The organism is Mediterraneibacter agrestimuris (genome assembly GCF_943193195.1).
In the GTDB taxonomy this organism is placed as follows: domain Bacteria; phylum Bacillota; class Clostridia; order Lachnospirales; family Lachnospiraceae; genus Schaedlerella; species Schaedlerella agrestimuris.
The window spans coordinates 1-57671 of sequence record NZ_CALPDG010000018.1 but is presented as its reverse complement, the minus strand read 5'-3'; the positions used below and the strand labels follow the sequence as shown (position 1 = coordinate 57671).

The 57671-nt window shown below is 42.3% G+C and carries 40 protein-coding genes, 1 other RNA gene and 1 other annotated feature (1 of these 42 running past the window's edge); of the genes, 34 read left to right on the top strand and 7 right to left on the bottom strand.

What is annotated here, in order from left to right:
* The 14 genes from leuC to NFS18_RS10245 form a co-directional block, all read left to right on the top strand.
* Nucleotides 1–714, top strand: the 3' portion of a protein-coding gene (gene leuC / locus NFS18_RS10310; RefSeq protein WP_251389964.1) for a 3-isopropylmalate dehydratase large subunit. It extends 564 nt beyond the left edge of the window; 714 of the gene's 1278 nt are visible here — the last part of the coding sequence; the start codon falls outside the window, past its left edge; it ends in the stop codon at nucleotides 712–714.
* Nucleotides 711–1205, top strand: a complete 495-nt coding sequence (leuD, locus tag NFS18_RS10305) for a 3-isopropylmalate dehydratase small subunit (protein WP_251389963.1) — start codon at nucleotides 711–713, stop codon at nucleotides 1203–1205. The genes leuC and leuD overlap by 4 nt, the downstream gene beginning before the upstream one ends.
* A gap of 67 nt (nucleotides 1206–1272) precedes the next feature.
* A complete protein-coding gene (gene thrC, locus NFS18_RS10300) occupies nucleotides 1273–2766 on the top strand; it encodes a threonine synthase (RefSeq protein WP_251389962.1) in 1494 nt (497 codons plus the stop codon).
* A gap of 3 nt (nucleotides 2767–2769) precedes the next feature.
* Entirely contained in the window at nucleotides 2770–3117 is a 348-nt protein-coding gene (locus tag NFS18_RS10295) for a hypothetical protein (RefSeq protein ID WP_251389961.1), read from the top strand.
* A gap of 160 nt (nucleotides 3118–3277) precedes the next feature.
* Nucleotides 3278–3667, top strand: coding sequence for a cytidine deaminase (locus NFS18_RS10290; protein WP_251389960.1), 390 nt, complete (start codon nucleotides 3278–3280; stop codon nucleotides 3665–3667).
* 394 nt (nucleotides 3668–4061) lie between these two features.
* Complete coding sequence (gene pckA, locus NFS18_RS10285) at nucleotides 4062–5666, top strand: phosphoenolpyruvate carboxykinase (ATP) (RefSeq protein WP_251389959.1); 1605 nt, start codon at nucleotides 4062–4064, stop codon at nucleotides 5664–5666.
* 125 nt (nucleotides 5667–5791) lie between these two features.
* Complete coding sequence (locus NFS18_RS10280) at nucleotides 5792–8242, top strand: AraC family transcriptional regulator (protein ID WP_251389958.1); 2451 nt, start codon at nucleotides 5792–5794, stop codon at nucleotides 8240–8242.
* A 206-nt stretch (nucleotides 8243–8448) separates the two neighbouring features.
* Nucleotides 8449–9243 (top strand): alpha/beta hydrolase, encoded by a 795-nt coding sequence (locus tag NFS18_RS10275; RefSeq protein WP_251389957.1) that lies wholly within the window; start codon nucleotides 8449–8451, stop codon nucleotides 9241–9243.
* A 1-nt stretch (nucleotide 9244) separates the two neighbouring features.
* Nucleotides 9245–9805 carry an alpha/beta hydrolase-fold protein gene (locus NFS18_RS10270; RefSeq protein WP_251389956.1) on the top strand — a complete coding sequence of 187 codons (561 nt, stop codon included), beginning with the start codon at nucleotides 9245–9247 and terminating at the stop codon, nucleotides 9803–9805.
* Between the two features lie 14 nt (nucleotides 9806–9819).
* Nucleotides 9820–11202: an MFS transporter gene (locus NFS18_RS10265; RefSeq protein ID WP_251389955.1), complete on the top strand. Its 1383-nt coding sequence runs from the start codon at nucleotides 9820–9822 to the stop codon at nucleotides 11200–11202.
* Complete coding sequence (locus NFS18_RS10260; RefSeq protein ID WP_251389954.1) at nucleotides 11199–13451, top strand: glycoside hydrolase family 3 C-terminal domain-containing protein; 2253 nt, start codon at nucleotides 11199–11201, stop codon at nucleotides 13449–13451. Before NFS18_RS10265 ends, NFS18_RS10260 begins: the two co-directional genes overlap by 4 nt.
* Before the next feature lie 253 nt (nucleotides 13452–13704).
* The gene (locus NFS18_RS10255) at nucleotides 13705–16488 is read left to right on the top strand and encodes an alpha-L-rhamnosidase (protein ID WP_251389953.1); all 2784 of its coding nucleotides are present in this window, start codon (nucleotides 13705–13707) and stop codon (nucleotides 16486–16488) included.
* A 92-nt stretch (nucleotides 16489–16580) separates the two neighbouring features.
* Nucleotides 16581–18851: a glycoside hydrolase family 3 C-terminal domain-containing protein gene (locus NFS18_RS10250; protein ID WP_251389952.1), complete on the top strand. Its 2271-nt coding sequence runs from the start codon at nucleotides 16581–16583 to the stop codon at nucleotides 18849–18851.
* 26 nt (nucleotides 18852–18877) lie between these two features.
* Nucleotides 18878–20266, top strand: a complete 1389-nt coding sequence (locus tag NFS18_RS10245; RefSeq protein ID WP_251389951.1) for an MFS transporter — start codon at nucleotides 18878–18880, stop codon at nucleotides 20264–20266.
* Nucleotides 20267–20368: 102 nt separating this feature from the next.
* On the opposite strand, the gene NFS18_RS10240 is transcribed toward NFS18_RS10245, so the two are convergent.
* Entirely contained in the window at nucleotides 20369–21598 is a 1230-nt protein-coding gene (locus tag NFS18_RS10240; RefSeq protein WP_251389950.1) for a helix-turn-helix domain-containing protein, read from the bottom strand.
* A 266-nt stretch (nucleotides 21599–21864) separates the two neighbouring features.
* Here NFS18_RS10240 and NFS18_RS10235 point away from each other — a divergent pair, with 266 nt between their 5' ends.
* Together NFS18_RS10235 and NFS18_RS10230 are read left to right on the top strand one after the other, a co-directional pair.
* Complete coding sequence (locus tag NFS18_RS10235) at nucleotides 21865–24630, top strand: family 78 glycoside hydrolase catalytic domain (protein ID WP_251389949.1); 2766 nt, start codon at nucleotides 21865–21867, stop codon at nucleotides 24628–24630.
* Nucleotides 24631–24738: 108 nt separating this feature from the next.
* Nucleotides 24739–25722: an alpha/beta hydrolase gene (locus NFS18_RS10230; RefSeq protein ID WP_251389948.1), complete on the top strand. Its 984-nt coding sequence runs from the start codon at nucleotides 24739–24741 to the stop codon at nucleotides 25720–25722.
* Between the two features lie 74 nt (nucleotides 25723–25796).
* Here NFS18_RS10230 and NFS18_RS10225 read toward each other — a convergent pair whose 3' ends face one another.
* Nucleotides 25797–26579, bottom strand: a complete 783-nt coding sequence (locus tag NFS18_RS10225) for a 4Fe-4S binding protein (protein WP_251389947.1) — start codon at nucleotides 26577–26579, stop codon at nucleotides 25797–25799.
* Between the two features lie 306 nt (nucleotides 26580–26885).
* On the opposite strand from NFS18_RS10225, the gene NFS18_RS10220 reads away from it, so the two are divergent.
* The 18 genes from NFS18_RS10220 to queA all read left to right on the top strand — a co-directional run bounded on the left by NFS18_RS10220 (nucleotide 26886) and on the right by queA (nucleotide 52234).
* Nucleotides 26886–27770: a YitT family protein gene (locus NFS18_RS10220; protein WP_251389946.1), complete on the top strand. Its 885-nt coding sequence runs from the start codon at nucleotides 26886–26888 to the stop codon at nucleotides 27768–27770.
* Between the two features lie 158 nt (nucleotides 27771–27928).
* Nucleotides 27929–28132, top strand: a complete 204-nt coding sequence (locus tag NFS18_RS10215) for a hypothetical protein (protein ID WP_331477639.1) — start codon at nucleotides 27929–27931, stop codon at nucleotides 28130–28132.
* A gap of 109 nt (nucleotides 28133–28241) precedes the next feature.
* Nucleotides 28242–28422, top strand: a non-coding RNA gene (gene ssrS, locus NFS18_RS10210) — 6S RNA.
* An 82-nt stretch (nucleotides 28423–28504) separates the two neighbouring features.
* Nucleotides 28505–29350 carry a YihY/virulence factor BrkB family protein gene (locus NFS18_RS10205; protein WP_251389945.1) on the top strand — a complete coding sequence of 282 codons (846 nt, stop codon included), beginning with the start codon at nucleotides 28505–28507 and terminating at the stop codon, nucleotides 29348–29350.
* A gap of 156 nt (nucleotides 29351–29506) precedes the next feature.
* Complete coding sequence (locus NFS18_RS10200) at nucleotides 29507–30802, top strand: glycoside hydrolase family 125 protein (RefSeq protein WP_251389944.1); 1296 nt, start codon at nucleotides 29507–29509, stop codon at nucleotides 30800–30802.
* Between the two features lie 266 nt (nucleotides 30803–31068).
* A complete protein-coding gene (locus NFS18_RS10195; protein ID WP_251389943.1) occupies nucleotides 31069–34185 on the top strand; it encodes an alpha-mannosidase in 3117 nt (1038 codons plus the stop codon).
* Nucleotides 34186–34228: 43 nt separating this feature from the next.
* A complete protein-coding gene (locus NFS18_RS10190; RefSeq protein WP_251389942.1) occupies nucleotides 34229–34918 on the top strand; it encodes a DUF624 domain-containing protein in 690 nt (229 codons plus the stop codon).
* Between the two features lie 233 nt (nucleotides 34919–35151).
* Complete coding sequence (locus NFS18_RS10185; RefSeq protein ID WP_251389941.1) at nucleotides 35152–36924, top strand: sensor histidine kinase; 1773 nt, start codon at nucleotides 35152–35154, stop codon at nucleotides 36922–36924.
* Between the two features lie 116 nt (nucleotides 36925–37040).
* Nucleotides 37041–38558, top strand: a complete 1518-nt coding sequence (locus tag NFS18_RS10180; protein WP_251389940.1) for a response regulator transcription factor — start codon at nucleotides 37041–37043, stop codon at nucleotides 38556–38558.
* A gap of 254 nt (nucleotides 38559–38812) precedes the next feature.
* A complete protein-coding gene (locus tag NFS18_RS10175; protein WP_251389973.1) occupies nucleotides 38813–39766 on the top strand; it encodes an ABC transporter permease in 954 nt (317 codons plus the stop codon).
* A gap of 24 nt (nucleotides 39767–39790) precedes the next feature.
* Nucleotides 39791–40738 carry a carbohydrate ABC transporter permease gene (locus NFS18_RS10170; protein WP_251389972.1) on the top strand — a complete coding sequence of 316 codons (948 nt, stop codon included), beginning with the start codon at nucleotides 39791–39793 and terminating at the stop codon, nucleotides 40736–40738.
* A 186-nt stretch (nucleotides 40739–40924) separates the two neighbouring features.
* The gene (locus NFS18_RS10165) at nucleotides 40925–42412 is read left to right on the top strand and encodes an ABC transporter substrate-binding protein (RefSeq protein WP_251389939.1); all 1488 of its coding nucleotides are present in this window, start codon (nucleotides 40925–40927) and stop codon (nucleotides 42410–42412) included.
* A 55-nt stretch (nucleotides 42413–42467) separates the two neighbouring features.
* A complete protein-coding gene (locus NFS18_RS10160) occupies nucleotides 42468–43556 on the top strand; it encodes an aldose 1-epimerase family protein (protein ID WP_251389938.1) in 1089 nt (362 codons plus the stop codon).
* 38 nt (nucleotides 43557–43594) lie between these two features.
* Nucleotides 43595–44275: a D-lyxose/D-mannose family sugar isomerase gene (locus NFS18_RS10155; protein ID WP_251389937.1), complete on the top strand. Its 681-nt coding sequence runs from the start codon at nucleotides 43595–43597 to the stop codon at nucleotides 44273–44275.
* Nucleotides 44276–44306: 31 nt separating this feature from the next.
* Nucleotides 44307–46766, top strand: coding sequence for a beta-mannosidase (locus NFS18_RS10150; RefSeq protein ID WP_251389936.1), 2460 nt, complete (start codon nucleotides 44307–44309; stop codon nucleotides 46764–46766).
* Between the two features lie 346 nt (nucleotides 46767–47112).
* Nucleotides 47113–47345: a binding site (T-box leader), on the top strand.
* A gap of 172 nt (nucleotides 47346–47517) precedes the next feature.
* A complete protein-coding gene (gene pheS / locus NFS18_RS10145) occupies nucleotides 47518–48543 on the top strand; it encodes a phenylalanine--tRNA ligase subunit alpha (protein ID WP_251389935.1) in 1026 nt (341 codons plus the stop codon).
* A 119-nt stretch (nucleotides 48544–48662) separates the two neighbouring features.
* The gene (pheT, locus tag NFS18_RS10140) at nucleotides 48663–51083 is read left to right on the top strand and encodes a phenylalanine--tRNA ligase subunit beta (protein WP_251389934.1); all 2421 of its coding nucleotides are present in this window, start codon (nucleotides 48663–48665) and stop codon (nucleotides 51081–51083) included.
* A gap of 125 nt (nucleotides 51084–51208) precedes the next feature.
* Complete coding sequence (gene queA / locus NFS18_RS10135) at nucleotides 51209–52234, top strand: tRNA preQ1(34) S-adenosylmethionine ribosyltransferase-isomerase QueA (RefSeq protein ID WP_251389933.1); 1026 nt, start codon at nucleotides 51209–51211, stop codon at nucleotides 52232–52234.
* A 90-nt stretch (nucleotides 52235–52324) separates the two neighbouring features.
* Here queA and NFS18_RS10130 read toward each other — a convergent pair whose 3' ends face one another.
* From NFS18_RS10130 to NFS18_RS10110, 5 genes are all read right to left on the bottom strand, one after another.
* Entirely contained in the window at nucleotides 52325–54067 is a 1743-nt protein-coding gene (locus tag NFS18_RS10130; RefSeq protein ID WP_251389932.1) for a recombinase family protein, read from the bottom strand.
* A gap of 346 nt (nucleotides 54068–54413) precedes the next feature.
* The gene (locus NFS18_RS10125) at nucleotides 54414–54965 is read right to left on the bottom strand and encodes a helix-turn-helix domain-containing protein (protein ID WP_251389931.1); all 552 of its coding nucleotides are present in this window, start codon (nucleotides 54963–54965) and stop codon (nucleotides 54414–54416) included.
* Nucleotides 54966–54982: 17 nt separating this feature from the next.
* Nucleotides 54983–56842, bottom strand: coding sequence for a PDDEXK family nuclease (locus NFS18_RS10120; protein ID WP_251389930.1), 1860 nt, complete (start codon nucleotides 56840–56842; stop codon nucleotides 54983–54985).
* A 39-nt stretch (nucleotides 56843–56881) separates the two neighbouring features.
* Nucleotides 56882–57235 (bottom strand): helix-turn-helix domain-containing protein, encoded by a 354-nt coding sequence (locus tag NFS18_RS10115; RefSeq protein WP_251389929.1) that lies wholly within the window; start codon nucleotides 57233–57235, stop codon nucleotides 56882–56884.
* A 136-nt stretch (nucleotides 57236–57371) separates the two neighbouring features.
* Nucleotides 57372–57587, bottom strand: coding sequence for a hypothetical protein (locus tag NFS18_RS10110; protein ID WP_251389928.1), 216 nt, complete (start codon nucleotides 57585–57587; stop codon nucleotides 57372–57374).
* Nucleotides 57588–57671: the final 84 nt, after the last annotated feature.

The following is a 57671-nucleotide window of genomic DNA, read 5'->3' as shown; positions in this document are numbered from 1 at the left end:
GGCGCACTTTATAAATCTATGGAGTTTGTCGGAGACGGTATTGTGAATCTGTCTATGGACGACCGTTTTACAATGGCAAATATGGCAATCGAGGCCGGAGCCAAGAACGGAATCTTTCCGGTAGATGAAAAGGCAGAACAGTATCTAAAAGAGCATACAAAGAAAGAGTATAAGATTTATACAGCGGATGAAGACGCAGAGTATGATGAGGTTGTAGAGATCGATTTATCACAGGTGCGTCCGACGGTTGCGTTTCCGCATCTTCCGGGCAATGCCAGGACGATAGACGAGATCGAGGCGATGAAGCCAATTCAGATCAATCAGGTAGTCATTGGTTCCTGTACAAACGGCCGTATGGAAGATATGCGTAAGGCGGCGTCAATCTTAAAAGGTCACACTGTACATGAGGATGTACGTGTAATGGTGATTCCGGCAACCCAGAAGATTTACAAGCAGTGTATTGCAGAAGGACTGCTGGATATCTTTGTGGATGCAGGATGCGCGGTCAACACACCGAGCTGCGGACCGTGTATGGGAGGGCATATGGGCGTTATGGCAGCAGGTGAGAAGTGTGTCTCTACCACTAACCGTAACTTTGTCGGCAGAATGGGACATGTGGATTCCCTGATTTATCTTGCGTCTCCAGAAGTAGCGGCGGCAAGTGCGATTGCGGGATATATTGCAAATCCGGAGAAAGTAGGTGACAGATCATGAAAGCGTTGGGACATGTATTTAAATATGGAGATAATGTAGATACAGATGTGATCATTCCAGCAAGATATTTGAACTCATTTGATGCCCAGGAGCTGGCAAGCCATGCTATGGCAGATATTGATCCAGAGTTCGTGAATAAAGTACAGCAGGGAGACTTGATCGTGGCAAATAAAAATTTTGGCTGTGGTTCGTCCAGAGAACATGCGCCATTATGTTTAAAGACTGCTGGGGTAAGCTGTGTTATTGCAGAGACTTTTGCCAGAATTTTCTATAGAAATGCCATTAATATCGGTCTGCCGATCATTGAATGTCCAGAGGCTGCAAAAGGAATTGAAGCCGGAGATGAGGTAGAGGTGGACTTTGACAGCGGAAAGATATATAATCGTACCAAGGGTACTGAATTTCAGGGTCAGCCGTTCCCGGAATTTATGCAGAAGCTGATTGCGGCAGGCGGGCTGGTGAAATATACGAACAGTAAGCGCAGGTATTAAAAGGGTAACCGGGAGTTCCATTGTGTACAGGAACCTCGGCAAGAGAATGAATGAAGAGGATAGAAAAATGAATTTATTGTACAAGAGCACAAGAAATGCAGAGTATACGGTGACTGCCTCTCAGGCAATTTTAAAAGGTCTGGCGGAGGACGGCGGTCTGTTTGTTCCCGTAGAGATTCCAAAACTGGATGTGACAATGGCGGAACTGAAATCTATGTCTTATCAGGATACTGCATATGCAGTCATGAAGCATTTTCTGACGGACTTTACGGAGGAAGAGTTGAAACATTGTATCAACAACGCATATGATTCTAAGTTTGACACAGAGGTTATCGCGCCTCTTGTTAAAGTAGGGGATACATATCACCTGGAACTGTTCCACGGAGCAACGATTGCATTTAAGGATATGGCATTGTCTATTCTTCCGCATCTTCTGACAACTGCGGCAAAGAAGAATAATGTGAAAAATGATATCGTGATTCTGACGGCAACATCAGGAGATACAGGAAAGGCTGCACTGGCAGGTTTTGCAGATGTGCCGGGGACAAGGATCATTGTGTTCTATCCGAAGAACGGAGTCAGTAAGGTACAGGAACTTCAGATGGTGACACAGAAAGGAGATAACACAGCAGTTGTTGCGATACATGGCAATTTTGATAACGCACAGAGCGGCGTTAAGGCATTGTTTGAGGATAAGGAACTGGAAAAAGAGCTTGCGGATGCCGGTTACCAGTTTTCTTCTGCCAATTCTATCAATATCGGACGTCTCGTACCGCAGGTTGTCTATTATGTATATGCTTATGCGAAACTGCTGGAAAATGAAGAGATTGCTGTAGGTGAAGAAATCAATGTGACTGTTCCGACAGGCAATTTTGGGAATATTCTGGCGGCATATTATGCAAAGCAGATGGGGGTACCGATTGGAAAACTGATTTGTGCTTCCAATGAGAATAAGGTATTGTTTGACTTTTTCAAGACTGGTAAATATGACCGAAACCGCGAGTTTGTCCTGACTTCTTCTCCGTCTATGGATATTTTAATTTCCAGTAATCTGGAAAGACTGATTTATACGATTGCAGGACAGGATGCGGATAAGGACAGAGAGCTGATGGAAGCGCTGAAGACAACAGGCATCTATGAGATTACAGAGGACATGAAAGCGAAGCTGGCGGACTTTGAAGGCGGATATGCGACGGAAGAAGAGACAAAGGCAGCGATTCATGATACTTATGCGTCTACCGGTTATGTCATGGATACACATACGGCAGTAGCAGCACATGTCAGCAAAGTATACCAAAATACAACCGGAAATGAGAAGAAGATGCTTGTTGCGTCTACGGCGAGTCCATATAAGTTTATAGGAAGTGTAATGACAGCAATTGATGAAAAATATGCAGGCATGGATGATTTTGCATTGATTGACGAGTTGGAGAAGACATCAGCAATGGAAGTTCCGAATGCCATCAAGGAGATTCAGAATGCAGAGATTCGTCATACTTTGGAATGTGATGTGGATCAGATGAAGAGCACAGTAAAAGCAATTCTGAAGGCAGGGATGTAAGCTATGGAAGAAATGTTTGGATTTATAAGTGTTATGGTAATCGGTTTTGGCGTATATGGTTTTTATGCCTATTTCCAAATGAAAAAGGGTGGTCCGATTAATGAAGCTCTTCTGCTTGGAAGAAGCTATGATGAGTACAAATGCAAGGACAAAGAAGGCTTTATAAAAGAAGCTCTTCCGGCGGTACTGGTATTTGCGTGTACAGCAGTCATATACGGAGTTGTTGACTTTGTTCACTGTTTTGTACAGCCTTTGGGAATTGTAGACGCGATAGGACTGGTATTATTTCTAGCTGTCTTAGTATGGTATCTTGCCTATACATCAAAACTGAAAAAAAGATATTTTTCGTAACAATTCAGCATAGGATTTTGCACTTGCTGTAAGAACTCATGATGGAGAAATAGAGGTGACTGCCGGATTACGTAAGTGATATGTTTGTAAACTGCGTAGTTCGGCAGTTTTAAAATGTGTAAAGGATATAGTAGCTTTGATAAAATATGGAGGTGAAGAGATGATTGATTATGATATCTTATTAGAACAGGCAGCCGAGGCAAGAGAAATGTCATACAGTCCTTATTCTGGTTTTAAAGTAGGGGCGGCAATTCTATGTGCAGACGGTACGGTAGTTACAGGGTGCAATATTGAAAACCGCGCTTACGGTCCTACCAATTGTGCGGAGCGTACCGCTTTTTTCAAGGCAGTATCCGAAGGAAAAAGAGAATTTACGGCAATCGCTATTGCAGGAGGGAAAGAAGAACTGGAATTGTGTTATCCGTGTGGTGTCTGCCGCCAGGTAATGGGAGAATTCTGTGACCCGGATACATTTGAAATTGTATGCGGAACTTTGCAAGGAGACACAGAGGTCTGGAAGCTGTGTGAACTGCTTCCAAAGATGTTCTGAGGGATGGAACAGAGCTGCCGGGAGAGAAACTATTGTCAGAACAGTGTTTATATAGCTGGGGAATATTTTTTCAATGGTGAAATTTTTAACAAATGAATTGCAAAAAAAAGTAAAAAACCCCTGAAATCTGAAAGAAAATATAAAAAACAAGGTCAAAAATGCAAGATAAATATAAAAAACTTGCATTTTTGGCTATATTTTATACAATTTTAATGATTATTAAGGAAATAAATGAATTAAGTAGAGATATATCTTTCAGTAAAAGTGTTGACTTTAGGGATGATTTGTGTATAATTAGTATTTAGAGAAAGTTGGAGAATTCCACTTCGTTAGAAGGAAACCGAAAGAGAGTCGGTTATCCACATTAAATTTTAAGGAAAGAGGTTAAACTAAGATGGCAAAAATTGATTTAACAAAGTATGGTATCACAGGAACCACAGAGATTGTTTACAATCCTTCTTTTGAGCTGTTATTTGAAGAAGAAACCAAACCGGAACTGGAAGGTTTTGAAAAGGGTCAGGAAAGTGAGCTTGGTGCGGTTAACGTTATGACAGGTATCTATACCGGACGTTCCCCGAAAGATAAGTTCATCGTTATGGACGAGAATTCAAAGGATACTGTATGGTGGACTTCTGACGAGTATAAGAATGATAACCATCCGGCATCCCAGGAAGCATGGGATACATGTAAAGATATCGCGATCAAAGAGCTTTCTGACAAGAGACTGTTTGTTGTAGACGCATTCTGCGGAACTAATGCTGATACCCGTATGGCAATCCGTTTTATTGTGGAAGTAGCTTGGCAGGCACATTTTGTTAAAAATATGTTTATCCAGCCGACAGCAGAAGAGCTTGAGAACTTTGAGCCGGATTTCGTTGTTTACAACGCTTCAAAGGCTAAGGTTGAGAACTACAAAGAGCTGGGACTGAACTCAGAGACAACTTCTATGTTCAACATTACAAGCCGCGAGCAGGTTATCCTGAATACATGGTACGGCGGAGAGATGAAGAAAGGTATGTTCTCCATGATGAACTACTATCTGCCGCTGAAGGGCATTGCTTCCATGCACTGTTCTGCAAACACAGATATGAACGGAGAGAACACAGCAATCTTCTTTGGTCTTTCTGGAACAGGTAAAACAACATTGTCTACAGATCCGAAGCGTCTTTTGATCGGTGATGATGAGCACGGCTGGGATGACAACGGAGTATTCAACTTTGAGGGTGGATGCTACGCTAAGGTAATCAACCTTGACAAAGAGTCTGAGCCGGATATCTACAACGCAATTAAGAGAAACGCTCTTCTTGAGAACGTAACTCTGGATGAGAACGGTAAGATTGACTTTGACGATAAGAGTGTAACAGAGAATACACGTGTATCTTATCCGATCGACCACATTGAGAAAATTGTACGTCCGGTTTCCGCAGCTCCGGCAGCTAAGAATGTAATCTTCCTGTCAGCAGATGCATTTGGAGTACTTCCGCCGGTATCTATCCTGACGCCGGAACAGACAGAGTACTACTTCCTGTCTGGATTTACAGCTAAACTGGCTGGTACAGAGCGTGGAATTACAGAGCCTACACCGACATTCTCAGCATGTTTCGGACAGGCGTTCCTTGAGCTTCATCCGACAAAATATGCAGAAGAACTCGTTAAGAGAATGCAGGCAAACGGTGCGAAGGCTTACCTTGTAAATACAGGATGGAATGGAACTGGCAAGCGTATTTCCATTAAGGATACACGTGGTATCATTGACGCGATCCTGAACGGTGATATCAACAATGCTCCTACTAAGAAGATTCCGTATTTCAATATTGAAGTTCCTACAGAGCTTCCTGGAGTAGATACAGGTATTCTTGATCCGCGCGACACTTATGCAGATGCTGCTGAGTGGGAAGAAAAGGCAAAAGACCTTGCTGGAAGATTTATCAAGAACTTTGCAAAATATGAAAGTAATGAGGCTGGTAAGGCACTTGTTTCCGCAGGTCCTCAGCTGTAAGATCAAAAAGATATGTCATTTTCAATCGGGTGTGTGTAAACACATCCGATTGTTGTATTAAAGAAACTATGTATTGCATGAAGCACAGATCGGAGATAGAAAAAGGGTATATAGGTGAAATACAGATGGACAATCAGATAAAGTTTATTTTAAATGATGAAAATGAGGAGTTGTTTCACTGGAGTGACCGGATGACAATGCTGTTGGTTCTCAGAGGAACATGTATATTTGAATGTCAAGGCGAAAAGAAGCCGATGCAGCAAGGAAATTTGTGGTTACTTAACCCGTATACGTTATATCAGTTAGAGAAGGAAGCGGAATGTGATGTATTAAAAATCATATTTCCGGAAAACGCACAGAGATGTCTGGAGCTTCATGCGGGAGAAGAAGTGTTTTGCAGTTCAGATTTGCAAGAGGAAAGGCATAAGGACGCTTTTACTGAATTGAGAAAGCTGTTGGCAGAACTGTTTTTGGTTTGTGTAAAAGATGGAAATGAAAACAATTTATTAGTGCAGAGTTATCTATACCGTCTGTTATATTGTATGAAACGGGAATTTGTGGTGGAAACTCTTGAAAGGGAAAGCAAAACAGAAGAGCCTCTTCACCGTCTGCGCCGCATACTTGGACGTATTCACCGGGATTATGGAGAAAGTGTTACATTGAAGCAGATTGCGCAGGAGGAATATCTCTCTGTGAATTATCTGTCACGCTATTTTCATCAGAAGACAGGTATCGGTTTTAATCAGTATTTGAATCAGGTACGGTTAAAAGCAGCGGAAAAGATGTTGAGAGATACGAAGCTGTCTGTTACAGAGATTGCGGGGCGGTGTGGGTTTGGGGACTCTACACAATTTATAAAAAAATTTCAAGGGCAATACAAGGTATCTCCGCGGAATTACAGAAAACAAATCAGGCAAGATGTGTTCAAGGATGGAAAGACAGAAGTTTTTGAGGAGCTTTTGAAATATGCAGAAAAGCAGGATGAACGGGAGCACGGAATCAAAGAACGTGTACGGGCACAGCAGATAGCCGTTAATGTGCAGGTAAAGGGGAAACGTCTGCAGCATAAATGGAAAAAACTGGTGAACATCGGATTTGCGAAAGAAGGTTTATCTGCAGTTATACAGAATCAATTGAAAATTATTCAGGATGAGATAGGATTTGAATATATCCATTTTCATGGTCTGCTTGATGATGATATGATGATTTATTCGGAATGCGAAGACGGAAAAGCAGTGTATAATTTTAAATACCTGGATATGTTGTTTGATTTTTTCCTTTCTATAAAGTTAAAGCCTTATGTGGAATTGAGCTTTATGCCTTCTGCGCTTGCCAAGCCTTCCAGAAATTTGTTCGCCAGACCCGTGTATCTGAGTATGCCGAATGACATGAGAAGATGGGAGGAGCTGGTCCGGAAACTGACGGTTCATTGTATTCATAGATATGGTATGGAAGAGGTTGAGAAGTGGCGGTTTCTGCCATGGTCGGGACCGGTTGGCTTTTCTGAATATGGACAGTATACAATGGATGAATACATGGAGCTTTATGGAAGGACATGGCGGGTATTGAAAGAAATCAGTCCAAAACTTCAGGTAGGGGGACCTGCAATGGAGTCATATTATGTCCTGGAGGAAAATGGAAACTATGACAGGTTTATCCAGTATGCGGCAGAAAATGAGTGTTTCCCGGACTTTATTGCCATAGACTGTTACCCTTCTAAAATGAATGAAAAAGAAACAGGAGACAGTATTATCCTGATAGAAAAATCGGAGGTACTGTCACGTGTGACAAGCAGTGATGAAGATTATATGGGACATCTGCTGGATTATCTGGAACAGTATCATAAGAAAATAAATGGATTTATTCCGGAAATTGTTTTTGTGGAATGGAACTCTACGATGTGGCAGAGAGATTTGACAAATGATACGAGCTTTAAGGCAGCATATATGGCAAAGAATATTCTGGAGAATTATGACCGTGCAGGGGCATTTGGGTATTGGGAGATCAGTGACTATATTGAAGAAGTTGTGCCTGAACAGGAAGAGTTTCATGGTGGATTCGGATTATTTACCTGCCATAATATTAAAAAAAGCGGTTATTATTGTTTGAAGTTCTTGTCTGGTCTGGGGGAAAGGCTGCTGGGAAAGGGAGACGGATACTTTATTACGAAGAAAAGAACAGGGGAAGTTCAGATTATTTTATATAATTATGTTCATTTTAATAAGCTATATCGGTACAGACATATGAATGGAGTGGACAGGACACATAGAAGCGGGGCGTTCCTGCCTGGTGAGTCTATACAATACAGAATGAATATTATGGGACTGTCTGGGTGGGGCAGAATAAAAATTAAAGAATATGAAATCAGCGAAAAGGGAGGAAGTGCATATGATCTATGGAAGAACTTGGGAGCACCTGTTATTCTTACAGCAGATGAAATAGGATATCTGCAAAAATGTGCGCTTCCATTATATCATTGCAGGGAACAGGATGATACAGACGAGATACAGTCAGAGTTTTTGTTACAACCAAACAGTGTAAAGCTGATTATACTTGAAAAGGCGGATTCAATTTAAGAATCCGTCTTTTAAAATATAAGAAAATTATCTTTATCATGAAAAATAGTAGTGAAAAACAACACTTTATATTATATTAATGAAAATAATGATTTGTTTGGGTAAAAAATATCGAAAAAATACAAAAGTCAGGATTGCAAATAATCTATTTTTATATTGACGAAAAAAATATAATAGGTTTAACAAAAACAAAGGAGGAACGAGAGATGGCTCTTATTCATTGCTCAATTGGTTCGGATGCCCTTGGTATGACAACAGATATAAATGTTATTTTGCCGGAAGCAGCCGCAGACATCAGAAAGAAAAAAAAGAAGTTTCCAACCTTGTATTTATTACATGGTGCATCTGACAATTATTCAAATTGGTTACGGTTTACCAGTATTGCACGGTTTGCAGAAGAGAAAGGAATTGCGGTGGTAATGCCGGAGGCAGGTTTGAGTTTTTATAATAACATGCCAAATGGATATGCGTATTATACTTTTGTTGCAAAGGAGCTGGCAGCGTATACAAGGGCGCTGTTTCCACTTTCTGACAGAAGAGAGGATACATATTTGGCAGGGCTGTCTATGGGAGGTTACGGAGCAGTAAGAATTGGATTGAGAAATCCGAAAATCTTTTCTGCTATCGGAACATTTTCAGGGGCAGTGGATATTACTTCTATGACAAATACAGAAGTTGGCTTTATGGATGATGAGGCAACAGGGGACATGATGGAGCGTGCATTTGGAGTGCGTGACACAGGTGTATTAAAAGGTACAGATGCAGATCCGGCGGCACTTTTAAAAAGCTTTGAGAATCGGTCAGAAGAGATGCCGAGAATTTATCAGAGCTGTGGAACAGCAGATTTCTTGTATGGACAAAATCAATCATTCAAAAATACGGCAAAAGAATACAGACTTCCGGTTTTTTATGAAGAATGGGAAGGAGATCATAACTGGCCGTTCTGGAATGAGAGCATTCAGAGATTTCTGGAGTGGATAGAGAAAGAGAGGGAGTGTTAGTATGGCTTGGATACAGTGCAGTTTTTATTCAGAAATTTTAAGCAGGACAGTCAGTATGGATGTCATCATACCTGAGCCTGATATTTTTTATAGCAGGGAAGAACTACTGTCTGTAAAGGGGTTTCAAACTGTTTATTTGCTTCACGGAAAAGGGCACAGCAGTACAGACTGGATAAAAAATACTTCAGTTGAACGGTATGCGATGGAGAATCAGGCGGCAGTTGTGATGCCGTATATTGAAGGCGGAAAATATGAGGATGGCGTGACAGGAAGGTACTGGACATATTTAACGAAGGAATGTATGGAAGTTGCAGAATTTTATTTTCCACTTTCGTCACGGAAAGAGGACCGTTTTGCAGCAGGTGTTGAACAAGGCGGCTGCGGGGTGCTGCGCTGGAAGGAAGAATTTCCGGAGATATTTGGAAAAGTAATGCAAATCAGGGGGGAGCAAAAAGAAGTAAATCAAAAGAATAATTGGAGTATGTGGAAGGAATGGGATCGGGAATTGGAAGGAATGTTTCAGATGCTTCCGTTCAACAGAAATATTTATCATAATTCGTAGAGGAGGAAAGAGACATGAAGGAAGCAGCAGAAAAAGTAGGAATTGGTGAAAAGTTTGCATATAGTCTGGGTGATTTTGCGAGTAATTTAATATTTGCGCTGGCATGTTCGCTGATTACATATTTTTACACAAATACAGTTGGTATATCAGCGGCGGCTGCAGGAGCAATTTTATTGTTTTCCCAGATATTTGACGGCATTACAGACGTGCTGATTGGATTTTTAATAGACAGGACAAGAAGTAAATATGGGAAGGCGCGTCCATGGCTGTTGTGGATGGCAGTTCCATTTGGAATCTGTTGTGTGCTTTTGGTTTGTGTTCCGAGAAACGCAAGTATGTTAGTGAAGATTATATATGCATTCATTACCTACAATTTAGTTATGACAGTATGTTATACGGCCATTAATGTTCCTTATGGAGCACTGAACACATTGATGACACGCGACCAGTATCAGCGGTCTGTAATCAATATCTGGCGTATGACAATGGCAATGCTGGCAACAATGGTAATTACTTCTGTTACGCTGCCGATCATTAACGGACTGGGCGGAGATCAGGCAGCGTGGATTAAAACAATGACAGTTTATGCTTCTCTGGCAGTCGCAATGTTTCTGATTTGTTTTAAATGTACAAGAGAACGAGTGACGGAAGAATTGGGACAGCAGGAAAAAGTTCCGGTTAAGACAGCGCTGAAGGCAGTTATGAAAAATAAGTACTGGCTGATGTTGATCGGTGTATGGCTTTTATATGCAGTAAATACGACATTCAGCGGAACTACAACGGTATATTATGCGCAGTATATTCTTGGAGACGAGACTTTGATGGGACCGATTAACATCGCCCTGAATCTTCCATGTGTAATCGGAATACCGCTTATGGCGCCGTTGATCAAAAAATTTGGAAAAAAGGTTCTGGCTGTTGCCGGATGTGTTATCACATTAATTGGATGTTTTATGATGCTGATCCAGCCGGATAGTCTGACTATGATTGTGATCTCAACGACAGTGAAAGGAATTGGAACAGTTCCATTCTGGGCAGTGTTATATGCAATGATGGCGGATACGGTGGAATATGGTGAGTGGAAGACAGGTGTCAGAACAGAAGGATTGTTGTATAGTGCATCTACTTTCGGAGCTAAAGCAGGAGCTGGTATTGGAAGTGCGATCGTAGGAGCTATCTTAAGTGCAAACTTATTTGACGGAATGCAGGCGGTTCAGCCGGACAGTGCAATTTCCGCAATATCGGGAATGTATCTTTTTGTGCCGATAGCAGCGGCGGTTTTACAGATTTTATGTCTTGCATTTTATAAACTGGATAAAGAGTATCCGAAGATCATGGAGGAGTTAAGGATACGTGAGGCAAAGGGAAGGGAATTGAAAGGAAGCACAGAATTATGATCAGTATTGCAGAAGCATTGGAATTACTAACAGTTGAGGAAAAAGTGGCATTGCTTTCCGGAGCAGATTTTTGGACTACCAAAGAAAACTGCAAGATAGGACTTCCGTCTTTTATGATGACGGATGGTCCCAACGGGCTGCGGAAACAGACGAAGTCATCCGACCATCTTGGAATGAATGAAAGTGAACCGGCAACCTCTTTTCCGGCAGCGTGTGCGTTGGCATGTTCATGGGACGGGGATTTGATGGAACAATTAGGCAAGGTCCTTGCAGAGGAGTGCCATGAGGCAGGGATTGATATATTGCTTGGGCCGGGAGTAAACCTCAAACGGAGTCCGTTAGGAGGAAGAAATTTTGAATATTTTTCAGAGGATCCTTATCTGACTTCGCAGTTGGCAATTGGGTATGTGAATGGTGTACAAAAAAACGGCATCGGAGTTTCGGTTAAGCATTTTGCTGCAAATAACCAAGAAACAGAACGTCTGGTAGCAGATTCAATTGTAGACGAGCGGACCTTGCGGGAGTTATATCTGGCATGCTTTGAGCAGATTATAAAGGAAGCGAAACCGTGGACTGTTATGTGTTCGTATAATAAGCTGAACGGCACCTATACATCTGAAAATAAATGGCTTCTGAAGAATATCTTGAAGGAAGAGTGGGGATATGAAGGAACTGTCGTTTCAGACTGGGGAGCGGTGAATATCAAAGAAGAATCTTTAAAAGCAGGTCTGGATTTGGAAATGCCGGGTTGTGGAACAGAAAATGATCTGAAATTGTTAGAGGCTGTAAAAAACGGGACAATCTGTATGGAAGAATTGGATGAAGCAGTCGGAAGGGTACTCAGGCTGAGTAATCATCTGCTGGAAAGCAGAAAGTCCAGGCAGGACCTTGTAAGTAAAGGTATCACAGAACATCACGATTTTGCAAGAAAAATTGCGGGAGAGTGTATGGTGCTTCTGAAAAATGAAAGAGCTGTACTTCCGTTATCTACAGATGAGAAAACAGCAGTTCTGGGAGATCTGGCTATGAAAATCCGATATCAGGGAAGCGGGAGTTCTAAGGTAAATCCGAGACATCTGGAAAATACATTAGAAGAATTGCGGAAGTATCAGCCAGAGCTTATGTACGCGAGGGGATATAGTCTGACGGATTGCACAGAGGATGAAGAACTGCTAAAAGAGGCGGCGGAAGTATCAGTACAATGTGACAAGGTTGTAATTGTTGCCGGTATACCGGAAAATATGGAATTGGAAGGCTGTGACAAGATATCATTAAAGCTTCCTGATAACCAACTTAAACTGATTCAGTATATGACCGAAATACATTCTGCCGTGATTGTAGTACTTTGCAACGGAGCACCTGTAGAAATGCCGTTTGTAGATGAAGTGGAGGGAATTCTGGAGGGATATCTGGCGGGAGAGGCAGCAGGGGGAGCTGTGGCTGATATTCTATATGGAAAAGTGAATCCTTCCGGTAAATTGGCAGAGACATTTCCTAAGAGACTGGAAGACACTCCTTCCTATATGAGTTTCCCTGTTATGAATAAAGAAAGCCGATATACAGAAGGGATTTTTGTGGGATATAGATACTATGAAAAAAAGAAAGTGAAGCCACTGTTTCCGTTTGGCCATGGACTGAGTTATACATCTTTTAAATATAGTAATTTACAGGTTATGAAAGAAGACGAGGGTATGGCAGTCAGTGTAGATATCGAAAATACGGGAGAGACCACGGGGGCAGAGATTGTTCAAATCTATGTTCAGAAAACGGGATCGAAGATTATCAGACCGGAAAAAGAGTTAAAAGGATTTCAAAAGGTATGGCTCTTGCCTGGAGAAAAAAAGATGGTCTCTTTGAAACTTACAGAAAGAGCATTTCAATATTATGATGTTCCTGCACAAAGCTGGCAGACAGAGCCCGGAACATATGAAATCTTAGCTGCATCTTCATCGGCGGACATAAGGATTCGGGAAAAAGTGACAATAGAGAAAGATGCGGTTTGCAGGATACATTATGATAAAAACAGTACTCTTGCGGAGATATCCAAATGTGAGGAAGGCAGGATCAGATTGGCACAATACATGAAGCAATGTGAGGAAGAAGGGTATCCTGTTTTTGCAGATGAACCGGAGTTTTTGCAGAATATGTATGAGACAACACCGCTGAGGTGGCTGATGATGCTTTCAGGCGGACATTTTACAGGAGAAATGATGGCAGATGTATTAAAACATTGTAATGAAACTGCTTGATTGAAAGTAAAATATTTGTTATGTAATAGTCTGCAATTAAAAAAGAGTTCCAAAGAAAGCTGCTTATCAGCATTTAATCTTTGGAACTTTTTTTGATATAGGGGGGTGAGGCGGACTTGCCCACTTTGTTCTAAGAGGGAAAGAACAATTTTAAAATAAAAACAACAAATCTATAATATTTCTTGCTTAATATCTTTTATACTTCTCTTAAAAGATTATTCGTATAACTACAATATCAAGAGGAGAAGTTATCATGTTAAAAATCACACACATTACTTGTGAGCATCAAATGATCCCACTGGCAATTGAAACGCAGTATCCGAGATTTTCATGGCAATTGGAATCAGGTGAATCGAATACTGTCCAGACAGCATATCAGATTTTCGTCCGAGGTTTAAAAGGGGAACTGATCTGGGACAGCGGACGAAGAGAAAGTAATCATACATATGATATTGTGTACGAAGGCGCAGAGTTAGAATCTGCGGAACGGTACACTTATCATATTCAGATATGGGATAATCATGGAAATACTGTAATGAGCGAAGTGCGGCGGTTTGAAACGGCTTATTTTCAAACGAGCGGCTGGAAAGCCTGTTGGATTGAACCCGAACCGCTTCCGCAGCTTCCGGAGAATCCACTTCCGAAAGCGCAGACAATATGGAATGACTGCTTGATGGCGATGATGCGCGGAGAACAGCCCAAATATTATCTGGACAGTGATATTTGGGAGACATTACCAATGGAACCTTATGATCCACCGGTGCGTTTTCGCAGAACATTTGAGTTGAAAGAGAAACCAGAATATGCAAAAGTGTTTATGACAGCACACGGAATTTACAGTCTTTCTGTCAATGGACAAAAAGTGCCGGGAACTTTACTTGCGCCGGGATTTACAACCTATGAAAAACGTCTGAAATATCAGGCATATGATATCACAGATTTTCTCAAAGATGGAGCAAATGCGCTTTCCATAACGGTGGCGGACGGCTGGTATAAAGGAAAAATTGCTTTGGGAAAAGGATGTGAATACGGAGAAGTACCGGGATTATTGATGCAGATGGAAGTCTGGAATACAGATGGAACTAAGGTGCAGATTTGTTCAGATCATGCATTTACTTATTCTTTTGACGGTCCGATCCGGTATGCAGATTTATTCCTAGGAGAATGTGTGGATGACCGAAAATATGATGGAGATCCATCGGAGGTTTTCTATCAGGCAGAAAACTGGAAGTCGGTAATTACTGCAAAAAGGGATCAATATAATTTTGACATTCTGACGGCACAGAATGCACCGGAAATCGAAGTTTATGAGGAGATTCCTGCAAAAGAAATTCTGACAACTCCAAAGGGAGAGAATGTGGTAGATTTCGGTCAGAATATGGCAGGTATCATCAGGGTAGAGATATCCGCAAAAGAAGGCGAGGAAATCAGCTTTGAACATGGAGAGACATTAGATGCGGAAGGAAACTTTACTTATGCATTTACGGATATGACCCGCGCTCAGAAAGATGTATATATCAGTGCGGGAGAAAAAAACCAAATATTTGAACCAGAGTTTACTTATCATGGATTTCGGTATGTACGGGTAACAGGCGGAGAGAACTGGAGGCCGGAGCAGTTTACGGCAAAAGCAATCAGCACCGCCAATCCGGTAACCGGAAGCTTTCAGTGTTCGGATGAGAAACTGAATCAGCTTCAGCACAATATTTACTGGAGCCAGCGCTCCAACACAATTGGCATACCGACCGACTGTCCGACCCGGGAGAAGGCTGGATGGACAGGTGATGTGGTAGTATATGGCGCAACTGCTCTTTATAATCAGGAGATGACGGCATTCTTTGAAGATTGGCTGGAAAGTATCAGGCGAGAGCAGAATGAAGCCGGACATGTGTTAAATACGGTTCCGCTGATTCAAAACTATGTGCAGCAGACGATGGCAGGGTCTCTTGGATGGGGAGATGTCATACTGACATTACCGCTACAGTTATATCGGGTATTCGGAAATAGAAAGGTACTGGAGGATAATTATGCATCCATGGAAAAATGGATGAAGGCAATGCAGAAAGCGGCATATGATGTTCCGGGGCAGTTACCGTTTGGCACAGAAACATCAGTCAATCTCGATGGAACTGACACAGAAGACAGACATCAGGATAATCAGCATTATCTGATCAATACAGGCTTCCATTTTGGTGACTGGCTTGTGCCGAGTGTAAAGAATGAGGCAGGATTTTCTGACGGTCCGGCATCCTCTTTCCTAACGATGAACGTAGTAGATACGGCTCTTCTTGCTGCCAATGCAGACATGCTTTCCGAGATTTCAATCATTCTTGATAAGCAGGAAAAAGCAGAGGAATATCGGCGATATGCAAAACGGGTTCGGAAAGCATTTTATGAAGAACTTTGTGATGAAAACGGCAGACTAAAACAAGAAATGCAGGGAAATTATATTTTGGCGCTGAAGCATCATATGGTACCGGAGAGATTAGAAGAAAAGCTTGCTGGATGCCTGGCGCAGATGGTTAAAGAAAACGAAAATAAGCCGGATACCGGATTTATGTCTGTGGCACATATTTTAGATATACTTTGTGATTATGGATATCGTGAACTGGCATGGAAAGTGTTGACTCAGAACGGCTGTCCGGGGTGGATATATGAGATAGAACATGGCGCAACAACGATGTGGGAGAATTGGGATGCCGTGAGACCGGACGGACAGGTGGACGGATGTTCATTTAATCATTATGCATTCGGGTGCGTGGGAGACTTTCTATACAGAAGAGTACTTGGAATTCAAAATATGGGAATCGGGTACGACAAGATTCGCTTGGAGCCGGGATATGATTTCCCATTGGATTGGACAGAAGGAACATATCACAGCGTACATGGGGATATCGCATTACATTGGAAAAAGGAAAAAGAGGGTATCACTATCAGCGGAAATGTGCCGGTGAATACGGAGGCAGTTCTGACACTTCCGGATGGAAATGAGAAAAATTTAGGAAGCGGAAGATTTAAAATAAAAACAAAAATATAATATAAAGAACAAAAATAAAATTCAATATTATCTGAATTATGTAAAATAATATCATCAAATGAATCAAAGGACAGAAGGAGAGGAAAAGTGGAATGAAGAAAGAGGATATTCAAAATCTGATTGCTCAAATGACTTTGGAAGAAAAAGCGGGGATGTGTTCCGGCGCCGATTTCTGGCGTCTAAAAGGAGTGGAACGTCTGGGTATACCGTCTGTTATGGTGACAGACGGACCACATGGACTTCGCATGCAGAGTGAGCAGGCTGACCATTTGGGAATCAATGAGAGTAAAGAGGCGGTGTGTTTTCCTACGGGATGTGCAACGGCATCCAGTTTTGACAGAAACTTATTGAAAAAACTTGGAGAGGCAATCGGACGGGAATGTCAGGCGGTAGGGGTTAGCACTATTCTCGGACCGGCGATGAATATCAAGCGTTCCCCGCTATGCGGCCGTAACTTTGAATATTATTCCGAGGATCCGCTTGTAGCGTCTGAGATGGCAGCGGCATTGACAGAAGGAATTCAGAGTCAGAATGTGGGAACCAGTATGAAACATTTTCTTGCGAATAATCAGGAGAAACGCCGTATGACCAATTCCTCCCAGGTGGATGAACGGACGCTTCGGGAAATCTATCTGGCTGCATTTGAAGGCGCTGTTAAGCAGGCAAAGCCTTGGACGGTTATGAATTCTTATAACCGTATTAACGGAACTTATGTGGGAGAAAGCAGAGAGTATCTGACAGATATTCTGCGTAACGAATGGGGCTTTGACGGATACGTGATGTCTGACTGGGGTGCAGTCAATGACCGGGTAGAAGCATTGAAAGCCGGTATGGATCTGGAAATGCCTGCCTCTGGGGGAATCAACGATGCGCTGATCGTGAAAGCAGTCCAGAATGGAAGTCTGGACGAGACGGTTGTGGATAAAACATGTGAAAGAATTTTAAATATTATATTCAAATTTACGGAAAACCGTCAGCAGAATGTGGTTTTGGATTATGAGAAGGATCATGAAGTGGCTGCAGAGACGGAGTGTGAGTGTATTGTACTTTTGAAGAATGAGGATCAAGTACTTCCACTTGCAAAGGAGAAGAAAGTTGCGTTTATCGGGAAATATGCGGAAACACCGAGATATCAGGGGGGTGGAAGTTCTCATATCAACAGCTGGAAAGTTGAGTCCGCGGTTGAGGCAGTCAAGAATGTTGCAGAAGTGACATATGCAAAAGGATTTGATGATGTTGTTGATGAAGTAAATGAAGAGCTGCAGAATGAAGCGGTTCGCATTGCAGAGGAAGCTGAGGTTGTTGTTGTTTTTGCAGGATTGCCGGATAACTTTGAATCGGAAGGATACGATCGGAGGCATCTTAACCTTCCGAACTGTCAGAACGTATTGATCGAGAACATCTGCAAAATTCAGAAAAATACGATTGTCGTACTGCACAATGGTTCTCCGGTGGCAATGCCGTGGAAAAATCAGGTAAAGGGAATCGTAGAGGCTTATCTGGGAGGTCAGGCAGTGGGAAGAGCGGTCGTTAACGTTCTATATGGTAATGTAAACCCGAGCGGAAGACTGGCAGAGACATTTCCGCTTCGTCTGGAAGATACGCCATGTTATCTGACCTATGGAAAAGGTGTGGATGAAGCTGTATATAGTGAAGGCGTGTTTGTGGGATACCGTTATTATACGAGCAAGAAACAAGAAGTACTCTTCCCGTTTGGCTATGGACTCTCCTATACGACGTTTACATACAGCAATATGAAGATTGATAAAACTGATATGACGGATAATGAAGTTCTCACAGTTTCCGTTGATGTGGAAAATACCGGAAATTGTGCCGGAAAAGAAGTCGTTCAGATTTATGTGGCTCCAGGAGAGACCGAAGTGGTTCGTCCGGTAAAAGAGCTGAGAGCATTTGATAAGATCGAGCTTGCACCGGGAGAGAAGAAGACGGTAACTTTTGAACTGGACGCAAGGGCATTTGCCTACTGGAATACAGATTTACATGACTGGTATGTAGAAAGCGGCATTTATGAGATTCAGGTTGGCAAAAATGCAGAAGAAGTATTGCTCTATGCTTCAATTCTGGTGGAAGGAACCAGAAAGATAAAGAAAACTTACACATTAAATACCTGTATGGGGGAACTGATGCGGGATGAGAAAGCAAAAGCTGTATTTGGTCAGATGATGTCCGGAAACCAGCAGGCGGCAGAGATGGCAGAGGCAAATCAGGATACATCAGGAGCGGTGAGTGCAGAGATGATGGCAGCCATGATGAATGATATGCCGCTTCGGCAGTTATTAAGTTTTGTACCGGGAATGACGAGAGAGGCGCTGGAGCAGATTTTGGCGGCGGTGAATCAATAAGAGAAAAGGAAAGTGAGGAAACAAAAATGGCGAAGGAGTTAGGAAAAGACAAGTTTGGAGTACAGCGGACAATGCGCAGAAGAGATTTTCTGGGGGATTCGCTGGGACAGTTCGCATTGAATGCGATGAGCGGACTGATCGGACAGATGACCTACTTTTATACAGATAAAGTAGGCGTGGCGGCAGGCGCAGTTGCTACAGTTTTGATGATCTGTAAGATTATTGATGCATTTACAGATTTGATCATGGGAAATATCGTAGATCATACAAAACCGGGAAAAGAAAAATACAGACCGTGGCTTTTAAAAGCAGGTATCCCAGCGGGTATTCTCACGTTATTGATGTTTACTGTACCAAAAGGAAGTTCCGGTTTGCAGATTGCTTACTTATTAATAACGAACCTGTTATTTACAGCAGTTGCTTATACAGCAGTATGCATTCCATATTCGTCTTTGATGATTGTTCGTACAAACAGCCAGGAAGAGCGGGGCAGAATGGGGACATGGCGTGCAGCGGCAGGATATGTTTCCGGCATGATCATTGCAGTTGCGATCATCCCGATTACCAATATGCTGGGCGGTACACAGAGCGCATGGATTAAATTCGGAGCTATCGCAGGCGCGCTTGTAATTTTGGCATTTTTGCTTTGTTATAAGACAAGTAAAGAAACCATTCAGGGTGAGACAGATGTGCAGAAAAAAGAGAAAGCGGAAGAAGCTGTTCCATTTAAAGAAGCAATTGTTAAACTATTTCATAATAAGTACTGGGTCATGATTTTGATTATGAATTTTATAACCAATGTTCTGTATGGCATCAATGGGGCGTCCGGCGCATATTATGCAAAATGGATTTATGGAAACGATAACTTAATGGGAATTATGGGCGCTGTAGGTTTAATTCCGACGTTGATCGGATTTATTCTGGTAGGACCTATGATCAAACGGCTTGGCGTTACAAAGACATTGAAGGTATCTTTTGCACTTGGAACGGTTTGTACCATTATCAGAATTATCAACCCATATCATTTTGTATTCAATGTAGGAATGGGATGCATCGGTACATTTGCCAATATTCCGATGATGTGCCTGATGGGGGTTTTGACGGCAATGTCTATTGATTATAATGAATATAAATATGGCAAGAAAATGGTAGCTTCTTCTCAGGCGGCATCCGGTTTCGGGGGAAAAGTCGGAAGCGGCATCGGAGCATCTGTTATTGGCTGGTGTCTGTCACTGGCAGCATACGATGCTACAATGACGGCAGCTACAGAGGCTACAAAACAGGCAATCTTCGCATTTTCCATTTACATTCCGGCGGCAATGTTTGCTGTCCTGTTTGTAATGAGTATGAAGTTTGATCTGGAGAAGAGACTTCCTCAGCTTAGAGAAGAAATAGCAAAACGCAAAGTGCAGTGAGACATAAAAATTGCGGCAGGAGATGGAAAAGAGAGATTTCTGCTCCTGCCGCAAGTGTGTTTAAAGAGAATGGGATTGATAATAATAAAATGAAGTATTTCACTATCGTTCATTTTCCAGAAGTCCGCGTCCATAAAGCTCCGGCTGCTTTCGGAATTGAAGAGGAGTGACATGATACTGTTTCTTAAAAGCGGTCTGGAAATGGCTCTGACTGGAGAAACACAGATAATTGCTGATAATGCTGAGTGGTTTATCTGTAAACTGCAGCAGATGTTTTCCTTCTTCTAATTTGCAGCGCAGGATAAATGCGCTGAGTGTGAAGCCAAGCTGTTCCTTAAAATAGGTAGAAAAATAAGAACGGCTGAATCCTACATGGTCAGCCACCTCAGCGGCTGTGATCGGGCAGTTGATATGTTGAAGAACATAGCGGATTGCCCGCTGCAGCGCTTCATCCGAGGTACTCGGAATAAGTCTGTCTTTTACTTTTTTCGTAAATGACAGAAGCATTTGATAATTCAGGTTCTGGACAGCAGAAGGATCATTTAGATTTTCAGCAGTCTGAATGTATAAATCGGACATCTGAAAGGCATCATCTGCATCCACGCCGCTGGAAATTGCACAGCGTGTTGCAAGAGCAGTCATAATGATATGCAGATTTTTTATTTGGCGGAGCTGGTTTGGCGCAATTGTACCGGAGCGAACGACAGAGGGCTGTAATGTCATATTCTTTAGGCCTTCCACATCTCCTGATTCTACAAAATGAAGAACCATAGATTCGATCTCATAGGAATTATTATGTTGGAAATCTTCTTTCTGTTGATAGACAGCTTCTGTCTGTTTTTCGAACTTTGCGGAGGAATCAGAATTTCCTGCAGAATCCATTAAGTCAAAATGAGAGTATATTTCACGGTTTAGAAAATAATTAAAAACGGCAGCCTTTGACAAAAGACCGTTTAAAGCAATCGGCGGAACAAGCTGGAAGAAGTTCTTAAATTCTGTACGTTCTTCTTTTACAACCACATAATCCACATACATGGCATGAAAATCAGTGTCAGTAAAGGGAATATAATTTGCGGGACCTAAAATAATCAAAAGCCCGGGTAAGTCTTTTGATCTTACAGCAGCAAAAGAAGCTCCATATGAAGTGGAAATGTGTGCAATAGTGTCAGACATATCCGAAAGCTGTTCGATATACTGCTTAGGTGGACAGGTGCAGGAAGACTGGGCAGGGAAAGCCTGTATTAACAGATCTTTTTGATAAATATAAATTGGAATGCCCGAATCCAGATGATTCAAGTAACAAAAGTCTTTGATTTCTTGTAAGGAAGTCATCCATTCTCTCCATTTAATTATAAATACGAATTATTTAAGTTACAGTTAAATTATAAAAGAAATCGAACAAATCTGCAATAAAAATAAAAGCGTTAAAAGTAAAATTAATGTAACAGTTCAGCATAGGAGGTTGCACTTGCTGCAAACTCCGTAAAAATGTGTGATGGGAAAATAATAATAGTTTTGGTGCAAGGCTGGATGATTATGCTAAAAAGTGAAAACAAATATAGAAATTACATTTGCAAAAATAAGGAGGAAGATGTAATATGAAGCTTTATGATTTGAGAACAGAGTACAGAGTAAATCCGATCGGAATTACAGAGAAGCGTCCGAGGTTTTCTTGGAAGCTGGAAGGGGAGGAGAAGGATACGGTACAACAGTCTTATCGCATTGTGGTAAAGGACGGTGAAACGATTGTTTGGGAAAGTAAGGAAGAAAGTGAGGAATCGGTACTGATTGCTTATGCGGGAGTAGAATTGAAAGATGAGACTGCTTATGAAGTGACAGTGGAAATAATGGATAACCATGGGAACACAGCGGTTGGAGAGATGTCTTTTGAGACAGGGATTTTTCAACCTGAAACATTTCAGGCAAATATGATTACGCATAACTTTCCAGAGGAAGAGACTGCATGTCCGATTTTCTCAAAAACATTTGCAACAAATAGAAAACTAAGGAAAGCCAGAATTTATATCACATCCAGAGGTGTGTATGAGGCATATCTGAATGGAAAGCGCATTGGAGAGGACCGGATGACACCGGGATGGACAAGTTATCATCATCGCCTGCAATATCAGATTTATGATATTACCGCAATGCTTCAGGAAGAGAATGAGATTGAGGTCATGGTCGGAAACGGCTGGTATAAAGGAATCTTCGGCTTTATGCTGACGCCGGATATATACGGTGATAAGGTTGGTGCATTTGCGGAAATACATATGGAATATGAAGACGGAGGCAGAGCGGTTATCTGTACGGATGAGACTTGGAAGGTTCGGACGGGCGAAGTTTGTTACAGTGAGATCTACATGGGTGAGACAATTGATACGACAGTCAGTGTAGCCGGATATATAAAAAATATAGGAAGTGCAGAGGGAGAATTGTGTGAAGTTAAGACAGGGGCAGTTTCCGTTATGGATTTTGATAAACATACTCTGACTGCACAGGAAAACGAGCCGGTTCGTATCACCGAAAGAATTCCGGCAAAGAAACTGATTGTCACTCCAAAGGGAGAAAAGCTGGTGGACTTCGGGCAGAATCTGACAGGTGTTGTAGAAGTGAAGGTTCAAGGCAGGAAAGGACAGAAGATTGCAATCCGTCATGCAGAAGTATTGGATAAGGATGGTAATTTCTACCCCGATACACTACGTCAGGCAAGATCGGTGGATACATATATCTGTAACGGCGAGGAGCAGGTATTTCTTCCGCACTTTACCTTCCACGGTTTCCGCTATATCTGCGTGGAGGGATTGGATGAATTAATGTTAGACCAGTTTACCGCCTGTGTTATGCATTCCGATATGGAAAAACTGGGTGACTTTCACTGTTCCAATGGAAAAGTGAATCAATTACAAAGCAACATTACATGGGGGCAAAGAGGAAACTTCCTCGATATTCCAACTGATTGTCCGCAGCGGGATGAGCGTCTCGGATGGACCGGAGATGCACAGATTTTCTCATGGACCGCGGCATTTAATCGGAATACAGCGCTATTCTTCCGTAAATGGATGCGGGATGTGTCCGCAGAATCTTCACTGGAAAAAGGTGTACCGCATGTAGTACCGGATATTCTGGGACAGTACAGTTCTTCTGCCTGGAGTGATGTGGCGGTCATTGTACCTTGGGTTGTATACCAGACTTATGGTGATAGGCGCATTCTGGAAGAAAATTGGAAATGTATGCATGAATGGGTAGATTATATCCAAAGTCAGTGTGGGGAAAACAGACTGTGGCAGACTGGATTCCAGTATGGCGACTGGCTGGCTCTGGACAAGGAGGAAAGCGCGGACAGAACCGGTGCAACAGACAAATATATGATAGCCAATGCATATTATCTTTATGTGACAGATTTGGTGAAACAGACAGCAGAAGTATTAGAACTTCAGGAGGATACAGTAAAATATCAAAAACTATATGATACAACGCTGGAAGCATTCCGCCAGGAATACTATACGAATACCGGACGAATTGTCAGCGAGACGCAGACGGGAGCAATTTTATCTTTGTATTTTAATCTGGCGAGAGAAAAAGACAGAGGCCGTATTTTGCAGACCTTGAAAACAAATATTGAAAATCACAAGAATCATCTTGCCACCGGATTTGTGGGAACACCGTATCTGTGTCATGCATTATCTGAAAACGGAGAACATGAACTTGCGGGAACTATTTTTATGAAAGAAGATTATCCGTCATGGCTCTATGCTGTGAATATGGGAGCAACAACTATATGGGAACGGTGGAATTCTATTATGCCGGACGGAAGCTTTGATGTGTCAGGAATGAACTCGCTGAACCATTATGCCTATGGTTCTATCGGAGACTGGATGTACCGGAAGGTTGCAGGTGTGAGTCAACTGAAACCGGGATATAAAAAGTTCAAAGTACAGCCGATGTTTGTGAAAGGAATTGAAGAAGCAGAAGTTGAATTTGAGTCTGTATATGGTAAGATTGAAAGTAAATGGAGCTGTAAAGATGGAAGGATTCATGGATATGTGAGAGTTCCGGCAAATACAACGGCTGAAATTCATTTGCCGGAGAAAGAAGATGTGTTTACGGTTGGCTCCGGCATATATGAATACGAATATGAAACCAAAACCAGTCTGGCATATGAGCGGTTCAGTCTGGACAGTACACTGGAAGAGATTTTGGCACAGCCGTTGGCGGTGGAGATGCTCAATCAGATGGTTCCGGGAATGCTGGATAATCCGATGCTGGCTATGGCAAAGAAAATGACACTTTCAGAGATGCTGGGAGTTGCGCCGGAAGCAAGACCGTTGTATGAAGCAGTGGTGAAGGCTCTGAATGAGGTGTGAAAAGTGGCAAAATGAAACGAATTTATATCGGAAAATTACAGACTTATGGAATCAGAAAGTAAGTTGTGATAGAATGGAGAAGAGAAAACACATCAAGGAGGCAGAGTAATGATTTCAGAAAGATATCTTTTATGGGAAACATCGGAATACAATTATCCGATGGCATTTGGATTCGTGCCTGATATTGTCAGTTATTTGCATGAAGATACTGAAAAGAGACCGTGTATACTGGTTGTGCCGGGCGGAGGATATCGAGTGGTGTCTCCGACAGAAGGAGAAATCGTAGCGCTGGAATTTTACAATAAGGGCTATAATGCATTTGTATGCACTTATACAGTGAATCTGTGCGGACTGGAGCCGTTACGAGAACAGCCTATGTGCGATTTGTCGAGAGCCATTCGATACATTCGGGCGAATAGTGAGTTATTTCATGTTAATGAAGACCAGTTGACGGTCTGCGGTTTCTCGGCAGGCGGACATTTGTGCGGGAGTGTATGTGTACATTATGAAGATATAAAGGATGAAAATCCGAAGTATGCAGAGATTTCCAACAGACCGGATGCGGCAATCCTTTCCTATCCGGTGATCACAGCCGGGGAGAAGGCTCACAGGGGTTCTTTTGAGGCTTTATTCGGTGAAGGTGCGACAGAAAAAGAATTGCAGTATATGTCACTGGAAAACCATGTGACACAGGACACACCGCCCTGTTTTTTGTGGCAGACGGCAACAGACGAGACTGTACCAGTGGAAAATAGTTATTTGTTTGCAGAAGCGTGTAAAGCGAACAAGGTCCCATATGCACACCATGTTTTTTCAAAAGGCAGGCATGGTCTGTCTCTGGCAAATGAGGACTGGGCAAGCGGAAAGTTTGGAGGACAGTATACGCTTGAACAAATAGAATGTTTGGTAAAAGCAGCCGAAGAAGGAAATGTTTCGATTCCGAAAGAAGCAATAGATCGGATCAAAAAGGAATTCGGAATTGGCAGAAAAATTATAGATAAGACACGGGAGGTTCCCCGTATCGGAGAACCGTCAAAAGAGGCTGCGGTCTGGCCGATGCTGGCGGATACATGGCTGAAGTCAATGAGGTGATTGAGAGCAAGACAGAAGAAATAGGGGGCATATCAAAGATTGATATGCTCCCCGTTTTTAGAATCGAATTCTCTTTATATAAAAATCTCTGCCTGCTTATCGTTTTTACATATCTTAGTCAGTTTTTTCTGTGCAGCAGTCAGTTTCATTTTGCTGACATAACGTGCCTTCTGACGGCAGGAATAGACACATTTCATACAGGAGATACATTTCTTCTTATCCGTCTTTTTTGGATTTTCGATTGAAATGGCGCCTGTAGGACATGCTTTGGCACATGCCTTACATTCGGTACAAAGACTGACATCTGCTTTGGGAACAAGCGGAATCGTACCATACTTTTTGTAGGGGGTGTTGCCCGGAATCTGGATGTTCACATTATCAAAATTCTCAGCAGTGCGAAGTTTCCGGTTTAATTGAATTCCAAAATCAGCGATGATCTTCAAGTCATTTTTGTTTGGACGGCTCATTCCGATCTGACGGATGATCGAGTGCTGCACCGGAAAAGCTCCAGCACCGATGACTTTGAATCCGCGGCTTTCCACTTCATTTTTTAATTCCAGAAGCGTATCTTCATATTCACGACAGCCGTATGTAGCAATCAGTGCGGCGGGGGTATTGTCTCCCTTTAATGTTTCAAAATATTCTAAAAATGTCTTGGGTACACGTCCGCCGTATACCGGGATTCCGAAAAGGACAAAGTCGTTGCTCTTAAATTTAAGAGAAGGCTTTTTCTCCTTGTGTACGGTAAGGTCAAAAGAAACAGATTTTAAATCAATGTTTCTGGCGGCTTCCATAACGACTTTTCTTGTTGTTCCGGTGGGACTGAAGTAGACAAGGTTCAGTTCATTCATTTTCATAAAACAGGACTCCTTTGTTAAAAATATAGATGTCGGATTTTATATATTCGACAGAGTATAAGTGTAACTATATCATATACAGTTGGAAAATGCACGTTAATTTGTAATAGAAATGCTTGTGTTTTCTGAAAAAAATGATATACTGTTTTAGGTGAGAGAAAAACAGGTGAAAAAACCTGTTTTTCTTGCGTTTTAAGGTAAATTTATTGATTTAATGTGATGAATTACAAGTGCAGAGACACGGGATCCTTACGATGGATGATCGTGTCAGAAAATGTATATTGAATAAAATGAAGAGGGTATGACATGACAGCAGAATTGAAAAAAGAATTAAGAAGTATATTTAACTGGAAGAAGATATTTTTTGTGCTTCTTGGAAATACGATTTATTGTGCGGGAATTGTCGCGTTTGTGCTGCCTACCGGATTGGTGACGGGAGGTACGACCGGACTTGGCTTGATCGTAAATCATTATCTGGGGATCCCGATCGAATTGTTTGCAGCAGCATTCAATACAGTGATGTTTTTTCTGGCGGTTCTTATTCTCGGGAAGTCATTTGCGCTGACATCTTTGGTCAGTACATTTTATTTTCCGGTAATTTTAGGGATTTTGCAAAAAATCGAGAGGATGCAGTCTTTGACGGATGATCCGATGCTTTGCACGATTTTTGCTGCAGTGACGATCGGTGTAGGAGTCGGTATGGTGATCAAGGCCGGGGCTTCCACCGGAGGTATGGATATTCCCCCGTTGATACTGAATAGAAAAATTGGTCTTCCGGTTTCTGTGGGATTGTATGCATTTGATTTTCTGATATTGATCGGGCAAATGTTTTTCCGGGATACAGAGAAAAGTCTGTATGGTATCCTGCTTGTGATGATTTATACAGTACTTGTGGATAAAGTACTTTTACTCGGAAAAAACCAGATGCAGGTTAAGATTATGAGTGATCACTATGAAGAAATCAATTCCATGATCCATCAGAAACTGGACCGGGGAACCACACTTTATAAGACGGAATCGGGATATCTGCATAACCAGGGATTTCTGGTAATGACGGTCATATCCAACAGGGAACTGCCGAAGTTAAATCAATTTGTGATGGAGATCGATGAGAAAGCATTTATGGTGATCAGTCAGGTCAGTGAGGTGAAAGGAAGAGGATTTACACTGCATAAGCATATGATTTCGTAAAGCTTGTTTCTCCATAATATTGCTATAGTAATGTAAACAGTAAAAATGTGTGATGGGAAAATAGAACCCGCCCTTTCACCGCAGGTGAACTTAAAATAGGGCGGATTCTGTTACCAGCCGGAAAAATAGAAGTATATAATTATACAAATTACCCGTTGATGCGTGCATTTGGAAAGGTTGAAAAGCCGACTTTTGAGCAGTATGAAGAATTTCTGGAATCTAGATGTTTTCCAAGGACAAGAGATAAGATGAAGCTGATTCTGAAAGAGTTGGACTTGCCATTTTATGATCCGCTCATGATTATTGAGAAAACGGAAGGGCGTATGGCAGAGGATGATTTCTGGATAAAGATAGAGAGGTAATTGCCGTGGTTACATTATTTGAACAGGATATTCGGAAATTAACTTGGATGGAATTTCCGCAGGTTAACAGTTGTAAAATCCGAAGAAATGAGTTATAATACTATCAGAAAACAACCTGAGATGTTCGATAACCCTGTTATTTTGAACCTACATTACTTTAAACGGGATTCTTATATCTCTGTAATATGTCAGGCCGCCGATTTTGCAGCGGAAGACAGAAAAGCAGATGCGGTTACCCACCTAGCGCCAGCTAGGAGTCAAAATACAGGGAACGGCATTTTGGGCTATACAAAAGAGAAAAGGCAGCCGCTTCGGTGGCTGCTTTTTAAAATAGTTCAATATATCAGAGCATTAGGTTTTTGAGGGAATGGAATGGAAAAAGGGAAAAGAATACATTATAAATTCAATAAACTGATGAGGATTATAAGTTCTCATCACACAGGCGCATATGCAGCTCAAGCAGCATATTTTTTTGTGTTGTCCATGATTCCGATCCTGATGATTCTTATGACGCTGGTACAATATACGCCAGTTACTATGGAGGATGTACAGGCGGCTTTGATGGAGGTGTTTCCTACTTCGGTAGAAGGATTTGTCCGTGCTCTGGTAATTCAGGTTTATGCACAGTCAGGTTCTGTGATCTCTATCTCTATTCTTGTTGCACTGTGGTCTGCGGGAAAGGGTGTGCTTTCCGTAACTTCGGGGCTGAACTGTGTATATGAGAATGAAGAAACGCGTAATTATGTGTATTTGCGTATCCGGGCTACATTTTACACGGTAATCTTCATTCTGGCGATCATGCTCTCACTTTTGCTGTCTGTGTTCGGAAATAGTATAAGTGCTATAGTCAATCAATATATTCCTTTGTTCCGCCATGTGATGGATTTCATTATTCGGATTCGGACGGTGGTAACATTTTTAATTCTTACGGCATTCTGGGATGTAGTATATCGTTATCTGCCGAACCGCGCCGACGAACGAAAAGCAACATGGAGACGGCAGCTTCCGGGGGCTGTTTTTACAGCCTGTGCATGGCAGTTGATTTCATTTATCTTTTCTATATATTTGCAGATATTTACCGGATTTTCCAGTATGTACGGGAGCATGACAACAGTGATACTAATCATGCTCTGGTTATATATGTGTATGTATGTTATTTTGCTTGGCGGTGAGATCAATGCGCTGCTGGAGCGGTATTATTTCAGAAGTCAATGCTGACTTCAAAATTTCTTGTTCTACAGGATAAATTCTGTCTGTGAAAGAAAATCTATTGTATCCATATTTTAAGCATGGTAAAATCTCCGAAATGAGAGGAAACTGCATTGGGGGAGTATATTCCTGATGCAGTATTATACGAAAAAGGAGTCAGCAGCTATGAAAAAAAAGCAGCAGTATCATGCAATTGAACGGATTATGGAGGACATCAAAGAAAAATTCCAAAATGAACCGCAATTATTTGAAATGTTTCAAAACTGTTACGCAAATACGTTAGATAAAACTATAAAAAGAATGGAGGACGGTACGTCATATGTTATCACAGGGGATATTCCTGCCATGTGGCTGAGGGATTCTGCAGCTCAGTTTAGACCCTATCTCATTCCGGCAAGGAAGGAGCCTGAGCTGGCAGATATTCTGGTGGGACTATCAAAGCGTCAATTTCGTTATATCAATATTGACCCCTATGCCAATGCATTTAATGAGACGGATAACGGAAACTGCTGGGAGCATGATGATACGGAGATGAACGGCTGGATATGGGAGCGGAAATACGAGGTGGATTCCCTCTGTTATCCGTTACAGTTCGCTTATCTGATTTGGAAAAATACAGGACGCACAGAGCAGTTTGAAGGGGAATTTAGAGAAGCGGCATGGAAGATCATCCGGACATTCCGCACGGAGCAGAACCATGAGGAACAGTCTCCCTATCATTTTGTACGGAAAGATACTTTTTATACGGATACTCTTTCCAGAGACGGCAAGGGAGCGCTGGTGAAGTCCGGAACAGGTATGACATGGTCTGGTTTCCGCCCTAGTGATGATGCCTGTACTTACGGCTATCTTGTGCCGTCCAATATGTTTGCAGTTGTGGTCCTTGGATATCTGGAGGAAATTGCAGAGAAGATACTTGGGGATCAGGAACTGAAAAAAGAAGCGGCAGCGCTTGGCGCTGACATTTACGAAGGAATTGAGACATACGGAGTAACCCGTACCGAAGGGTACGGAGAGGTGTATGCATATGAAACGGATGGATATGGACAGTACAATCTAATGGACGATGCCAATATACCAAGTCTTTTGTCGATGGATTATCTGGGGTATCGGGGAAGGAACAGACAGATTGCAAAGAATACCAGAAGATTCATATTGAGTGAAGCAAATCCCTGTTATTATAGCGGCAAGGCTGCAGAAGGAATCGGAAGTCCTCATACACCAGTAAGATATATCTGGCATATTTCAATGGCAATGCAGGGACTGACTGCAAAGACAAAGGAAGAGAAACTGGAAATTCTTCATCTTTTGTCACAGACAGATGGAGGCAAAGGTATGATGCATGAAGGTTTTCATGTGGACGACCCGTCCATGTATACAAGGGAGTGGTTCTCATGGGCGAATGCAATGTACAGTGAACTGGTGCTGGATTACTGCGGATATTCAGTACAGACTGAGTGAGTTTATCTATATGAAATTTTTACATCAAATATAGAATTCTCCGAATTGTCCTTTTTGTGAGTGTATTGTAACATACAGATAACAGTTAAGTACAGACTTTGCACTTGCAGCAAAGGCAGTAAGAAGGAGCAAGGTTACTGTTCACACGGCACCTTGCACTGCGCTGCAAGGTAACCGTTCACAGTCGAAATGTGTATGTGCATTTACTGTGCTGACCGAAAGAAAGTATACAGTGTAAAGAGGTCTGACCGACCGGGGAGGCAGTTATGTTTTTGACAGACAGAAAATTAGAAAGAAGAATCAACGAGTTAGAACAGTACAGATATAGGGATATCATTCATCTGGAGGAATTTCTTGTATCAGAGGATGATCAGGGAGTTGTTAATCCTGAGCTTCCTGCAAGTTTTGAAGGTTGGGATACACTGAAAGTGGGAGATACATGGAGCGGACGCGACCGTTATCTGTGGATGCATAAGGAAATTGCAGTCCCGGCGGAATGGAAAGGGAAAAAAGTAGTCGGTGTATTCGACTATGGAAATACAGGAGGAGGCAATAACTCTGGCTTTGAATCTATGTTTTACCTAAATGGTGAGAAATATCAGGGCGTGGATGTGAATCATAAAGAAGTTTTTTTGAATGATGAACTTTGCGGTACTGTAATAGATGCAACATTTCGTCTTTGGTCCGGACTGGAGGGCGGCGGAGTTCCGGCTGTGCAGGAACACCGGATTGCCAGAGCAGATCTGGCATGGCTGGACGAGAAAGTAGACGATCTGTATTACATGGCGTCTATGGTCTGGCAGACGATCGCAGAGCTGGATGCAGTCAATCCAATTCAGCATGAACTCCGTAAAGCCCTGGACAGCGCATTTCATTGTGTGGACTGGTCTTATCCGGGCAGCGCTGAGTTCTATGAATCCGTACATCAGGCGGATGATTTGATCAATGAAGCCATTGACGGTATGGACAAATTTTCTATGGTAAACGTCTACTGTGTAGGACACACACATATTGACGTGGCATGGCTGTGGAGATTGAAGCACACAAGAGAGAAGTGTTCACGTTCTTTTTCTACCGTGCTCAGATTGATGGAAATGTTTCCGGAATATATTTTCTTACAGACTCAGCCGCAGCTTTATGAGTACATGAAAGAAGAGTTTCCGGAAATTTATGAGAAGATGAAAGAAAAAGTCAGCGAAGGACGCTGGGAAGCTGACGGCGGTATGTGGGTAGAGGCTGACTGCAACCTGACAAGCGGCGAATCTCTGACAAGGCAGATTCTTCTTGGCAGCAAGTTCATTAAGGACGAATTCGGAAAAGATGTGGAATACCTGTGGCTGCCGGATGTGTTCGGATATTCATGGGCATTGCCGCAGATTTTGAAGAAGGCCGGCATCGATACATTTATGACTACAAAAATCAGCTGGAACCAATATAACAGAATGCCGCATGATACCTTTAAGTGGAAAGGGATTGACGGAAGCGAGGTTCTGACCCATTTTATTACCACACCGGAACCGTGGAATGAGCCGGGGTCATGGTTCTATACATACAATGGGAAATTGCTGCCAAAGACTGTGAAGGGAGTCTGGGATCAGTACAGTGACAAGCAGATGAACAAGGATTTGTTGATTTCCTTTGGCTTTGGTGATGGCGGCGGCGGAGTTAACCGTGATATGCTGGAAAACAGAAGAAGAATTGATAAGATTCCGGGACTTCCGAATCTGAAGATTTCTACTGCGGGCGAGTTCTTCCGTAAGCTGAAAGAAACAGTGAAGGATACAGACCAGTACGTTCACACATGGGACGGTGAGCTTTATCTGGAATATCACAGGGGAACTTACACAAGTCAGGGGCATAATAAGCGTATGAACCGTAAGATGGAGCTACTCTACAGAAGGGCAGAATGGCTGACAGTGATGGAAGCAATGCAGCAGGGCGGTATTGAAGGTGCAAAGCAGGCAGAACTGACGAAGGGATGGAAGCATATTCTGACAGACCAGTTCCATGACATCATTCCGGGTTCTTCCATACATGAAGTATATGAAGACTCCAGAAAAGACTATGTGTACATTGAAAATATCGCACAGGACGTTGTAAACGACTTTTATCATAATGTATTGGAAGAAGAGCAGAATACCTATACAGTGATCAATGCATCCGGCTGGGGGTCAGATCAGGTTGTTGCACTTCCGGGAAATGCAGAGGGTATTTACAGAGATTCTGAAGGAAATGAACTGGTATCCCAGACAGGAAACGGAGTTACATATGTAGAAGTAAGAAATGTTCCCTCTATGGGAACAAAGACGATCTACTATGAGAAGACAGGAAACGGTGAAGCAAAGACAGCGTTTACGATCAGCGGCAAAGAGATCGAGACTCCATTTTATCATATTACATTAAACCAGTATGGCCAGATTACAAGATTGTACGATAAGACATTTGAGAAAAATGTACTTCCAGAGGGAGAGCGTGCCAATGTACTGCAAGTATTTGAGGATAAACCGCTCGATAATGACGCATGGGACATCGATATTTTCTATCAGCAGAAGATGCGGGAAGTAACTGATCTGAAAGTATTCGAGATCACTGAGATGGGAGCGCTTCGGATGTGCATCCATATGGAGTGGAAATACATGAATTCCGAAATCAGTCAGGATATGATTCTGTACAGTAAGAGCAGAAGAATTGATTTCCAGACCCGTGTGGATTACCATGAGCAGCACCAGCTGTTAAAAGCGGCGTTCCCGGTAGATGTACGTTCTACATATGGAACTTACGATGTACAGTATGGCAATGTAAGACGCCCGAACCATTGGAATACAAGCTGGGATCAGGCAAGATTCGAGACAGTGGCTCATCGCTGGGCAGATCTGTCAGAGCGGAATTACGGCGTCAGCATTTTGAATGATTGTAAGTACGGTCATGATATTAAGGACAATGTAATGCGTATTTCCCTGCTGAAAGCAGCGACACATCCAGATCATCTTCAGGATCAGGGATTGCATACATTCACATATGCACTGCTCCCTCATGGCGGCGATTTTGTGGATGGTCATGTAGTACAGGAGGCATTTGCATTGAATGAGCCAATGCAGGCTGCAGCAGGTAAAAGTAGGCTTCCATACGAGAGCTTCCTGTCATTTGACAACGAGCAGATTGAGGTAGATGCGGTGAAACAGTCTGAGGATGGAAAATATTTGGTAATCCGTTTCCACGAGTTTGCAGGATCACATCAGAATGTAACAGTGACACCGGGATTTGCATATAAATCATGGGCAGAATGTGACTTGAGAGAACGGCCGCTGGGCGGGTTTGCAGAAAAGAAGATGGAACTGGAACTCCATGCTTATGAAATCAAGACATTACTGATCGAGATTTAAAGAAACAAATTGATTGAAAATAGAAAGGATCGGGTGATTCGATATGGCTGAGCTATTTAATATAGAAAGAGTCTTAGGGTTCTGTGAGAGGGTATGCTATTTCTTTATGATTAATTTATTATTTGTTGTGTCGAATCTCCCTGTTCTGTTTTTCCTCCTCTTTGTAGGAGGAAGTCAGATACGGGAATGCCTTCCCCTGTTTTTGTTTTGCATGATTCCTATGGCGCCGGCGCTCTCAGCAGTGTTTTATAGTATGAACAGGCTGATCCATGGAATTGAAGGAAGTGCGTGGAGAGATTATAAAAGGGGATATTGTTCTGATTTCCGGCAGACAATCATGCTGGGAACGGGGCAGGTATTTTTTATCTTTATGTTTGCGGCCAATATGGAATTTTTTGCAGTTCAGGTGAGGATACTCCCGCTTGCAGTAGTATTTGCTGTTTTAGGTGCTGCGGCAGTTCTTGTAACACCGAATCTGTATATGCTGGCCAGCCGGTATGAGATGAAAAATCTGCAGATCGTAAAGACCGGGGTAACGCTTCTGATAGCAAGACCAATTGCAACATTAGGAAATATTGTGTCACTTGCGATCGTATTGATGGCATTTGAACTTGTGGCTGGAACAACAGTATTGTTTATGGGAAGTGTATATGGATTTCTTGTTATGTTCATGAATCAGGCTGTGATGCGCAATTTGGAGAACAGTGCAGCGGGAAGTAACAGTTCGACATAGGACTTTGAATTTATTGCAAAGTCTGTAAAAAGGTGTGATGGGGAAATGGAATCCGCTCTTTCACCGTAGGTGAATTTTGCATAGGGCAGATTCAGTGATAACTCAGACGGAAGACTGAATTATTATTGAGACTGGACGAAAAGATAATTATTGTATAAAATAAAAGGAAATGTAGGGAGTCTGCATTTCCTTTTATTTCTATGCAGACAGATATGAGAGAATGAGGGATGGAGATGGATGCTAAAAGTCCAAAACAATTATATAATAAATTACTGTTGATCTATACAACGATCCTGGCATTTGTTGTGATGGTGCTGATGATTTATTTTTTGTCCAGTACGAGGAATCGTTTTCTGGAACAGAATCTGGAATATACAAAAATGATGAATGAAGAGGCGGTTTCCTATTTGGAAGAGACATCTGCAATAGCGGGCCGTATTCATGAAAATTTGTATCAGTCAGAGATGGAGTTACAGGATCTTCTACATTATCTGAGTGATACTGCAGAAGATTACTGGAAGTACAGGCTGGATACTTATATGGAGAGCGGGACAAGAAATTACAAAGGAGCGGATGGTTTTTTGACAGGAGTGCTTGCTTCTTATGATGAACTGAAAAGTGTGACACTGCTCAGTTATGAAAGGGGCGAGGTAACGGAATATGCAGGGAAGGGCGGGCTTCGGAAAAGCGGCAGACTGCTGACAAGTAAGATTGAACAGGAAGACCTTGCTGACGCCGGGGAATTTTCTTATCTGAAAGAAATCAGGGATCCGGTAACCATGCAGACAAAAGGGTGTATGTTACTTACTTTTGATGGGAAAAAATTTGAGCAGATTCAGCAGTATTATTCCAGGGCAGAGTTGTTTGTCTGTAATGGGGCTGGAACAATTGTATTTGATTCAGCAAGGAAGGAGTCTGTCAGGGATATTTTGTATACAGGCAATATGGACATGCTGGAAACAAAGTTGAATGCCTATGTGGAGACTTCTAAGACAGGGGGATATTTTACACTCTGTTATCTGGAAAAGAAAAAAGCGGCAGTAGTACCTGCTTCTATTATGGTTATGATTTTTCTGGTTGGTATCGGGGCGATGGTGGTTGGAGAGACTTGCGTACAGTATTATCTCAAACGCCTTTCTACGCGCCTGAATCGGATATTGGATGGAATGAACAGGGTTATGGAAGGTGATCTGTCGGTCAGACTGTCGGCGGATAAGAAGAATGGGGATGAACTGGATGTTATATCCAGACATTTTAATGAAATGTGTATAAGACTGGATGAGCATATCCAGAAGCAGTATCTGGCGGAGATTGAACAGAAAAATGCAGAGATGTCTGCACTGCAGAGCCAGATCAATCCTCACTTTCTCTATAATACACTGGAGGCGATCCGGATGAAGGCAATCTGTAATGGAGACAGAGAGGTCGGGAAGATGTTGTACAGCATGGCGGTTACGTTCCGCAGTCAGATTAAAGAAGCGGATGTCATTACAATGGCACAAGAGCTGCATTACTGTAAAAAGTATATGGAGTTGTTTGAGTTCCGGTATCAGAATCAGTTTAATTCCTCAGTAGAGTGTCCGGAAGAGTATATGGCAGTACCGATCATTAAGTTTGTGCTTCAGCCTGTTATCGAAAATTATTTTATTCATGGTATCCGCATGGAGGATAAGGACAATTTTATCCGCATTTATGTGGAAAAGGACAAGGATGTCTATCGGATCGTGGTGGAGGACAACGGACGTGGAATGCCAGAAGATGAGATACGGATTAAGAATAAAGAGCTTGCCGAAGGAGTAATGAAAAAGCAGTCATCTATTGGTGTGGCAAACGTAAACCGCCGGTTAAAGGCTGTCTATGGCAAAGAGTATGGTGTTTATATGGAGAGCAGGCCAAAGGGCGGTTTGAAAGTGATCCTGTGTTTTAAGCCGGAGGAAGAGGGAATGGAAGTATATGGTAACAGTTCAGCCCAGGACTTTGCACTGACTGCAAAGTCCGTGAAATAACGTATAGGTAGAGATGCATCAAGCCACCACGAAGTGGTTTTGCATGGCTTGATGCCTGTAACAGGAAGCCGAAGGCTGAACTGTTACAGCATATGAGAAAAAGGAGGGGGATCAGAATGAAAAAAGTAATGCTGGTGGAAGATGAAGAACTTATTTTGCAGGGGATTTTCAATATTATTGATTGGAACGCATTGGGGCTAGAGGTTGTACATATGGCACATAATGGTCAGGAGGCTCTGGAAATGTGGGAAAAGGAACCTGTTGATATTGTGGTTTCTGACATTACTATGCCAGTGATGGATGGGCTTACATTGCTTCGGGTACTTCGGGAGAAGGAAGAGAAGGTGCGGTTTATCATTCTGAGCGGCTATGATGAGTTCGAGTATGCCCGCACTGCGATCAGGCTGGGAGTAGAGAGCTATATTTTAAAACCGATTAATGAGGAGGAACTGGAACGTCAGCTGAAAGAAACAGTCGAGAAGTTGGATGAGATGTACAAAGAGAAGATCAAATACATCGATGAGAAGACCCAGTGGATGCATTTCTTAAGCGGGAAAACAGAAGCGGGTGGATATGCAGAGTACGCTGGAATTCTGGATATACCGTCTCAGACAGAGAGATTTTATGCGGCAGTCATGAAATGGAGACTGGATGAATTGAAAGAAAACCGGATCACAGATGTGATCGTTACCCTTAAGAAGCAGGAGCCGGGTCTTCGGCTTGTTCATTTACTGCCGGATAGTCTGCTGATGATTCTGGTAGATCCGGGACTGGACGAGGAGCAGGCATTGGAATATTTTGCCGGGATTCAGAATCGGATAGAAAGTGAATTCGGCATTTTTACATTTATCTGTGTGGGACCTGCATTTGAACAGTTTGAGCAGCTGCCCGAGGTCTATGGCGCCGCCATGAAGATGCAGAAATATCTGATGATTGAAGGATATGGAAGCTGTATCAGCCTGCGGCAGGTTCAGGAGCGGAAGAGCGGGGATATCAATATTGATGAAGCTCAGCTTCGGAAACTGATTCTAAAGAAGGAAAAAGAATCGGCAGTGGGGTATCTGGAAGATTTGTTTATCAACAATGTGCGGAAGGATGTCTCAGTCAGCGCAATCTATCAGATGGCTGTGAAGACGGCTATGCTTTTGGAAGATATTAAAAAGGAATATAAGCTGGAATCCGAAAAATTGCATGATCTGCCGGAGTTGGTAGAGACAATTTACCGTTCTGATGATATTTTTGGTATCAAGACGGTATTTATTGCCGAAATTATTGAAATCATTGCCCGCCTGCATGAGGAAAATTCCCAGTATACGCCGGTGGTGCGCCAGATTATCGCTGAGGTGCAGAATAACTATAAAGAAGATATGAATCTAAAAACATTGGCATACAAGTATCATATGAATGCCTCTTATCTGGGACAGATTTTCCAGAAGGAGGTTGGGTCTTCGTTTGCCCAATTTTTGAGCAATACGAAGAATGGCATTGCAAAGGATCTGATCCTGAATACAAACATGAAAATCAATGATATTGCCCGGGAGGTAGGATATCCGGATACAAGCTATTTTTATCGTAAATTTAAACAATGCTATGGTGTTTCGCCGGCATCTCTGCGGGAGATGAAAAAGTATTAAAAGTAGAACAGAAGTTTGAGTGGAAAAAATCGTGAAATAGTGGACAAATTATTTCATGATTTTTTTTACTGTAAAAGACTGTAAAATTTCTCTAGAATTTGTGCAATGAACCTAAAAGTTTTCCAATTTCCGTACATTTTATACAATGATATAGTATATACAGACAAGAAAATACTGCAAATTGACAGGCCGGCAAGTTGAGACGCAGTAAGAGTAAGGAGGGAGGACTAAAGGTGAAAGAAAATAAAAATAAAATGAAAAAAAAGTCCAAAGAACCAAAGGAACCGCTCCTTCGGCGGATTAAGGCAAACAAAGAGCTTTTGATCCTGAGTCTGCCAGGCGCTGTTTGGTTTCTGCTATTTGCTTATCTGCCATTATTCGGTATCTTAGTAGCATTCAAGAAATTCAGACTTTCGGGAAACGGATTTTTCTACAATCTGTTTACCAGTGAGACGGTTTGGTTCGATAACTTTAAGTTCTTGTTCAGCAGCGGTGATGCATTTATTATTGTAAGAAATACAGTTCTCTATAATCTGTGTTTCATTATTCTTGGAATTGTGATTCCGGTAATTTTAGCGCTGCTTCTGAATGAAATTAAGAATAAAGGAATGATGAAAATTTATCAGAGTTCCATGTTCCTGCCGTATTTCCTTTCATGGGTTGTTGTCAGCTACTGTGTATTCGCATTCTTGAACCCGGAAAAAGGTTACTTTAACGCTATTATCCAGCAGTTTGGCGGTCAGCCGATCTCATGGTATACGGAGACAAAGCTGTGGCCGTTTATCATCATTATCATGAGTCAGTGGAAAGGTATGGGTTACAACACAGTCGTGTACCTTGCATCCATCTGCGGAATTGATAAAACATACTATGAGGCGGCCGTGCTTGACGGTGCATCTAAATGGCAGCAGATTAAATACATTACACTGCCGTTGTTAAAACCGGTTATCATGATTTTGTTGATCATGTCTATCGGCGGTATCTTCCGGGCGGACTTCGGACTGTTCTACCAGCTTCCGAAAAACTCGGGTCCACTGTATCCGGTTACAAACGTACTTGATACATATATCTTCCGTGCATTAAAGACAAGCGGAGAGATAGGCATGAGTTCGGCGGCTGCATTGTTCCAGTCTACAGTTGGATTTGTTCTGATTATGACTGCAAACAAGATAGTATCCAAGATTGACAATGAAAACGCATTATTCTAGGAAGGAGGTAAGATCATGGCTGCAATGAGTCAGAGAAAATTAGAAAAAAGAATCAAAAAAATGGAAGCCAAAGAGTGTCAGTACAATCAGATCAAGACACCGACCAACATTTTATTTAATATCCTGTTGGCAATCTTATCTCTGTTTTGTATTATACCGTTTCTCTTTGTTATCATTATCTCGATCACAGATGAAAATTCACTGGCAATGAACGGCTACAGGTTCATTCCGGAGAAGATAAGCTTTTACGCTTATGAGTATATCATCAGTGCAGGAGAGAGTATTATTAAAAGTTATGGAGTGACAATTCTGGTGACGGTTTTGGGAACAGTACTGGGGCTGCTTCTGACTGGAACATATGCCTATGCATTATCCAGAAAGAACTATGCATTCCGTAAATTTTTTACGACGGTTATTACAATTCCGATGTTGTTCAGCGGCGGTATGATCGCAAACTACCTGATTGTAACAAAGGTACTGATGCTGAAAGATACGATATGGGCGTTAATTTTACCGCTCTGCCTGAATTCCTTTAACATTATTGTACTGAGGACATTCTTTAAAACCAGCATTCCTGATGCGGTTGTGGAGTCTGCAAAGATTGACGGCGCTTCTGAGTGGAGACTGTTCTTTCAGATCGTTATCCCGATGGCGCTGCCGGGACTTGCGACAATTGGATTGTTCTTGACACTGTCTTACTGGAATGACTGGTTCAATGCAATGATGTATATTGACGACCAGAATCTGATTCCGCTGCAATACCTGCTGATCCGTATCGAGAGCTCGATCGACTGGCTGGCAAGCAATAAGGCGATGATGGGTGTGGATGGCGTACAGGCGGCTGCAAATATGCCGAAGGAAACTATCAAGATGGCAATCGTTGTTATCTCAACGTTACCGATTATTTTCGCATATCCGTTTTTCCAGAGATATTTTGTCAATGGTCTGACGGTTGGTGCGGTAAAAGAATAAAGAGATCGTTACAGTTAACGGCTTAACCGGCCGTGAACTGTAACGCATCCAGCCCATTAAAAAGTCGCCTGACGGCGAGGGGCTGGATGCATAAAACCGCAGATTTATTGGCCGGATGCCTTGCAGCGAGGTGTAAGGCACCGTAAACCAGTAACAAGTGATTATAATAAATGGAGGAAATTGATTATGAAGTTAAAAGTGTGGAAAAGATTTGCGGCAGCAGCTATGATCGGCGTTATGTCAGCCGGACTGCTTGCAGGCTGCGGTAAGGGTAAAACAGAGACTAATGAAAGCGGTGAGGAAATCGTAGAACTGGTCTGGTGGCAGATTGGTGATGCCCAGAAGGATCAGGAGAAGGTTATTGCGAAGGTGAATGAGTACACCGAAGAAAAAATCGGCGTCAGAGTAAAAGTAAACACCGCAGGCTGGGGCGACTATGACCAGAAAATGCAGGTGATCATCAATACAGGCGATGATTGGGATATGTGCTTTACCTGTTCATGGGCGAATAATTATCTTCAGAATGCAAATAAGGGAGCATTTCTTGAGCTGGATGAGTATCTAAAAGATACAGAGATGTACAATACCATTGACGAACGTTTCTGGGAAGCAGCAAAGGTAAAAGGCAAAACCTATGGTGTACCGAGTGAGAAAGAAATCGGCTCTATGCCGATGTGGGTATTCACAAAAGAATATGTAGATAAATACAATGTTCCTGTAGATGAGATTCACTCTCTGGAAGATCTGGAGCCGTGGCTGAAGCTCATCAAGGAAAATGAACCAGGCGTAGTACCGCTGTATCTGACAAGCAGCTATTCTGCACCGACTTATATGGACCTGATTCAGAATCCGGTAGGAATCGAGTACGGCGATGAGTCTCTGACCGTAAAGAACTTGTTTGAAACGGAAAAAATGAAGTCTACGCTGGATACGATGAGAAAATATTATCTGGCAGGCTATGTAAATCAGGATGCCGCAACGGCAAGCGATGACAAATCTGTAAAACGTTTTGTGACTAAGGGAGACGGACAGCCGTATGCAGAACTGGTATGGAGCAAAGATCTGAAATATGATGTAGTTGCAACTCCGATCATGGATACTTATGTGACAAATATTTCCGCACGAGGAGCATTAACAGCCGTTAACGCACAGACAGAACATCCGGAAAAAGCAGTTGAATTTCTGAATCTGGTAAATACAGACGAATATCTGAGAAACCTGCTGAACTATGGTATTGAGGGCGAGCACTGGAACTATGTGGACGTACCGGAGGAAGAGGCTGCGGCAGCAGAAGGAAAGCCATATGTATATGACAAGAAGATCGCATTGACGGAAAGCACAGATTACAGAGTATCTTACTGGGTACAGGGCGGACTGTTTAATACATATGTACTTGAAAATGAACCTATTGACAAATGGGCTACATTCAAAGAGTTCAATGCAGAGTCTGTGGCAGCGCCATCCTTTGGATTTGACTTTGATCTTGAACCGGTGAGCACAGAAGTAGCAGGTTTTGGAAATGTTATGGATGAGTTTGGCAAATCACTCTTTACGGGAAGTGTTGATCCGAAGGAATATCTGCCGAAATTGCAGGAAAAGCTGGAAGCGACCGGTATTGAGAAGGTAATTGAAGAGATGCAGAGTCAGATTGACGAGTGGAAAGCAGGCAAATAAAGAAAGCAAAAGGGCGCGCTTAACAGTAAGGGCGCCCTTATTTAGAGGAAATGGTATGAAAGCAGAGAAGAAGAGTTTATTAAGCCACATGGGAAGCATGCAGCAAGAGGCGTATGTCCGTCCGGTAATTTTTACCGAGGGCCGTGCCGGCGGGATGAAAGGATACGAAGTAAAGAATGGTCCTCTTGCATTTACCGTGGCAGCCGATAAGTGTATGGATATTGCGGAGGTTTCCTTTGCGGGATATAATGTCAGCTTTCTTTCCAAGCCCGGACTTATGGGGCGGAATCATTATGATACCAACGGAGATGAAGCGCTTCGGAGCATTATGGGCGGAATGCTGTTTACCTGCGGTCTAGAAAATATCTGTGCTCCATGCAGTGTGGAAGGGAAGGACTATCCGATGCACGGGCGTATACGGACAACTCCGGCAGAGCACACCTGTGCAGACGCATGCTGGACCAAAGAAGGATACCAGATGGTCTTGTCGGGGGAGATGCGAGAAGCAGAGCTTTTCGGAGAGAATCTGATCCTACGCAGAAAGATTACCACTTTGTATGGGGAGAACCGCATTTGTATTGAAGACGAGATTATGAACGAGGGATTTCGAGCAGAACCCATGATGCTTCTGTATCATATGAATGTGGGATATCCACTTTTGTCAGAGGACTGTGAGATTGTGCTGCCGACCAGAAATGTGATTCCGAGAGACAAAGACGCGGCGCCTCATATAGGAAACTGGAATCAGATGGAAGCGCCGAAAGACGGGGAACCGGAATATGTATTTCTGCACGAGATGGCAGCAGATGAAAATGGAAATACATTTGCGGCAGTTATCAATAAAAAGCTGGGAATCGGATTAAAAATAGAATATAATCAGAAGGAACTTCCTTATTTTATGCAATGGAAATCTATTGCATCGGGAGATTATGTGGTAGGTCTGGAGCCTGCAAATTCCAGTGTATATGGAAAGCTGTATCATATCGAGCAAGATGATCTGCATAAGATAGAGCCGTTTGCTGCAGAACGGAAACGGATCGTATTGACGTTTTTGCGGGGGGAAGAACTAAAACAGGTGAAGGCGGAAGCGGACACCTTGCAGCACAATGCAAGATGCCGTGTGAACAGTAACAAAGATTGTTAAATTTATAAAATATATAAAAGAAAAAGGAGAATTATGAAATGAAACGTTCAAAAATAAATGCAGAGATTAAACATATGGAAAAGCTGATTCAGGAACATGGCTTTGAGATCCCGCCGTTCTGCAAATGGTCTGCAGAAGACTGGAAAGACAAGGGTGCAGAGTACGATGAAATCCGCGACAACATGCTGGGTTGGGATATTACAGATTATGGTCTGGGGAAATTTGATGAGGTAGGATTCTCACTGATCACGATCCGTAATGGTAATCTGAAGATGGATAAGTATACAAAGACTTATGCAGAAAAACTGCTTGTCGTGAAAGAGGGACAGATGGCGCCGATGCATTTCCACTGGAATAAGATGGAGGATATCATCAACCGCGGCGGCGGAAATGTATTGATTACTGTTTATAACTCCACGGAAGACGGAGAATTTGCGGATACAGATGTAACTGTGAACTGTGACGGACGCGAGTATACGGTTTTGGCAGGCAGTCAGGTGAAGCTGACGCCGGGTGAGAGTATCACGATTTATCCGTATATGTATCACGATTTTCATGTGGAAGAGGGCAGCGGGGATGTATTGCTGGGAGAAGTATCCATGTGCAACGATGATGAGAATGACAATCGTTTCTATGAGCCGATCGGACGTTTCCCGGAGATTGAAGAGGATGAGGCTCCTTACCGTCTGCTTTGCAATGAGTATTCGTCAGCAAAATAGTCAGATATAAGATAAAGGAGACGGCAGAATTATGATACAGCAGGTATTGAATCAGAACTGGAAGATGGGATGTGCCGGAAACACAGTATTGCCGGCAGTTGTGCCGGGAACAGTCTATACAGACTTACTCAGGAATGGACAGATGGAGGATCCTTTCTGGAAGGATAATGAGATTCAGGCGCTTGAACTGATGGAAGAGGATTATGAATATGTATGCAGCTTTGCATGTGAAGAAGCGCTGCTTTCACAGGAGAGGGTTCTTTTACATTTTGACGGGCTGGATACAATTGCAGATATCTATGTGAATGAACAGAAGGTCGGAAAAGCATTTAATATGCATAGGATTTGGGAATATGATGTAACAGGGATTGTACACAGCAAAGAAAATGTTCTGCGTGTGCTGCTTCATTCACCGCTTCAATATATCCGGGAGGCATTTGAAAAGTGCCGTACAATGGGTTCAGAGGACGCGATGGATGGATTTGTCCATCTGCGGAAGGCGCATTGTATGTTCGGATGGGACTGGGGCGCTCATCTTCCGGACGCCGGAATTTTCCGAAATGTGTCTTTGCTGGGGATTACAGCGGCGAGGCTGGATAGTGTGTATATCAGACAGGAGCATTCAGATCGTCGGGTGGAACTTCATTTGGAAGTGCAGGAAGAATTGACAGATTTGTCTGCGGAGGAAACAGTTTATTCGGTAGAAATTACAGATCCGGCAGGAAGTGTTACGGTTTATGAGGATTCTCCGGAGACGATCACACTGGAGAACCCAAAACTCTGGTGGCCTAACGGTTATGGGGAGCAGCCTTTATACACAGTGAAGGTGGCGCTTTATAAGGCAGGTCAGAAGAGTGGAAGCGAACCATTGGATATTTGGGAGCGCCGGATCGGACTTCGTACGATGACTATGAAAATCGAGAAGGATCAGTGGGGAGAATGCTTTGCCCATGAGGTCAATGGAATTGCAATCTTTGCGATGGGGGCGGACTACATACCAGAAGACCATCTTCTTGGAAGAGTCACACCGGAGACGACAAGGAAGCTTCTTATACAATGTAAGGCGGCGAATTTCAATACAGTGCGTGTCTGGGGCGGCGGTTACTATCCTGAGGACTGGTTCTTTGACATTTGTGATGAACTGGGACTAGTCGTGTGGCAGGACTTTATGTTTGCCTGTGCAGTTTATGAGTTGTCACCGGAATTCAAAGCAAATATCCGTCAGGAATTTATTGATAATGTAAAACGTCTCCGTCATCATGCCTCTCTTGGACTTTGGTGCGGCAACAATGAGATGGAGATGTTTGTAGAAGAGGGACACCACTGGGTAACAAAGAAAACAGAAGTACGAGATTACATCATCATGTATGAGCAGCTAATCCCGGAAGTACTGGAGGAGTACGATCCGCAGACCTTCTACTGGCCGGCAAGCCCATCGTCAGGCGGCGCATTTGATGAACCAAACAGCCCGGACAGAGGAGATGTTCACTATTGGAAGGTTTGGCATGGAAACAGACCATTTTCTGAGTACCGTAAATTCTTCTTCCGCTATGCATCGGAATTTGGCTTCCAATCCTTTCCGAGCAAAAAGACGATAGAGACATTTACCGATGATCCGAAAGACTTCAATATCTTCTCCTATGTGATGGAGAAGCACCAGCGGCAGTATGGAGCAAACGGCAAGATTATGAACTATCTGCAGCAGACCTACTTGTATCCTACATCATTTGAGGTACTGCTCTATGCATCACAGCTTTTGCAGGCAGATGCGATCCGCTACGGAGTGGAGCATTTCCGAAGGAACAGGGGCAGATGCATGGGAGCTATTTACTGGCAGCTCAACGACTGCTGGCCGGTGATCTCCTGGGCGTCTATTGATTACTGCGGCAGATGGAAAGCGCTTCATTACGCAGCAAAACGTTTTTTTGCACCGCTGATGCTTTCTTGTCAGGAAGAAGGGATGATGACGCAGGAAGCGGATATGAACAGGGAGCACTTTGTGTTCGAGAAGTCCATTCGGCTCAATGTGGCAAATGAGACAATGGAAGAGAAGAAGGTTGTAATTTCCTGGGCAGTACGCAATTCCAAGGCAGAAATCATCCGGGATGGGGGCAGACAGACCATAACTGTTCCGGCGCTGACAAGTGTATGGCTGGATAAGGTACTGCTGCCAGGGATTGACATCTTCTCAGAGTATGTCAGTTATGAGATGGAATGTGATGGAGAGTTTGTATCGGATGGAACCGTGATTTTCTCCTATCCAAAATATTTCCGTTATGAAGACCCACAGTTATCATGCAGAGTCGAGGGGGATGAGATTGTTGTATCCGCAAATGCATATGCAAAAAGTGTGGAAATTCTAAACGAAAATGAAGATATAGTACTATCAGATAATTATTTTGATATGAATGCAGGAGAAAAGAGAGTGAAGATCATGTCAGGAAAGCCGGGGGAGGCTCTGAAACTGCGGAGCGTATATGATATACGGTGATACTGTTCACAGTCGAAATGCGCATAAACTGCGCATTTACGACCTAATACAGCGAAGTTTACAAGCATTTGTGCCTCGCCGCAGGCGATTTTAAATGCACAAATGCGGTTACAGTTCAGCATAGGAGTTTGCACTTGCTGCAAACTCCGTAAAAATGTGTGATGGGAAAACAAAATCCGCCCTTTCACCGCAGGTGAACTTAAAATAGGGCGGATTCAGTTACTATGAAGCCGAAAGGCTGAATAGTTAACTATACGGTGATATGGCGGAAAAATAAATCTTGACTTTCATTCACCTTGTGATAAAATAAAGAAGAATAATTTGAAGCAATGGGTTTCAAAAATAATAAAAAGCGATGACCGTGTACAGTAGAGAGTTATTTTCTATCAGAGAGAGAGAATCACCGGCTGCAAGTTCTCTTTAGTTCAGATAACAATCGAATTTCCCACGTTAGCTGCGTTTTTGAAAGTATTATTTGAAGTAGAGAGCGCCGTTTAATTGCATGTTACGCAATGCTAAGTGTCTGCAGGTTTACTGTGGGAATTAGGGTGGTACCGCGAATATAACTTCGTCCCTTTTAGGGGCGGAGTTTTTTTATGATATAGGAAAGTTCTCACTTTCCTATATCATAAAACGCTCTGGGGGATGCGCACTGCGGCGTACAATGAAGATGTCGCATGCGACCGCCGCAGGCGCAAGAATGTGCGAAGCACATTCTTTGTTCTGAATTTCAGATGAGAGGAGAAGTAGAATGAAAGAGAAACTGGAACAAATTAAAAAAGAAGCAATCACGCTCATTCAGGAATCTGATATACCAGAAAAACTGAACGACGTGCGTGTCAAATACCTTGGTAAAAAGGGCGAGCTGACAGCCGTATTAAAGGGAATGAAGGATGTTGCCCCGGAAGACCGTCCGAAGGTCGGTCAGCTTGTCAATGAGACAAGAGCTGCCATTGAAGGCATTCTGGAAGAGGCAAAGACAAAAATGGAAAAGGCGATCCGTGAGGAGAAGCTGAAAGCAGAGGTTATTGACGTGACACTGCCGTCCAGGAAAAATCATGTAGGACACAGACATCCGAATACGATCGCTCTGGAAGAGGTAGAGCGCATCTTCATCGGAATGGGTTATGAAGTTGTAGAAGGACCAGAAGTAGAATACGATAAGTACAACTTTGAGAAGCTGAACATTCCGGCGGACCATCCGGCTAAAGACGAACAGGATACATTTTACATTAACAAAGATATCGTGCTTCGTACCCAGACATCTCCGGTACAGGCACGTGTGATGGAGCAGGGAAAACTCCCGATTCGTATGATCGCGCCGGGAAGAGTATTCCGTTCTGACGAAGTAGACGCAACACATTCACCATCCTTCCACCAGATAGAGGGGCTTGTGATCGACAAAAAAGAAAAGGTATCTTTCGCAGACTTAAAAGGAACACTGGCAGAATTTGCAAAAGAACTGTTTGGACCAGAGACAAAGACAAAGTTCCGTCCTCATCATTTCCCATTTACAGAGCCAAGTGCAGAGGTCGATGTAAGCTGCTTCAAGTGCGGCGGTAAAGGATGCCGTTTCTGTAAAGGCTCCGGCTGGATTGAGATCCTCGGCTGCGGAATGGTTCACCCGCATGTATTAGAAATGTGCGGCATCGACCCGGAAGTATACGGCGGATTCGCATTCGGCGTAGGTCTGGAACGTATCGCATTATTGAAATACGAAATTGACGATATGCGGTTATTATACGAAAACGACACACGCTTCTTAAAACAATTCTAGCGAGCACACAAAGCAAAGAAGCGCGAACGAAAAGAGCATTTATTGTTACTGTTCATTCAGGTCAGTGCAATTATTGCGCTGACCGTAAGAAAACATAAAGCAGAAAGGAAGGAAAAATCATGAATACTTCATTATCATGGGTGAAAGCATATGTCCCGGATTTGGACGTGACAGCCCAGGAATATACAGACGCAATGACATTAACGGGAACAAAGGTAGAAGGCTGTGAGGAGCTGGATGCTGACCTTGAGAAAATCGTTATTGGTCAGATCGACAAGATTGAGAAACATCCTGATGCAGATAAATTGGTTGTCTGTCAGGTGAATATCGGCACAGAAAGCGTGCAGATTGTCACAGGCGCAAAAAATGTTTTTGAGGGAGCGAAGGTTCCGGTCGTACTGGACGGAGGACGTGTTGCAGGTGGACACGAGCCGGGACAGAAAGTTGCCGGAGGAATCAAGATTAAAAAAGGCAAGCTCCGCGGTGTAGAGAGCTTCGGTATGATGTGCTCCATCGAGGAACTGGGTTCTGATACGAACATGTATCCCGAGGCGCCGGAGAACGGCATCTACATTTTCCCTGAGGATGCAGAGGTTGGCAGCAGCGCAATTCAGGCGCTCGGCCGTGACGATGTGATTTTTGAGTATGAGGTAACCTCCAACCGTGTGGATTGTTTCAGCGTAATTGGTATTGCACGTGAGGCGGCGGCTACATTTGGTAAGGAATTCGTACCTCCGGTTGTGACAGAAACAGGAAATGACGAAGATGTGAATGACTACATCAAGGTTTCTGTGGAGAATACAGAGCTTTGCCCGCGTTACTGTGCAAGAGTTGTCAAAAATATCAAAATCGGACCGTCTCCGCTTTGGATGCAGAGAAGACTGGCTTCTGTGGGAATCCGCCCGATCAACATCCTGGTCGATATTACAAACTATGTAATGGAAGAGTACGGGCAGCCGATGCATGCTTATAATCTGGATACCATTGCGGGACGCCAGATTATTGTAAAAAATGCAAAAGACGGGGATACATTTGTAACACTTGACGGACAGGAAAGAAAATTGGACAAGGATGTATTGATGATCTGCGACGGTGAGAAGGAAATCGGCATTGCCGGAATCATGGGCGGCGAGAATTCCATGATTACCGATGATGTGAAGACAATGCTGTTTGAGGCAGCCTGCTTCGATGGTGTTAATATCCGTAAATCCAGCAAGCGTGTGGGACTTCGTACAGATGCGTCCGGTAAATTTGAAAAGGGACTGGATCCGAACAATGCAAAGGCAGCAATCGACCGTGCCTGTCAGTTGGTAGAAGAGATGGGTGCAGGCGAGGTTGTCGGAGGCACAGTGGACGTATATGGCAAGGTGAAAGAGCCTGTGCGTGTACCGTTTGATGCAGAGCAGATCAACATTATGTTGGGAACAGATATTTCTGAAGAACAGATGCTTGCATACTTTAAGAAAATTGATCTGGAATACGATGCAGAGACAAAAGAAGTGATTGCGCCGACCTTCCGTCACGATTTGTTCCGTCTGGCTGATCTGGCAGAGGAAGTAGCAAGATTTTTTGGGTATGATAACATTCCAACGACATTGCCGAGCGGAGAAGCAACCGCAGGAAAACTATCCTACAAGCTGAGAATTGAGCAGATTGCCCGTGAGATTGCTGAATTCTGCGGATTTAGTGAGGGAATGACATATTCCTTCGAGAGTCCAAAGGTATTTGATAAGCTGCTGATTCCGGCAGACTCAGACCTTCGCAGGACAGTGGATATCATGAACCCGCTGGGAGAGGATTACAGCATTATGAGAACTGTTTCTCTGAACGGAATGCTGACTTCTCTGGCAACGAACTACAACAGAAGAAACAAAAATGCAAGACTTTATGAGTTGGGCAATATTTACCTGCCAAAGGCACTTCCGCTGACAGAGCTTCCAGAGGAGCGTATGCAGTTTACACTGGGAATGTATGGTGAAGGTGATTTCTTTACCATGAAGGGTGTAGTAGAAGAGTTTTTTGAGAAAATCGGTATGACCGGAAAAGAGACCTATGACCCGAACGCAGGCAAGCCGTATCTGCACCCGGGACGTCAGGCAAATATCATTTATGACGGAAAAGTAGTAGGGTATCTGGGAGAGGTGCATCCGGAAGTTGCCGATACGTATGGTATTGGTGAGAGAGCATATGTGGCTGTCATTGATATGCCGGAGATTATGGAGTATGCAACATTTGACAGAAAATATATTGGAATTGCAAAATATCCGGCAGTGACCCGTGATATCAGTATGGTCGTTCCGAAGAAAATCCTGGTCGGTCAGATTGAAGAAGTAATCGAGGCAAAAGGCGGAAAATATCTGGAAAGCTATGCGTTGTTTGATTTGTATGAGGGCGCACAGATTAAGGAAGGATTTAAGTCTGTAGCTTATTCTATTGTATTCCGTGCAAAAGACAGAACATTGGAGGAGGCAGATGTATCCGCTGCAATGGAGAAGATTCTTGGAGCGCTGGAAGGCATGGGAATTGAGTTGAGAAAATAAATATATGTGAAGGCGCGCAACAGTTCAGCGCAGGACTTTGCACTTGCTGCAAAGTCCGTAAAAAAGTGTTGTGGGAAAAAGGCGGAGTCTTCTTGATGTTGTCATGAATTGGAGAGGAAAATATAGTGAAAACGAGTGATTTTTATTATGCTTTGCCGGAAGAACTGATCGCACAGGATCCGTTAGAAGACCGTTCATCCTCTCGTTTGCTTGTGTTGAACAAGGAGACAGGGGAGCGGGAACACCGTGTGTTTAAAGATATTATAGAATATTTGAAGCCGGGCGACTGTCTGGTTATCAATGATACGAAGGTGATTCCCGCACGGTTGATCGGAGAGCGTGTGGGAACTGGAGCTAAGATTGAAGTTCTGCTTTTGAAACGAAAAGAGAACGACATATGGGAAACATTGGTGCGTCCGGGAAAGAAAATGAAAGTGGGCGCACAGGTGAGCTTCGGAAACGGACTGCTGACAGGAAAAGTTATTGATGTGGTAGAAGAAGGCAATCGTTTGATTCAGTTCCGTTATGAAGGTATTTTTGAGGAAGTATTGGATCAGTTGGGGCAGATGCCGTTACCGCCTTACATTACTCATCAATTGAAAGACCGTGACCGTTATAATACAGTATATGCAGCCCATGAAGGTTCTGCGGCGGCGCCGACGGCAGGACTGCATTTCACACCGGAGCTTCTGGAGCAAATTCAGAAGAAAGGTGTAGATATTGCGCGTGTGACGCTTCACGTTGGACTTGGGACCTTCCGTCCGGTGAAGGTGGAAGATGTGACTGATCACCATATGCATTCTGAATTCTACCAGATAGATGAGGAAGCAGCAGAGAAGATTAACCGGGCAAAAAACGGCGGCGGAAGAGTAATCTGCGTTGGTACGACAAGCTGTCGGACCATTGAATCTGCGGCTGCAGAGGACGGACATCTTGAACCTTGCAGCGGTTGGACGGAGATATTTATTTATCCGGGATATCAGTTCAAGGTGCTGGATTGTCTGATCACCAATTTTCATTTACCAGAATCTACGCTGATCATGCTGGTTTCTGCGATCGCGGGACGTGAGCATGTACTGGAAGCATATGAGGAGGCGGTGAAAGAAAGATACAGGTTCTTTTCCTTTGGGGATGCCATGTTCATCGTTTAACACCGTTTCTTAACATTTGTTGAGTGATAATAAGAACATAATAAAAGAGCCATGGAGTGTCTTCAATCGACATCCTGGCTCTTTTGCGCTTCAAGAATCCGTATAAATGAATTTGTGCGATAAACCATTTTTGAAAATAATAGAAGAAACCCTACCATCTACAACGTAAACAGAATCAAGTAGTGTTGCCATATACATTCTGAGAATCTCAGGCGCTACACTTTGGGCAAGATTCTTGAAATATATATAATTGCGTTCTTTCAATTCTTTCTGTATGAGAAGATGGCTTGCCTGCTTTATAAAATCTTCGTCAGATAAAAAAGATTCGGAACTTTTTGTAATCATGCCAAGCTGCGAAGTGATTTCGTCAAGCCTGTTCGTAATTTCCAATTTTCTTAGGATAAAATCCTTTTCGGAAATTGCGCTGTCAGAATACAAATAAAGGTCCTGAAGTCTTTGGAGAGCGCGCTCCTGTTTTTCTTTTTCTTTTCTCAACGAATCTAACTCTGGATTTACTGTAGCTTTTTTCTTCCGAGGTTTCTTTATGGCAAAGACATAAAAGTTGTCCGATCCGTATCTTGAAAGAAGATTAAAGAAGTCGTGAAGACCATTTTCTTCAATGCGGACAACATCTGAAAAGGTACTGCCACGAAGTAATACCTTTTCTAATTCTTCCGGAGCGATAATGGAAGAAAATATCTTCTTTGCGTGGAGCATGTTCAAAATATAGTTTATGACAAACTCTCCAACAATCAGATCATTAACGGATGGGTTTCCACACGTATCGCTTTTTCTTTTCTTTGGGCAGGAATAAATAGAAGTCCTGTATCCGTCCGTATGTTTTCTTCCAGGGGTGGAAGTTAAACGGCAGCCACATTTCCCGCAATATACAATCCCAGAAAATATGTGGATGTTATCTCTTGTGCACTGTTTCCCGATAGAATTTCTTTGACGAGAATTTGTCTCGAGAATGGAAAGCATTTTTTCGTGTTCTTCGATGGTGAAGATTGCTGGGTGGTGATCGTGAATCATTATCCATTCTTCTTCCGGGTTAATGGTTCTGTTTTCTGTACCCTTGTACCTGTTATACCTGTAAATTCCAGCGTAGAACGGGCTTGATACTATTATCCAAACGGAAGTCGGACTCCACTCTGCGCCGGAACGAGTTCTAAATCCTTTAGAATTTAATAATTTCGCCGTCCTTGTAAGAGATTTGTTTTTTATATAATCATTTTTGATGATAATGCATACATTCTTTTCGTTGTTACAAATGGAGAATTCGCAGGATTCAGTGTCATAATCATACCCATAAGGGATTCTTCCTCCATTCCATTGTCCGTTTGAAGCCCTCGATATCATGGCATCTGTAACACGTTCAGAAGTCATATTTCTTTCTAACTCTGCGAAAACAAGAATAATCTTCAGCATAGCTTCACCAATTGCAGTAGAGGTATCGAATTGTTCGTTCTTGCTCACAAATGTAACGCGAAGATGTTGCAGCTCCTCATACATTTCTGCAAAGTCGAGAAGGTTTCTGGAAACTCTGTCGATTTTCCATACAAGTACGTGCGTAAATTCATCGTTTCGTATACGTTTCATCATATCTTGGAATGCTGGCCGGTTAGTATTTTTTCCCGAATATCCAGCGTCCTCAAATATTTCGTAATCATCAGTTCCTAAAATCAGAGAGCAATAAGCAACAAGATCCTGTCGTTGCATAGGGAGAGAGTCTTTATCTACCTGATGAATTGTAGATACCCTTATGTAGATTGCAACTTTTGTCTTGCGTACAGAAACAGCACTGCCTCTGTTAGTTATCTTTTTTAACGCCATAGCAGAACTCCTTTTTCTTTATAAACAATACTTATCAAATGTTTGACAAATGTTTCAAAAGCATCTATAATATACTTAACAGGACAGCCGGAAGGTGAGTGCGGATCACCCGTACCGGCGAAATAAAAGTAAACTATTATAAAATAGCCGACCTAAACTTTACCAGAGCACAGGGCGGCTATTTCTTATTTTTCAAATTCAGAATTGCAACTACAAGTAAAGCAAATGTGAGTAAAATCTGCATTTCTTCATATGTATTCATAAGCATCATCCTTCCGACAGGCTCGGTACGGATGAAAGCACGCCCCACCGGCTGCCCGGGTAGGCATATTATAGTTTCTTCTCTTTATTCGTTTTTCAAATCTTCTAATAATCCCATGAAACGTCTTCTATGAGATTTATCCATTCCACGAAAGTATAAGATGATATCTTGTTCGTCTTCTGAAGAAACAGCAATGGCGTAATTTGTTGTTCCGGAAAGAAAATCCGTCGTTGTCTGTAATGATCGAGCTATTTTTAAAAGCGTATCGATATTCGGTTTTGTATTTCCGGATATAATACTGCTGCAGATTGCTTCATCCAATTCTGCGGCTTTGGCAAGAGAGGATACATCTATCTGCAAATAGCGCATCCTCTCTGTGATTCTTTTTGAAAGAGCATCTGATCTTGAATATGGAGAGTCGGCAATCCAACGACAATCGTCTTTACCCAGTAGGTAATCTGTCGGAACATTGAAGTATTCTGCAATTTTCGCAATTTGTTCCGGAGCAGGCTTAGTGTATCCTCTTTCTATATTTGATATCACTTGTCCAGAGCAACAGGTAAATTCTCCGAGTTCGGATTGAAGGATGCCGGATTCTTTTCTTAACTGTTTGATTTTGATTCCTAAATTATTCATTTGTTTTCTTTTAATTGTTAAAGTATCTTCACAGATTGTAGTGTATGGTTTATCGTTTCTTTAATGTAACTGGTAGATAATGTATCATTGTAGTTTATAGTAATCAAAACGATACCTTGAGACTGGCAAATGTCTCTCTTTCTTTTGTCGTTTTCTTGTTGATGAAGTAGTTGCTCTTGCCCACCCCAAAACTTTATAGGTTTAAAATGTTGTATACCTTGAAATTCGAATGATAGGTTTCTGTTTGGTAAAAAAATGTCAAGTTCAAGACCGTTGAGCCAATCAGGTCGATAGTTACGCATAATAAATTCGTCCGGATAAATATTTTTGATTATGTTAAAAAGTTGATTTTCACCTTTCCACTTTGCTGTAGGATATAACAGTTCCTGTTTACACAGATTAATAACATAATCATATGTTTTAATATTGGGTGGAGGGTTAGATAAACCTAGTGTATTTGCTTCATTCAGTGGATCAATACCAAGTTCAAAATATTTTTGGGTTATGTACCATCCGTAGTGTAAATAGAATTTTGAACCATACATAGGATGGCAATAATTCAATACAGGAATAATTCCATTGCATTTGTGGCATATATTTGGACGGAAATCAAATAAAGAAAGAGGGTTCTCTGGATTTTGCATTGAGATAGACGCAACTATTTCGGGAAAGTATAATGACGAAAGAGGTGCGTTAGTTAACCCACTTCGTTCTTCGAAGTATTTCTTCCGTAGTCTTAAATAATTTTCTATAGCATTTCTTTCACATTCACAAAAAAACAACTTTTCTCCAATGTCTTCCGAGAAACAAAAAAAAGCACCGCGACTATATGGATAGTAAACAATAGGTAATGGTAAACGTTCGATAGATATACCTTTATTTTCAAGAATCACCTTTTTTTTTCCTGCTTCGAGAGAGAGACGTTCACGAAATTTCCAATAATCTGCCATTGTATGTGTATATGGTTTTTCATAAAAATATACATGAGTATTTTTCCAATTTTTAATTATTTCGAAAAGTTCTTCAAATTTATAATAAAAAGAAAGGTATTCTAAAACATTCTGAGCACCACAAAATATCGTAGATTTAGATGAATAATTTGGCAAACTTTTCGCAAGAGCAAGGGCTTTATTGAACCGTTTTGAATGAGTTTGTTCGAATTCAAATCTAGCAACCCATACCATATCATTTTCTCTTTTTTTTCTTTCCACATTCAAACTATATCGGATTGGTGTATTTTCCGTCCATTCATGCTCGTTTATAGAATCTACAAAACCAGAGGGTTCCTTTGAATTTATAAAAAAGTAATAAGAATCATCGGTATATCCGGTCTGACTTGCTTTTATAAAATGTAGTGTTTCCTTAATTTCCTGTACAAGTGCAACATATTCTTTGGCATGATTTGCTCTAGTTTTAACATCTGTATCCAAGTCTTCCGCAGCAAGCACTTTATTAAAATATGAATCAAGAAACTTGTTTTGTGATTGTATAGTGTTATAAGTTTCGGCATATGCAAAAACTTTGAGAAAATTTTGGTCAAAAGAATCTACAGTATTCTCAAATTCAAAAGATACTACGGAAGAGACTTCCGGAACATGTTTCGAAGTCGGTTCTGGAAGCGTATTATTTTTAATAAAATTGCCGTAAAATAAGTAATCTTGACGTTGTCTTTCTGTCTCATCTATGACAGTAGTGGTAGTGTTTGTGTTTTTTTGCTGTTGTTGTTTTAAGAATTTGTAAATAAAATATATTAATGCACCAATGATAAAGATGATAATAATGCCTGTCAAAACTTCAAAAAGAGGTCCTAATATAGTAATGAAAACCCCAAGTGCTATTATGGTTACAAAAGAAGATGTTTTTTTCTGTTTTTTCATTTTATTTCCCTTTTTCCCTTCGGTACCACTCGAAGGGTATTATTTTGCTTCTTTCAACCCCTCTAAATCATTACATGAATGATTCAGAGCTTTAATGTAACCTTTAAGTTCTCCTTTGAACTCTAATTTTGCATTTTTTGGAAGTTGATGTATTAAAGATAACCATTCGGCATCTTCAACAGAGAATGATGTGGAAACTCTGTTTGTCCCTAATAGTAAATAATCTGTGCTTACATTGAAATATGAAGCAACCTTGATTATTGCGTCTGTGGATGGCTTTTGTATTCCTTTTCTCCACTTACCTATAATCCCATTTCCTAATTCTAACTCCTTACACATAGCGGAATCGCTAAGACCAGAAGCATCAATTAGGTCTAAAATTCTAGTTATCATAAAAACTCCTTAGATAATTCGCTAAAAAAGTATTGACATTTAGCGAAAACGCTATTATTATAAACATGTAGAACACAAATGTGATGCACAGTTACAAAAAATAGGCGTTTATACACCTTATAAAAAGAAAGGAAAATCATTGAGCCATCTCAGTCAAGAGAGCATTGTTATTTTCCTCTATCATAACAGCAACCGCCTGTATTACCGCTTCAGCAGAAGCCTGCGTAATAACAGAGTAGTTTACAGGAAGTCCATCGGATGACATTTCCGCAAGAATCCGCCGATGAGCTTCCGAGAATGTGGATAGACCGATTGTTTTTAATTGGGAAGACCAATCATCTCTATTCTCCATAATAGATACTCCTCGTATAATAAGTTTGTAAGCAAGAAAAACAGCTTACAGACTTATTCTTTTTTGATTAGACAGAAGGATGAT

Excerpts from the sequence above, each read along its gene's own strand:
- leuD (WP_251389963.1), top strand. The coding sequence starts at position 711 with ATGAAAGCGTTGGGACATGTATTTAAATATGGAGATAATGTAGATACA.
- thrC (WP_251389962.1), top strand. The coding sequence starts at position 1,273 with ATGAATTTATTGTACAAGAGCACAAGAAATGCAGAGTATACGGTGACT.
- NFS18_RS10295 (WP_251389961.1), top strand. The coding sequence starts at position 2,770 with ATGGAAGAAATGTTTGGATTTATAAGTGTTATGGTAATCGGTTTTGGC.
- NFS18_RS10290 (WP_251389960.1), top strand. The coding sequence starts at position 3,278 with ATGATTGATTATGATATCTTATTAGAACAGGCAGCCGAGGCAAGAGAA.
- pckA (WP_251389959.1), top strand. The coding sequence starts at position 4,062 with ATGGCAAAAATTGATTTAACAAAGTATGGTATCACAGGAACCACAGAG.
- NFS18_RS10280 (WP_251389958.1), top strand. The coding sequence starts at position 5,792 with ATGGACAATCAGATAAAGTTTATTTTAAATGATGAAAATGAGGAGTTG.
- NFS18_RS10275 (WP_251389957.1), top strand. The coding sequence starts at position 8,449 with ATGGCTCTTATTCATTGCTCAATTGGTTCGGATGCCCTTGGTATGACA.
- NFS18_RS10270 (WP_251389956.1), top strand. The coding sequence starts at position 9,245 with ATGGCTTGGATACAGTGCAGTTTTTATTCAGAAATTTTAAGCAGGACA.
- NFS18_RS10265 (WP_251389955.1), top strand. The coding sequence starts at position 9,820 with ATGAAGGAAGCAGCAGAAAAAGTAGGAATTGGTGAAAAGTTTGCATAT.
- NFS18_RS10260 (WP_251389954.1), top strand. The coding sequence starts at position 11,199 with ATGATCAGTATTGCAGAAGCATTGGAATTACTAACAGTTGAGGAAAAA.
- NFS18_RS10255 (WP_251389953.1), top strand. The coding sequence starts at position 13,705 with ATGTTAAAAATCACACACATTACTTGTGAGCATCAAATGATCCCACTG.
- NFS18_RS10250 (WP_251389952.1), top strand. The coding sequence starts at position 16,581 with ATGAAGAAAGAGGATATTCAAAATCTGATTGCTCAAATGACTTTGGAA.
- NFS18_RS10245 (WP_251389951.1), top strand. The coding sequence starts at position 18,878 with ATGGCGAAGGAGTTAGGAAAAGACAAGTTTGGAGTACAGCGGACAATG.
- NFS18_RS10240 (WP_251389950.1), bottom strand. The coding sequence starts at position 21,598 with ATGACTTCCTTACAAGAAATCAAAGACTTTTGTTACTTGAATCATCTG.
- NFS18_RS10235 (WP_251389949.1), top strand. The coding sequence starts at position 21,865 with ATGAAGCTTTATGATTTGAGAACAGAGTACAGAGTAAATCCGATCGGA.
- NFS18_RS10230 (WP_251389948.1), top strand. The coding sequence starts at position 24,739 with ATGATTTCAGAAAGATATCTTTTATGGGAAACATCGGAATACAATTAT.
- NFS18_RS10225 (WP_251389947.1), bottom strand. The coding sequence starts at position 26,579 with ATGAAAATGAATGAACTGAACCTTGTCTACTTCAGTCCCACCGGAACA.
- NFS18_RS10220 (WP_251389946.1), top strand. The coding sequence starts at position 26,886 with ATGACAGCAGAATTGAAAAAAGAATTAAGAAGTATATTTAACTGGAAG.
- NFS18_RS10215 (WP_331477639.1), top strand. The coding sequence starts at position 27,929 with ATGCGTGCATTTGGAAAGGTTGAAAAGCCGACTTTTGAGCAGTATGAA.
- NFS18_RS10205 (WP_251389945.1), top strand. The coding sequence starts at position 28,505 with ATGGAAAAAGGGAAAAGAATACATTATAAATTCAATAAACTGATGAGG.
- NFS18_RS10200 (WP_251389944.1), top strand. The coding sequence starts at position 29,507 with ATGAAAAAAAAGCAGCAGTATCATGCAATTGAACGGATTATGGAGGAC.
- NFS18_RS10195 (WP_251389943.1), top strand. The coding sequence starts at position 31,069 with ATGTTTTTGACAGACAGAAAATTAGAAAGAAGAATCAACGAGTTAGAA.
- NFS18_RS10190 (WP_251389942.1), top strand. The coding sequence starts at position 34,229 with ATGGCTGAGCTATTTAATATAGAAAGAGTCTTAGGGTTCTGTGAGAGG.
- NFS18_RS10185 (WP_251389941.1), top strand. The coding sequence starts at position 35,152 with ATGGATGCTAAAAGTCCAAAACAATTATATAATAAATTACTGTTGATC.
- NFS18_RS10180 (WP_251389940.1), top strand. The coding sequence starts at position 37,041 with ATGAAAAAAGTAATGCTGGTGGAAGATGAAGAACTTATTTTGCAGGGG.
- NFS18_RS10175 (WP_251389973.1), top strand. The coding sequence starts at position 38,813 with ATGAAAAAAAAGTCCAAAGAACCAAAGGAACCGCTCCTTCGGCGGATT.
- NFS18_RS10170 (WP_251389972.1), top strand. The coding sequence starts at position 39,791 with ATGAGTCAGAGAAAATTAGAAAAAAGAATCAAAAAAATGGAAGCCAAA.
- NFS18_RS10165 (WP_251389939.1), top strand. The coding sequence starts at position 40,925 with ATGAAGTTAAAAGTGTGGAAAAGATTTGCGGCAGCAGCTATGATCGGC.
- NFS18_RS10160 (WP_251389938.1), top strand. The coding sequence starts at position 42,468 with ATGAAAGCAGAGAAGAAGAGTTTATTAAGCCACATGGGAAGCATGCAG.
- NFS18_RS10155 (WP_251389937.1), top strand. The coding sequence starts at position 43,595 with ATGAAACGTTCAAAAATAAATGCAGAGATTAAACATATGGAAAAGCTG.
- NFS18_RS10150 (WP_251389936.1), top strand. The coding sequence starts at position 44,307 with ATGATACAGCAGGTATTGAATCAGAACTGGAAGATGGGATGTGCCGGA.
- pheS (WP_251389935.1), top strand. The coding sequence starts at position 47,518 with ATGAAAGAGAAACTGGAACAAATTAAAAAAGAAGCAATCACGCTCATT.
- pheT (WP_251389934.1), top strand. The coding sequence starts at position 48,663 with ATGAATACTTCATTATCATGGGTGAAAGCATATGTCCCGGATTTGGAC.
- NFS18_RS10130 (WP_251389932.1), bottom strand. The coding sequence starts at position 54,067 with ATGGCGTTAAAAAAGATAACTAACAGAGGCAGTGCTGTTTCTGTACGC.
- NFS18_RS10125 (WP_251389931.1), bottom strand. The coding sequence starts at position 54,965 with ATGAATAATTTAGGAATCAAAATCAAACAGTTAAGAAAAGAATCCGGC.
- NFS18_RS10120 (WP_251389930.1), bottom strand. The coding sequence starts at position 56,842 with ATGAAAAAACAGAAAAAAACATCTTCTTTTGTAACCATAATAGCACTT.
- NFS18_RS10115 (WP_251389929.1), bottom strand. The coding sequence starts at position 57,235 with ATGATAACTAGAATTTTAGACCTAATTGATGCTTCTGGTCTTAGCGAT.
- NFS18_RS10110 (WP_251389928.1), bottom strand. The coding sequence starts at position 57,587 with ATGGAGAATAGAGATGATTGGTCTTCCCAATTAAAAACAATCGGTCTA.